Origin of the sequence: Anaerobacillus sp. (assembly GCF_046314235.1) — a bacterium.
Lineage (GTDB): Bacteria > Bacillota > Bacilli > Bacillales > Anaerobacillaceae > Anaerobacillus.
In genome coordinates this window covers 1-57,671 of sequence record NZ_JBKBWN010000020.1, presented here as the reverse complement: position 1 = coordinate 57,671, position 57,671 = coordinate 1, and the positions used below count along the sequence as shown (strand labels likewise).

The following is a 57,671-nucleotide window of genomic DNA, read 5'->3' as shown; positions in this document are numbered from 1 at the left end:
TTGCAATACTAAAAGTTAATGGCATTGTAAGAATTGTCAAGAATGACGGTACTGCGATCTCGAATTTCTTCCAATCAATTCGACTTAACGAAGATGACATCAGAATACCAACAACAATTAGCGCTGGAGCTGTAACTGCTGGAGCATTCATGAAAATAACTAATAACGGTGAAAAGAATAAAGCGATGACAAACATGAACGCTGTTACCACTGAGGTAAATCCGGTTCTACCACCTGCCGCTACACCCGCAGATGACTCAATGTATGCCGTCGTAGTAGAAGTACCTAAAATCGCCCCGATAGAAGTTGCTGAAGAGTCAGCAAACAACGCCTTATCTGCACGCGGCAGTTTATTATCCTTAACAAATCCAGCTTGGTTTGCTACTGCGTATAAAGTACCTGCAGTATCAAAGAAGTCTACGAATAAGAACGTCAAAATGACAACTAGTAAGCTTACAGTAAACACTTCTGAAAATTCAATTCTAAACAAATGCCCAAACGTTGGATCTAAACTTGGAATAGCACCAAAAACTTTTTCTGGCATTGGAGCAATCCCTGTCGCCATTCCAATAACAGCTGTAATTAACATTCCGTAGAAGATACCGCCTTTATAGCCACGTGCCATAAAGATGACAGTAATAACCACTCCGAAAACCGCAAGTAATGGAGCCCCTGAAGTAATATCTCCTAAAGCCACTATTGTAGCTTGAGCAGGATCAGGAATGATAATCCCAGCATTTTTCAAACCAATAAAAGCGATAAATAAACCAATACCGGCAGCTGCAGCATATTTTAATTCTGCTGGAATTGCATTTATAATCGTTTCACGAATTTTTGTTACAGTAATAAGAATAAAGATAAGACCCGAAATAAATACACCGAACAACGCAGTTTCCCACGGAATACCCATACCTAGAACAACACCATAAGCAAAGAATGCATTAAGCCCCATACCCGGCGCTAAGGCGATTGGATATTTTGCAAGAACACCCATTATCAACGTTCCAATAGCCGCTGCCAATGCAGTTGCCGTAAATACCGCACCAGGATCCATTCCCGCAGCACTTAAAATTAGAGGGTTAACAAATAAAATATAAGCCATAGCTAAAAACGTTGTGACACCTGCGATAGTCTCCTGACGATACGAAGTTCCATTTTCCTTAAAACCAAAATAACGATCCATTTTTAGTAGTTCCTCCTCATAATCTTTTTTGGGCTATTTTTTTAGCTCCAGCCTTTTGTATTTTTCCCATTTCACAAACAAAAAACTCCAGGAGATTTACATCTACCTGGAGCTTTGACAACAAGAAAAATAACATAATTACTAAGATACCTATGGCAACCTTAATAAAAAATGAACTTCCTTCGTAGTCAAGCTATTTACGGTAGCTCGGTAGAAACGCTCAGGCCCTATTCCTGAGTATATACGAAACATATTAATTCAATCGTAAGCATAAATTTAAATCTTCTAGCTTACGTGTTGAAATTATCCCAAAGGGACATTATTGCTAACAAATTTAGTTTAGCAACAAAATCCGACAAAGTCAACAATAGAAACGAACATTAATTAAAAATTTATTTTTATTGTTCGTGTTTTATTCCCACTCGATTGTTGCGGGTGGTTTAGAAGTAATGTCATACACTACTCTATTTACATTCTTTACTTCATTAACAATTCTAACAGAGATCTTTTCTAAAATATCGTAAGGAATTCGAGCCCAATCAGATGTCATCCCATCGATTGAAGTAACAGCACGGATACCGACTGTGTAATCATACGTTCTAGCATCACCCATCACACCTACACTTCGCATATCAGGAAGGGCCGTGAAGTATTGCCAAATTTCTCGCTCTAGTCCAGCCTTTTTAATTTCATCACGAAGGATTGCATCACTTTCACGAACAATCTCTAATTTCTCTTCTGTGATTTCTCCTAAAACACGAATACCTAATCCTGGACCTGGGAAAGGTTGACGCCATACGATTTCATCAGGAATTCCTAATTCTGAACCTACTTTTCTTACCTCATCTTTAAATAACGTGTTAAGAGGCTCAATTAATGTAAACGTCATATCTTCAGGTAAACCACCAACGTTATGGTGCGACTTAATCGTTTGAGCAGTAGCCGTTCCACTTTCAACGATATCTGTATAAAGGGTGCCTTGGGCTAAGAAGTCGATTCCTTCTAATTTAGTAGCTTCTTCTTGGAACAAGTAAATAAATTCATTTCCAATGATTTTTCTTTTTTGTTCAGGGTCTGATACACCTTTTAACTTACTTAAGAAACGTTCTTGAGCATCAATTTTAATGACGTTCATGTTAAAGCCTTCAGAGAAAGTTTTCATAACACCTTCAGCTTCGTCTTTTCTCAATAAGCCGTGGTCAATAAACATACAAGTTAATTGATCGCCAATCGCTTTATGGATGAGTACCGCTACTACTGAGGAATCAACCCCGCCACTAAGAGCACAAAGAACTTTACGATCACCAACAAGTTCTTTCACTTTCGCCATTTCTATTTCAATGAAATTCTCCATTGACCAGTTGCCTTCGCACTCACAAATTTTATAAACAAAGTTTTCTAACAGGTGAATTCCATATTCCGAATGACGAACTTCTGGGTGGAATTGTACACCGTAAAGCTTCCGTGAAACATCGCTCATAGCTGCAACAGGACACGAAGGACTTGTTACATCTACTACAAAACCTTCTGGTGGGGCAACTACTAAGTCACCATGACTCATCCAAACAGATTGCTCTGATGGTAAACCATCATATAATTTCGTTGCATTTTCAACCTTAATCATTGCTTTTCCATACTCGCGATGATTAGCCGCTTCAACCTTCCCACCAAAGTGGTGAGACATTAATTGCATGCCATAGCAAATACCTAAAATAGGAATACCCAGCTCGAAAATCTCTTCATCACATTTTGGCGCACCTGGCGTATAAGCACTATTAGGTCCACCAGAAAAAATTATTCCTTTCGGATTCATTTCTTTTAATTCTGCTGCAGTTAATGTATTAGGATGTAACTCACTAAAAACACCGAGATCACGTATTCTACGTGCAATCAATTGGTTGTATTGCCCACCAAAATCTAAAACAATAATTTTTTCATTGATATTTTCCATCCTCTTTACTCCACCCTCTATGTTTTTTTCAACAACGTATACGTGCACTAAGATAAATCACTAATAAGATAACCAACCCTCACCTAGCTGCAATAGCGCTCGCTTTTAAAAGGGTTAACCTTCTTAAAATATAACAAAAAAACTAGAATTTACCTTTTTTAGAAGTTTAACCCTCTCTATTTACTAAATAGAGTAGTCTCAACTTCTAATCATTTACTAAATACAACAAAACCACCTAAATAAAGTATGGCACAGTAGCTTATATTACTATGCAAATTATGATTACTCTATATAGATAATCCATAGGATTAGTAAATGACTAAAAAGGCAGAATCCTAGTTTTAATAAGAATGATTCCCTTTGCGTAAATAGAGCTAAGGATCATTTTTTATTTAAACTATCTTTCTAATATTTTTCCCAAAAGGAAAATAAAAAGAAAAGAAAAGTTCCTGCCTTCATAGTCAGGCCATTTACGGCGACCCGGTAGAGACTCTTAGGCCTTATTCCTAAGGATATATGAAGGGAATATTACAACGTTCGACATTTTGTACGAAATTATTGTAACAGCCGACTATGAAAAGTGCAAGAGTCCTTTTTAGACCCAAGCCGATTTATGTTAGTAAAAAATTGTCCATCCTTTACATTCTACTAAACATAAACTCAGGTAGATAATGACACACTGATCAATAAAAATCGGTTAAGAACTCAACTTCTTCACTAAGACTTCCCATAGTGGCATTTTTTCTTTCCAACTATGCTCGTCTTTGGCATTACCATAATACAGTTTTTCGTAATGAAGTGTTAATACTTCCATCTCATTCGTAGAAAATGAACGATCAATCCGCTTAGCGTATTCTCTTAAAGTTTCATCGACATTCCGTCTATGTCCATTCAATTCTAAAAGCCACAACAGTCGTTCATATGCTTTGATAAAAACATTGTCATCGTTAGATTTCAACTTATATAAATACAAGAAGCATAAAGTAATAAGTTTTTGATGATTTTTATAAACGGAAAAGCCGATTAAAATCATCACAATGAGACCGAAAACTATTTTAAATGGAAATTGTAGAGATTTTAACCCACTTTTTTTCCCGCCCCCACCAGATGGATCACTACCACTTGGAGAATCCACCCCATCTTCTAGTGGTAAAAAAGGATTTTCAGGGTCTTGCTCCCTTTCCCGTCTTTCAGCTTCTTCCTGGGAATTATTATTATCAATGTCAACATTATCAGTTTCTTGTTGTCCCTCTACAAATTCAAATGTATGGTTAAAACCTTTAGTAGGTTCAAAGGGCACCCATCCACTGTCAGGAAAATAAACCTCTACCCAAGAATGAGCATTAGCATTCGATATCTGGTATTTATTATACTCACCGAGCCGTTCAACCATTTCACCTTGGGTAAACCCTTTGACCCAGCGAGCAGGTATATCTAAGGTACGGAGCATAACCACCATCGACGTGGAGTAATTATCACAATAACCTCTTTTAGTTTCAAACAAAAATTGATCAACATAATCTTGACCATCTCCAGGAATAGCAACGTCTGTCGTCTCGTACTCAAAACCACTTCTAGAAAAGTAACCTTCGATTGCCTTTACTTTATCATAACGATTGTCGTACTTGTCAGTAATTTGGCGAGCCAACCCTCCAATACGATCCGGTATATCAGGTAATTGCAGATAAACCTCTCGAATATGTTCCGGGTCAAGCTTTGACGTCCCCTTTAATTCATCAATAACAAATTGGGGAGTATGGTAAGTTAGCGTATACTCCTTCAAAAACAACGGTTTGCCATCAGTGCCTGTTGTCGTACCAACCTTTCCACTCACATAATCGATCAAATAACGAAAGTCATCCGAGGAGTAAAAACTAACTTTATCGTTATCTATTTCTACTAACTCTCCTGGATAAAAGAAGTGCCAATAGCGGTTATCGTCAACCATCGATATAGTCGTTTCCTTCTGTTCTTTTGGAACCATTTGCTCATAAAGCTGCACAGCAACATTACTATCGTAGAAGTCACTATAGCGAAATGTTTTATCTAATTGGTGATCTACAGACTGCCAACCTTTTCCTGTGTAAATCTCTTTTGACTCTCCACGCCAATATTGGCCTTTTTTCGCAGTAGCAGTGAACACAATTGAACCATCATGAAGAAAACCACCACCTAAGACTTCATCATTTTGGCTATAACCTATTGTCCGAACTGTAGCTGTCCCTTCACCATTTATCGCTCCCTTTACCATCGGAAGTGGATCAGGCCAATAAGGCGCAAATTTAGGCGCGAAAAAAGAAATAACAGCAACAAAGGCAATAATAAATGTCAGTGTATTCGCCCAAGATTTCCCTTTAAACTCATCAGTAGTTACTTGCTCTTGCTCTTCCAATCGTAGTTTATATAAGATCGTCATTAGTAGAAAGCCTACGACAACAAGCCGAATAATCGCATAAGTCGCATCATAGATCGTAAAGGTATCAATAACCGTTACATAAATGACTGAAATTAACAGAAAGAGAAAGATCTTTTTTAAATGACAAAGCCAATAATGAATTAAATAGCTAATAATTGCTAGCACTAAAAATAAGAGAAAACTTCGAAATTCAAAGGATAAAGCATTCATATTATTACTAAATAAAAAGCGAATATTCTTTCCTAAATCTTCGCCAAACCACAACAACGTTGCGAAACCTTCGCGAAGAAAAGATCCTTCAAAAAAAGTTGAATGGATACTATACATGATCGCAATGAAAATGATTGGAACTGAGACATAACTAACAAGCCGAATATACATTAAGAGTAAACAAAAAATCGTGAACCATATAAATACTTGCAAGTTCCCGGTATTCGTAATATCTGGTAGCGGGCGTAGCCATTCCCATAACACAATAAAAGCTAAACTATACAGTACTATCATTTGCAAAGAGAAGATGTTACGATTTTTTAGCAACAGCTTCACCTCCTTGCAAATCTGCTTTGAAGCTATTTTTACCGATAACATAATATGGGACATTTAGCTTTGCAACTAGCGCTAATTTATTTTGTTCGTTTAGAGTCAGTTTTCTAGAACCTGTCACTAAACAAAATGCTGTTTGTACCCTTTTTTTCTTTAGCCTTCGCACGTTTTCGATCATAGCATCTGTAATTCGTGTCGTGATAAGCACAAGAATTGTGTCTGTCGTAATTTTATTAATTTCATTAACAAAAACAAAGTCAAATCCATTCCCTAAATGAAAATGTAATTTAGCTAAATGTTCTAACATACTACTTTGGTGGATTTCACCGTAATGAATTGGATAACGACTCACATCTTTACCAATGGAAAGTAAGCCAAGGTGAAAATGCTGTTTATAACTATGAACAGTAAACGATGTCGCCAGTTCAACTGCTTTTTCAAACACTAAAGCATCTTCTTTACCTTTAATCGAACAATCAAGGGCGATTAAGAAACGTTGCCCTAAATATTCCTCAAACTCTTTTGTCATTAGTTTATTAATTCGAGCTGTTACCTTCCAATCAATACTCGTTAAACGATCGCCAGGTACATACTCTCTTGAACCTGCAACTGAGGTCACATCTTCAATTATTCTTTGTGAGGTTATATATGCTTCAGCTTCATTTTCATTGTAGACATTCCAATTATTAAGTTCCTCGAAGCTAGGATATACAACAACTTCTGTTTTTACGATAACTTCCTTCTCTTTTGTAAACAGGCCAAATAAGTCACTTGTTCGAATTTTCACTGTTGAAAATTGATATTCTCCACGTTTCGGCTGTCTAATCGTATATGAATAAACTAGCCTTTTATCAAATGAAGGATATAGGATTTGTTTGGAGTTGATATGTTTATTTTTAAGCCTCCATACATCAGGAATGACATCCTCAACAATAAAGAACAAAAACGGAAAAGGATAATTACGAGAAAGTGTAATAGTTACTCTCAAATCTTCTCCAGAAACTAACCTTTCGGCATTAACCTTCCTAGTAACCTCAACACTACCAATAGGCATTAGCGCATAGATAGACGTAATAGAAAGTACAAGTAACGTTGAATAAAACAAAAACCAGCTAACAAATCCCCCTTGGAACATCGCATATACAAAGGTTGATATCATAATAACAAGAAGGATGATCACCTTTAACATCGGCCGATTTTTTTTCATTAGCGAACAGCTTCTTTCCTAACTGGAATTTTCACTCGTTGAATGATCTCATTTACGACTACTTTAGTTGAGACATTGGCAAACTTCGAATCAGAATTCAAGATGATACGGTGTCCTAATGCAAACGGCGCTAAAAATTTAATGTCATCAGGAATGACGTATTCTCTACCTTGAATAAATGCCAAAGATTGAGCTGCTTTCATTAGCGCAATTGAGCCCCTTGGACTTGCTCCTAAATAAACCGAACTATGATTTCTTGTTTCATTCACGATTGAAATGATATACGATTTAATAGATTCATCGACATATATCTCAGTAACTTCTTTTTGCATAATTAATAAATCATCCAATGAAAGTACAGCCTCTATTTTTTCGATCGGATGCTGTTTTTCAACACGATTCAACACTTCCATCTCCTCTTGGTGAGAAGGATAACCAATTTTAAACTTAAATAAAAACCGATCCAATTGCGCTTCCGGAAGGGGATATGTGCCACCGTATTCAATTGGATTTTGTGTCGCCATAACAAAGAACGGCTTCTCTAATTGCCGCGTTTCACCATCTGTAGTTACACTTGCTTCTTCGAGAGCTTCAAGAAGAGCCGCTTGCGTTTTAGGCGACGTACGGTTAATTTCATCGGCTAAGACGACATTTGCCATAATTGGCCCTGGTCGAAATTTAAATTCCATTGTTTTTTGATCATATACGGATACACCAGTCACATCTGATGGCAATAAATCAGGTGTAAACTGAATTCGTTTAAAGTTCGCTCCAATCGACTTTGCAATAGCTCTTACCATCATTGTCTTCCCGACACCTGGTACATCCTCTAACAGAACATGTCCCCCACTAAGCATGGCGATCAAACTCAAAGTAACCTCTTTCCGCTTGCCAACTACAACCTGTTCGACGTTCTCTACGACTTTATTTATTAATGGATGTTTCACCATAAACGATTGATTTTCTTGCAAAGAAAGACCTCCTCTAATCTATCAATATATTTTTTCACTGTTCTAATTAATCATAACATTTCTATTACATTTTTTCTTTATTTTTACAGTAGTAATTTTTTGAGAGTGTTTTAATTGGTAATATATTTGACGTTATTTTTGAAAAAAAGGTTTCAAGTTAGGCTTAAAACCCATTTTCGCTTAGACAAATTACCCTTTTAAAATACACGAATACTGTATAAAGAAAATTTTGTTAGGAGGCAAAAAAAATGGAACAAACTTATTCGAAAAAAGGTGTGAGACCGAAACATCTCGCCTGGCATGAGACTTTAGAAATTCATGAATTAGTCGCTTTTCAAGCGATTGGACTTATGAAGCTAAAAAAAACATACCCAGAAATTAAGTGCCAACAGCTAAAAAAACTATACAAAGAAGCGGTTGACGGTTTAAGCATGAACATTCGTGAACTTATTAGATTTTATAATTTAGCACCAAAGGCAGACCGCTCTTTCCGAAATGATGAAACTGCATTTTACGCGGGTGACTTATTAGCATTTTGCAAAACGTCGGTCCGAAATTACAGTATTGCAATTACCGAAACAGCAACACCAGCTGTCAGAAACACTTTAAAACAGCACTTAAATAAGGCGATTGATTTGCATGCAAAGGTTTTTGAATATATGCATGAAAGAAGTTACTATCCTGCATATGATCTTGATCAAATGCTAAAAAATGACCTTAACTTAGCTGAAAAGGCACTAGCACAACCACTTAAGTAGTGAATCAATATCGGCCAACCTTTTTTACCTAGCTGGATTTCCTTTCCCTTCGCTGTAAAATTTTTACGAATTATAGAGGCACGTTCAAGGTAATCGAGCAACATCTTCTAGTCTTTATATACAAAAAAGAAGGTGACTCCTAAGTGTCTGCTCACCTCAAGCTTTTACGTTATATAGAAAGAAGATCGATATCCACATTCTATATATTACCCTTGAGCTTACGGACACTTAGTTTTGAGTCGCCCTCTTTTTAATATCGTACCTGTTATGGTTGGAGCTGTTTAAGCTCCTCTAAATCTAAATCGATTTCATAATCGACACCATCTATATTAAAACCATTTATTTGCAAAAATTCTTCCCTAAAAAGATCAAATGCCGTTATATCCTTAAAATTACCCTGAGTAATTTGTGCTATAATTGTTTTAACTTCACTTTGAATATCTTCACTCATTTCCAAATTATCTGGCCTTAACCGACCTACTTCATCGATTTCACGCTTACTTCCATAAAGCATATCTCTAAAGAAGCGTACTTTGTGCATAATTGGCGTTTCGTGTAACCCTTTCTCTACCATCACCTTATATAAGGCACTTGCATAAAGAGGAAATGTAGGAATAACCGCACTTGCTTTCGTCGTAACAGCCTTACTAGAAGAAACGATACATTCTCCATTTACTACATCTTGTAGAAACGTATTCAACTTCTCCGCTGTGTCCTCAGCATGCCGCTTTGCACACCCTAATGTCCCTTTCCCATATATAGGTTGCGTTACTTCTGGACCGATGTATGAGTATAGAGTCGTTTTAAAACCTTCTGCCATGACATCTTCTTGGTGAAGGGCCCTCACCCAAAGTTCCCAATCTTCTCCACCCATGACTTTTACAGTTTGATTAATTTCATCTTCAGTTGCTGGTTCAATCTGTTGTTCAAATAGTTCACCAGTTTCTATATTAATATTTAACCCCCTGAAAGGTTCATCAATAGGCTTTATTACAGAACTATAAACATCTCCTGTCGCAGGGTCTTTCCTTTTCGGTGCGGCTAAGCTATAAATCAACAAATCTATTTTTCCACCAAACTCTTCCTTAATGTAGCGAATGACTTCATCCCTAGTTTCATCTGTAAACGCATCCGCGATGAAATTTTTCGCAATAAGTCCTTGTTTTTCAGCTTCCTGTTTGAAAAAAATATTATTCCACCAACCTGCTGTGGCAAGCTTTTCCTCACTAAAAATTCCTCGTTCAAAAGACACTCCAATCGTATCAGCATGACAACCAAAAGCCAATGCGATACGAGATGCCAATCCATAACTCGAAGAGGCTCCTAAAATTAATACTTTCTTCGGTCCTTCAAATTCTCCTTGTGTTTTCACATAGTTTATTTGCTCAAGAACCGCTTGTTTACAACCAATTGGGTGTGCAGATCTTGAAACGTTTCCAGTTATCTTTTTTGCTATAATCATGACTTCATCTCCAGTAATAATCTTATTTCGGTGGTATAACTCTTGCTATTCCTTCAATAATTCCGCAGTTATTGTACCCCCTATATCGTAACTTTCATTCAAATTATACACTTCTTTGCTCATCTTTTCACAATAATATTTTTATAAGGCATTACTGACTATATAAGTATTTTTGTTCATAGACACTTTATACATTAAGTATGATCGGAACAGGGTCAAATTTCTTCCCCATAACCACTATAATTATTTTCCTTGTGTGTCAACGGCGGCGTTGTGTTATAAATGAAACATGAGGCTACCCATGGGGCAGCCTCATTTCTTTTTACCTTATTGACTTTCTAAATCTTCCCATTCGATTTCAACTCCCCATTTTGTCGCAAGCTTATCTAAAGCTTCTTCATGTTCTGTGTGGAGTCTATCTAATTCTTCATAAAGCTTAACAACTTCGTCTTCTTTTCCTGCCAGCCAAGCGTTTTCTGCTTCTAAATGTTTTCTAAGTGCTTGATCATAAATGCTGTGTATATCTCTTAACTCTTCTTTCTCAATCGCATGACCATATGCCTCAGACTTAGCAATAATATTCTCTAAAGACGGAATGAAAACATCACGTGTAAAGACTAACCATTCTTCCTGATCTTCAATCTGATATCCTTGTTGATCTAATAGATTGTACTCATACTTGATTTCATATGTTTCCTCTAAGTATGTGAGCATATAATCAGTATTACCTGATAAATTTTGGTACGCATAATACCCTAAGAATAATAGTGGGATAATACCTAGTAATATCGATATGACCTTTTTGTTGTTCATATTCTTTCCTCTTTTCGTGTCATGAATGGTGTTAACGTGATAATTATAAATCTGTTTGAAATTTCTGTCAAAACCATTTTTTACATTACTTTATAATTAATGGAGAGATGAAGAGGAATAACTAAATAAATAATAAACACTCTTCCCCTACACCCTTTCACAACCAAATGTGTACCCAATAATAACCTTTTAACACCATCTTTCCTCCATTACCGTTGATTATTAGATTCCTAATAAAAGTAGTTAATATATATAAATACTTTTATTTCTATACGCATAAGTAATTAGACTAATAAGTATGAATATTATTAATATTCAGTTCATTATTGGCTCCTTTCTTGCATTTGAAATGATAAGTCCACAAAAATCTTAAGGGGTGATTTTTTAATGTTAAAGCGTATTTTTGTCTGTCTTTTGATCATTGCTCTTACTATCTCAGGTGTTACAGTCTCCCAGCTATCGGAAAAAGTTCAGGCTAATAGTGGAAATGGTAAGGTCTTTCTCATTGGTGGCGCACTGTCAGATAACAATGCTGAGGTCTTTAACGCAATGAAAGCTGCTGCTGGTGGAGGTAGACCAAAAGTTGCTGTTTTCACTACGGGGGCCTTTAACCATCAAGCGTCATATGATGCCTATCATGTAGACATAACAGGCTCTCTCTCCTATAAAAATCTCTTCTCAAGCTACGGATTCGACCCTGTTTGGGTACCAATCTCAATTGATAATTATTCAACTGAAGCATACAAGCAGTCGAATATTGATATCGTAAATAGTGCACAGCTTATTTTCTTTAATGGTGGAAACCAAACTAGACATGCAACTGCATTATTAAGAAGTAACGGCTCTGATACACCCCTTATGACAGCTGTAAGAAATAAATTTAATAACGGTGGAGTGATTGCAGGTACAAGTGCCGGTGCTCATGTCCAATCAAATCCTATGTATGGGGGCGGCACAAGCTATGATTATTTGAGATTAAATAATATGCTTTCATACTCGGAAAGAGGATTTGGCTTTTTAACAAATGCCGTAACAGATACCCACTTCGATGCTCGCGGAAGACTCGGGCGCGTCTTGGTAGCTGTTAGGGACTTAAATAAAACGTACGGTTATGGGGTTGATGAGAATACGGCCCTCTATGTGAATGGAAATGTTGCAACGGTATATGGTGAAAGAGGGGTATTTATTACGGATGCATCACAAGCTACCTTTTATAATAGTAGAAATTTTGACGCAGCCGGATTTAGACTGCATTATTTAACCTCTGGAGATAGCTTTAATTTAAGTACAAAACAAGTAACGTCGACGAAAAGATTAATTACATCACCATATTACAGTGGTTACTATGATTCCAACGATGTATTTGCGGCATACGAAACTACTAAATCCGTGACAAGATTAGTTGATCAAACAGCTTCATTTAATCTTGGGTCAACTCGCGAAAGAAATCCAAGGTTCACCATAAGGTTTGAAAAAAACTCATCTACAAAAGGCTATTATTCAAACCAAAAATATACCGCGGAGAATGTTATTGTTGGCGTAACCTGGAGGTAAGCAACTAATAAACATGAGCGCTATATGATTTAAGGAATTCACAATAAAAAAACAAGTAGCACAGACCCCGACCTTGGTTTGTGCTACTTGTTTTTATTTACCACTGAAGCAGTTTTGTTCCTAATAACGGATTATAGAGCGATCGGCTTTTGACAAGCAATGCCTATCCAATCACTATCATCGTAAAATTCTGAACCCATTAAGTCACTCCAGATATCTTTTATCTCAAAGCCTACCGAAGTAACAATTGCAATAATATCTTCTTTTGAATAATCATTAAACCAGTTTCGATATATAGAAATACGACCATTTTCTTCAGCTACAACATATTGGTCTAAATAAACATTAATTTCTGGGTAATCAAACCCCATCTCTAATACAAAATGTTTATCTTTTCTCCAGAAACAATTTTCTGAAACATACCAATTATTCTTTATGCCTTCTTTATTTCGGTGTTGCCTCGTTGTTACATCAAAAATAAAATATCCTCCTGGAACAAGCGCTTCATAAATCTTTTTTATAAGTATATCCCTTTCATAAGGAGATAGTACACAAATGTCTCCATAGATTAAAGTGATACAATCTTGCCCCTTATCAAAATCAATATTTAAATAATTTCCGTATACATAATTGATTTCTTGGCTTGCTTGTTTTGCCTGATCTTTTGCATAATTAATAGATCTATTAGAGTAATCAATCCCTGTTACCCGAAATCCATTTTCAGCCAAAAGACTTGTATATAAACCAGGCCCACAACCTAAGTCCAAAAACCTACTATCTGTTTTTAACCTAGTAAACGAAGTAATATGTTTAACAGTCTTTTCTATAGTTTCCTTCTTTCTACTGGCTGCATCGATGTTTGGGTTTATGTGAGCAGTCAACATTTGCTCTGAGATGTACGGATCGTTCCAAAACATTTCCTCTCCAGGAGTAAAAGGATTTGGTTTTTTTGTAATTACTTCTAAAAGGTCAAAGTTGATTTTGTTTTGCTTTATCAGATTTTGTAACATATTTATTTTCCCTCTCTTTTTTAGCATTTTTAAAAATAATTCCCCTAAATTGTAAAATAAACATGCTATCACCCTCTTTATAATTATTTTAGTAACCAGCTTCTATTTCTTCCGATTTAATTAATTTGTTAAGTATTTCACATGTATGAACATGAAATATTTACCAGTTACTAATCTTACTTTATCATGTGCAATTTAGATCGTCAATTGTACTTTAATCAATAGCACCGAACTTAATCGTTCTAGATAATATTAGTTTATTAATATTAACATCATCTATAAGTCGAAAACTAAAGAAAACTAAGGAAAAACAAACATATATGACTAAAAATAGTTAATTACGCCGGTTTTAGTAATCTACATTATTAGAATATTATGAAATTGTTACAATATAAAACTATAAGGAGGTTTAAAGTTTTGAGAAAATTTAAGTTAATTGGAGTTGTGTTAAGTTTTTTGTTGGCGTTTACGATGATCTTTTCATCCGTTGGAGCTAGCTCTAATGGCAAAGGTGTTGAGAAACACGACTATTTGATAGGTTTTCATGAAAAAGTAAATAAACGTGTTGTTGAGAATACTGGTGGTGAAGTTCTACATGAGTATCAATACATGCCTGTACTGCATGTGAAGCTTCCAGAAAAAGCCGCTGAAGCACTTAAGAAAAATCCTAACATTGCCTATGTTGAAAAGGATGAAGAAGTCACGGCAACACAAACGGTACCTTGGGGCATAAACCATATCAACGCACCTACTGTACATTCTTGGGGTAACACTGGAAATGGAGTTCGAGTAGCCATTCTTGATACAGGGATTGCCACTCACGAAGATTTAAGAATATCCGGTGGAGTGAGTTTTATTAGCAGTGAATCAAGTTATCAAGATTTTAATGGTCATGGGACACATGTCGCAGGAACAGTTGCAGCACAAAATAACAGTTATGGTGTACTTGGTGTCGCTCCATCAGTAAACCTTTACGCTGTTAAAGTATTAGATCGAAACGGGAGCGGCTCGCTTAGTGCTATTGCTCAAGGAATAGAATGGTCAATTACAAACAAAATGGATATCGTAAACATGAGTTTAGGAGGATCAACAGGATCTACAGCTTTACGTCAGGCAGCTGATAACGCCTATAATAGAGGAATCTTATTAATTGCCGCTGCTGGTAATACAGGTACACAAGGGATTTCCTTCCCTGCAAGATACAGTTCTGTTATGGCCGTAGGAGCCGTCGATTCTAATAATAGAAGAGCATCTTTCTCAACCTACGGGAGTGAGCTAGAAATTATGGCTCCAGGTGTGAATGTATTAAGTACTTATACATCAAACCGTTACGTTTCTCAAAACGGTACTTCAATGGCTAGTCCACATGTAGCTGGAGTTGCAGCTTTAGTTAAGAGCCAGTATCCATGGGCATCAAATGCTCAAATTAGACAAAGACTTAAAGATACAGCAACACCACTTGGAAATTCATTTTATTTTGGTAGTGGGGTAGTAAATGCCTCCCGTGCGGCTTACTAAGAATACTTAACCAGGAGGCTGGGATAAAAGTGTCAGACACTTTTATCCCAGCCTCCAAGTATTTATAAGGTAAATTTATTCCGGTATAAAGGATTAGATTTATAACTTTTACTATTTTTCAATTACAATTAGTTGGGTTCGCATTTGATTTATACAGACTAGTAAACATGGATTCTATAAAACAATTAAGTAAGTTTTATTATCCTTTGGTTATTACTACCCCTAAAGGGTAACGATAAATTTCGTTGTGATTGAATAAAGGGACCATCTACTAATACATCAATTTCTCTTAATAAGGCAAGTTCATGTTCATCGTTACGAAACAAAAGTTCCTCTAATGTATAGCCGGTGTAAGCCCAAATATTTTTCCCCAGACTTTTTAACTTTTTTGCTAGTATGATAATTTCTTTGGCTTGATAAAAGGGATCGCCACCTGAAAAGGTTACTTCATTGATCGGGTTTGAAATGACTTCAGATACAAGTTGTTCTACAGAATATTCTTGGCCATTTTCGAAATTCCAGCTTTCGGGATTATGGCAGCCTTGGCAGTGGTGCGGACAACCAGCAAAGAAAATTACGGTTCGGAGTCCTTCGCCATCAACAATCGAATCGTGAATTATTGATAATACTTTCATTAGCGATGTTTGACTCGATTTTTTTCTTCATTACGCTTGGCTCTGTTCCAACGCTTCAAATCGCCGACTAAATAACCGGTGATACGGCGAATTCGCTCAATCTTTTCAGTGTCATCCTCATTACAACTTGGACATCTGTCACCAATAATTCCATTATAACCGCAAGTCGTACAACGATCGATCGGGTGATTAATCGATCCATAGCCTATCCCATTATCTTTCATCTCTTCAACAATTTTTTGAATGGCTTTTAGATTTTCTCTCGCATTGCCGTCTAACTCAATGTAAGTAATATGACCTGCATTACAATAATGATGGAATGGTGCTTCAAGCTTTATTTTTTTAAAGATTGATATCGAAAAGTCCACTGGAATATGAAACGAGTTCGTATAATATTGTTTATTCGTAACTCCTTCAATCATCCCAAATTGCTGTTGGTCTGCTTTGACAAACTTCCCTGATAGACCTTCAGCAGGAGTTGCGATCACACCAAAGTTTAAGCGAGTTTGCTCTGTTTCTTCATCAGTTCGATCTCTCATATGTGCAATAATTCGTTTTCCTAGTTCCCAAGCTTCCGTACTTTCCCCATGGTGCTTCCCAATTAAAGCAGTTAGTGCTTCAGCAAGTCCAATAAAGCCGACACTTAGCGACCCTTGCTTTAAAACTTCTTTTAACGTATCATGTCGCTCTAACTGTTCGCTCCCTTTCCAAACACCTTGCGAATATAAAAAACCAAACTCACCAACTGTTTTACTTGCTTGGTACTCAAACCTTTCTAATAATTGCTTGATTGTCGTTATAATCGCCTCGTCCAAGCTTATAAAAAACGCATTAACATCACCTTTAGCTAATAATGCTAACTTTACAAGATTGATCGTACTAAATGAGAGATTACCCCTACCAACAGAATTCTCTGGTCCATTAATATTACTCATCACCCGGGTGCGGCAGCCCATATAGGCGACTTCACTTTCTGGTGTTCCGTTATCGTACTGTTTATTAAATGGGGCATCAATAAAACTAAAGTTTGGAAACAGCCTTTCACTTGTTGTTTCAATTGCTAATTGAAACAAGTCATAATTCGGATCTGTTTCATGAAAATTGATACCCTCTTTCACCTTGAAGATTTGAATTGGAAAAATCGGTGTTTCACCATTTCCTAATCCACGCTTAGTTGCTTTTAATAGTTGCTCTGTTACTAAGCGACCTTCTTTTGAGGTATCGGTCCCGAAGTTGATCGAAACAAATGGAACTTGTCCCCCACCTCGTGAATGCATGCTATTGGCGTTATGGATAAAAGCTTCACAAGCCTGAAATGTTTCTTCTTTTGTCTCAGTCCAAGCTAACCGTTCAATCTCTTCTACTGTCACAAACTTCCCCAAAAGCGTTGAAAATTTCCGACAAAATGCTTCATAAGTAAGTTTCACATACGGCGCTAAATCATAATCAATTTTTTGGTAGGATTGGCCGCCGTGCTGTGTGTTTTGATTTGATTGAAAGATTATTGAGGCTAACGCCATTGCTGTTTTAATTGATTTAGGTGAACGGATTGTCCCATGTCCTGTGTTAAATTCTTTTTTCAAGAGTTTGTCTAATGGAATTTGGCAGCAAGTCGTTGTCCCAGTAGAGTAATAGTCTCGATCATGAATATATAAGATGTTGTCATCTAATGCTTTTTTTACTTCTTCTGAAAGTAAGAATTGATTTGCAAACCATTTCCCGCTTTCAGATGCTAATTTATTCATTTTTCCTAATGGCGAACTCCCATCGACATTGGCATTTTCTCGCAATAAATCTTCATTTCCCCCAATAATTTCCTTAAAAGCATCGATTAACTCCTGCATAATTTCTTTCCCCTTTAACACATTTTTTTCGCGATCATTCATTATATCTAATAGTATATTTTGTCTTCGAGTCAACCTCTTTTTTGAAAAATAGGAGCGTTTTTACTCAATCCCCATTCTTATAGGTCATCAAAGCAATTATCAACTGATACTTTTGTATATTGACGTGATTTTTGTTCAAAAAAGTCACTTTTACTGCTATTTACCTCTTCATAAGCCTTGATCCATTTCATCGGGTTAGTACGATATCCATCAAAAGGTCTTTCAACCCCGAGTTCGTTAACACGTTTATTAGCAATAAATTTAATATAAGCCTCAAGATCGTTCATTTCAATGCCATCAATTTTTTCGCCAATAATAGTTTTAGCCCACTTAATTTCTAGCTCTGCCGCTTGTCGAAATGTTCGTTTTACAAATTCGTTATTCGCTTCACTGTTTAGCTCTGGGAACTCTTTTCGTAATTCCTTAAAAATATTAGCAAATAAATAGACATGCAGCTGCTCATCACGGTTAATGTAATTGATCATTGTAGAGGTTGATACCATTTTTTGATTACGCGCTAAATTATAGAAAAAACTAAACCCTGAATAGAAATTTAAGCCTTCTAATATGACATCGTAGACTATAGATTCTAAAAAAGTTTGTGGGGTAGGATTATTTGTAAAACGTTCATACCCTTCTGCAATAAAGTCATTTCTTTCACGTAAAACCGGATCATGCTTCCAATATTCGAAGATTTCATCTTGGACTTGTTTATGTGCCACACTTGATAGCACATAAGAATAGCTTTGATTATGAACAACCTCTTGGAAAGAAAGCACAGTCATTAACGCAGATAAGCTTGAATCGGTTAAGTACTTAGCGACTTGCATCGAATAATCGGTTTGAATACTATCCAAAAATGCAAGTAAGCCAATGATTTTATTAAATGCTTCTCTTTCTGTCTCAGACAAAGTCTGATATTGCTTAATATCCGTCGACATATTAATTTCAAACGGCGTCCAAAAGTTAGCTAACATATTTTTATATAGAGGGTAAGCCCATGGAAAACGAATGTCATCCCAATTTAAAACGTTCGAGCTCCTCCCATTAATAATTCCAGTTGAAGCATTCGGTGCGGTTACATCATAAAGCTTACGCGGTTGTAATGTCTTCATTTATTTAATTCCTCCTTAACTTGAACAACTTTCACACTCTTCAATTTCACTTGAAGTTGAGCGAACATAATAGGTCGTTTTTAGCCCTGATTTCCATGCGGCTAGATGTAAATCTAATAATTCCTTGGCACGGATTGTATTTTTCACATAAAGATTAAAGGAAATCGATTGGTCAATATGCCTTTGTCTTACAGCATTTTGTTTAATACTCCAATGCTGATCAATTGTGTGTGCAGGCTTATAAAACCAGGTTGTGCTTGCTGAAAGATCCGGAGCAGTCACTGGTATTTTGTAGTTTTTCTTTTCCTCTGAATATTCTTTTTTGAAGATAGGATCGATTGACGCTGTTGAACCTGCAATAATTGATGTCGAAGAGTTTGGCGCCACCGCAAGAAGGTAACTATTTCGAATTCCTAATTTCTTCACCTCCGATTTTAGTTCTAGCCAGTCAGGTGAGTTGTAATCTCTTCTATCAAAATACAATCCAGTCTCCCACTCTGAACCTTTAAACATTGGATATGCGCCTTTTTCCTTGGCAAGTTCCAGACTAGCCTTTATTGATAAATAATTAATTTTTTTATAAATTTCATCTGCATACATAACGGCTTCATTTGATTCCCACTTGATTTGTTTCAATGCTAATAAATGATGCCATCCAAAAGTGCCTAATCCGATTGCCCGGTATTTTTGGTTCGTTAATTGCGCTTGCAATACATCGATTCGGTTTAGGTCGATCACATTATCAAGCATCCTAACTTGAATTGGAATTAATCGTTCAAGAACTTCATCGCTAACTGCTTTAGCTAACGATATTGAACTTAAATTACAAACGACGTAATCTCCAGCATGCTTCGTAACAATAATTTCGCCATCCTTTATTACTTCTTCCTTAACCGTTGTTGCACTCATGTTTTGCATAATTTCTGTACAAAGGTTCGAGCAGTAGATCATTCCAGCATGTTTATTTGGATTTAGACGATTGACCGTATCTCGATAAAACATATAGGGTGTACCTGTTTCTAGTTGGGAAATCATAATTCTTTTAAAAATTTCGATTGCCGGGTATACCTCACATGATAATGTATCATTAGCGACACATTGCTCATATCTATCACGAAAACTGCCACTGCCTTGTTGCTCATCATAATAATCCTCTAATGAAAAGCCCATCACTTTGCGAACTTCATGAGGATCAAACAGGTACCAATCGCCTCTTTCTTCAACTTTTTCCATAAAAAGATCAGGAATGCAGACACCGGTAAATAAATCGTGCGTTCGTAGCCTTTCATCACCGTTATTTAATTTTGCATCTAAAAACGCGAAAATATCTTTATGCCAAACATCTAAGTAAACTGCAATCGCACCCTGGCGTTGACCGAGTTGATCAACACTAACTGCAGTATTGTTTAATTGCTTCATCCACGGTAAAACACCAGAAGAGTTACCTTTAAACCCTTTAATTGAAGAACCTTTCGCACGAATTTTCCCTAGATATAGCCCGAGACCACCGCCATTTTTACTGACCGTTGCAGCATCTGTGTTACTATCAAAAATTCCTCTCAAACTATCATCAACCGTATCAATAAAACAACTTGATAGTTGCCCATAGCTTTTCCCTGCATTTGCAAGTGTTGGCGTCGCTACTGTCATATAAAGGTTTGATAATGCCCAGTAAGCTTCTTTCACGAGTGCTAATCGCTTTTGCTGTGGTTCTTTTCTCATTAATGTCATTGCAATAATAAGAAAACGTTCTTGCGGAAGTTCAAAAATTGCACCCTCATGTGTTTTTGCTAAATAGCGATCAGCCAATGTCTTAATTCCGATATATGTAAAAAGTTTATCCATTTCGGGGTCAAGGACTTTTTCTAATTCAATGATTTCATTCTCCTCATAATGGTTTAGCAATTCCTCACTATAAATTCCTTTATCAGTAAGCCAAACAATCACCTGATAAAGCGAATGGTAGGCTTGTCCACCACGAGTTTTTTCGACTTGTTTGTAAAGGAGCTTTAAATAAATTTGCGCTGCAATATACGTCCAATCAGGAGCTTCACTACAAACGTTATTTAACGATTCTAAAATAAGTGTATGTAACACTTTTTCTTCATCATCTGTTACTAGCCTTTCTAGATATAGATCCGATTTTTTAATAAATTCATTGTGATCCAAATGAGTATATTGATTTAAAATATTAGTCATTTCTTGTTTCCATTGTTGCATCATTTCTTCTGTTGTTACTGCCATCATTGTAGTTCCACCTTTCTATTATTAAGCTGCAAGACTAAAGCCACGGGCTTTTATCATGCTATCAACCGGAAGCTGGATTCTTTTATTATCAAAAATAAAAACCCCTTCCTTGTTTGGAAGAGGTTAGAAAACGGCACAATGATTTAAGAGCAGCGGAAAATAGATACCGATTACTCCGTACCGTCTCTACAATCTTACTCCCCGAAGACTAGAAACTCGGAACATAGGCAGGTCTCCTGACTTATGCTTCATCCTACTTTGAGCCTTCCCATATAAGCACCACAAATTTTGCATGTGACACCCTTATACAGTGGTCATCTCATTTCGTCCACAATTACAGTTGCGGGGACAGTTTCGGATTTTCACCGAATTCCCTATTAAGTCTAAAAATAGACACCTATCATTCCTAAAGTTCCCCAAAAGTAAATGTACTCTTGGAAAACTCATTATTAAATTAAGTAAATAAACTATATATAGTTACATTATCAATATAACAAACTATATATTGTAGTAAAATCTTAACGTACTATCTTATTTTTTGCAATAATATTTTTTTAATTGATTTCAATGATTATCTTCACCTACTTTGTTACCAATTCCTGCACTTTCTCCATCCACAAATCTTGATCATTCATAATCGCTTCCCTTGTCACTTCAATTGGGTAATCAATTGTTAATGGAAGATGGTGTTGCTCTACTGGAATTTTTGGATATGGCTTCTCAGTTGGGACGCTAAATATGTTATTACTATTTTTTAGAGTGAATGTTTCTGGATTATAACCAAGTGAAGGAGTATTCCCAGGCGGCTCTCCAATCAGCTTTGCATCAGCATTGGTTTGCAAGATAAGCGCTAATACCGTCGAGGCACTCGCAGATAGATTTGTTGTAAGTACGTATATATCACCATTAAATAAATAGTCTTTTTGTTTTCGATGGCTGAAATTATTGTAGACTATTTCCGAAGGGTCAAAATCAATATAAGATAGTAGCTCTAAGGCAACAACGCCATACCCTCCAGGGTTGTCGCGAACATCAATAACAATCGTGTTAATGTTCTGTTCAGTTACTTCTTTAAAAAATTGCTTGATTATCTCTGGAAATGATTTTGTATATATAAAACTTTCTATCTTGAAAATGGCAAATTTAGTAGATGGATCAATGTACCAGCTATAAGGGTTTGTTATATTCGTCTCAAAAAGTTCTGATAATAAGTCACTAGAGCTTAGCGATAATGGGAGATTCACTATATGTTGTTCATCATCTCTAACAAAAGATATCTCCACATTATTATCATCGACTAAATTGAGCTTACGTAAATAAATTCCTGACCTTAGGTTCGGAAGCTGACCTTTAACCCACTCATCATGTTCTGCAGGGATTATCTTTTTTGCCGCTTCAAAAATCGATTGTACTTCTTTGTTGCCGATCTTTACTATTGTATCTCCTTTTTGGAATTCTCCATAACTATCTAGCACTAGTAATTCATGGTTCGAGGTATATTTAAAATTTGGTAAATAAATAAAATCATTGAATAGAGAAGCATTTCCTATTCCAGTGTGTTGATCTTTTGTGGCTACAAGCAACTCATTTAGGATATGGAAATACTCTTCTCTAGTCGTCATTTCTGTAACTTTATTCCGTCCTTCGACAAATAACATTTCGAAAAAATCGAGATTTCCTTTTACGTGAGGATGGTGTCTCTTTAAAAGAAGAATAAACTCCTCATAATCTTCAATCATTTCTTCCAAGGTAAGGTTTGGCGCAGCTTCATCATAAGCTAATTGAGTCTGCTTTGACTTTCCAACAAACCAAATAGGAGTCTGATCGTAGCGAACATTAACATTAAACCTTACTGCTGATTTCTTTTCGATCACACCTTCCAAGATTATCGTCCCATTTGGATAGTGATAGCTAATTTCCGTATCATCAGGAAGAACTGTATAGATATGTCCTAAATTCGTTATGAAGGTATACTCCCCTTGCTGATTAACTGAGTCAAATTCAGTTACAATGTTACCGAAGTCTGTAATCAATTTGACTGAGTTAGAATGAATGATGTCAGCTCGGAAATTACCAAACTGGGATTTCCCATCAATCTCTTGAATTGTATGTGGTAAGCGAATTGTTACGTCAACAGGATGGTCAGCCTCTGTATAAATGACTTCAAACATAAGGTCAGCATTATCTTGGAATAGCTGATATGTTGGTTCTACTGTTTCGTTGTTACGAACTGTAGCTTCGATTGTTAGCACGTCCGCTTCCACATGCTCGATGTATGTATTTCCATGTTCATTTTGAACGATTAACTTTGGGACTTCTGAAAGACTAAATGATTGTAGTTCACCCGTATAACTAGTTGGGACATCCGAAATTGCGACCACCTTTTGTCTCGTAAATGCTTCACTACCCAAACTAAATAATAAAATCAAACCAATGAAAACTAACAGACTACTAATGCCAATCCAATGCTTCAGCTTCATTAACTTCAACCTCTCTCATATTAAAAAATATAAAGACAAGTTAATATACGAATATAACTTACATAAGGTTTCAGTTTGGTTCATGCGCATGACTTGCCATTCAGTTCATCAATTCACAAATGTCTTCTCTCTAATACTCAAAAAAAAGAAGCTTCCCAAAAGTTCAAAGAACTAATCGAAAACCTCTAAACGGTGGTAGTTATAAGTTGTAAAGTAACTCACAATATCTCTTATTTGTTTTGTTATTCAACAGTAACGCTTTTTGCCAAGTTTCTAGGCTTATCAACGTCGCATCCACGATCAATTGCAGTATAGTATGCGATTAATTGAAACGGAACGACAGAAACAAGAGGTGTAAATAATTCATGTACTGATGGAATAACTAAACGATCTCGTTCTTGATTTAACCCTTCCATACTAATCAGACACACGTTAGCACCTCTAGCTAACACTTCTTGAGCATTTCCACGAATACTTAAATTTACTTTTGATTGAGTTGCCAAAGCAATTATTGGAGTTTTTTCTTCGACCAATGCAATTGTTCCGTGTTTTAGTTCTCCACCAGCAAAGCCTTCAGCCTGTAAATAAGAAATTTCTTTTAGCTTTAATGAACCTTCTAAACACACGTAATAATCTATGCCACGACCAATAAAAAAGCAGTTAGGTGAACCTTTCAAATACTCTTGAACAATTTGCTTCATTTCATCCTTTTGGTTACATAATAGCTCCATTGCATTGGCAGCAATACTAAGTTCCTTTATTACATCAACAGAAGTTTGTAACCCTTTAGCAACAGCAACATCATGGGCCAAAATAGATAGAACTGCAATCTGAGCAGTATATGCTTTAGTCGAAGCTACAGCGATTTCCGGGCCGGCATGTAATAATAACGTGTAATCTGCTTCTCTAGAAAGTGTTGATCCTGCTACGTTAGTAAGCGTAACTGCCTTATAACCTAATTTATTTGTTTGAACTAAAACAGAACGACTGTCTGCTGTTTCTCCACTTTGAGATATAAAGATAAACAATGGCTTTTCAGATAATAATGGCATGTTATATGAGAATTCGCTAGCTACAAAGACTTCAACCGGTATTTTCGCAATTTGTTCTATTAGCTGTTTTCCAACCAAACCAGCATTATAACTAGTTCCACAAGCAATAATATAAACTCTGTCTGAATCGATTAGCGATAGACGGATATCTTCATTTATTGAAATGTTTCCCTCATGATCTTGATACTCTTGAATTAATTTCCTGATGACTAATGGTTGTTCATCAATTTCTTTTAACATGTAAAAGTCATACATACCCTTTTCAATGTCACTTGCGTCTAATTCACAAACAAATGGCTCCCGCACCATTGTTTTACCTTCTAGATCTTTAATTTCAATAGATTCCTTAGTTACAATTACAATTTCTTCATCCATAAGCTCAACAAATCGGTTCGTGATATGAAGCATCGCCATCGCATCACTTGCTACAACATTGCATTCATCATGAACACCGATTAGTAGTGGACTTTTATTTTTAGCTACATAGATTGTATTTGGATTCTCTTTATCTAACATTGCAATTGCATACGAACCCTTTAACAGTTTCAAAGTATGTCGAAATGCTTTTTCTACCGTTTCATATTCATTGATAAAATGTTCAATAAGCTGAACGACAATCTCTGTATCAGTTTCACTTTTTAACTCTATGTGAGGGATAAACTCTTTTTGTACTTGTTCATAATTTTCGATTACTCCATTATGGACGATAGAAAATCTTCCATTATTACTCATATGAGGATGAGCATTCACTTTACTTGGTTCACCATGTGTCGCCCAGCGTGTGTGACCAATACCTATATAGCCTGATACATCTTGATTTACAATCGGGCGTAGTTCTGCAATTCTTCCTTTTTCCTTATATTCATGAATACCACTTTCGTTTTGAATTGCGATACCCGCCGAATCATAACCGCGGTACTCGAGTTTTTCTAATCCTTTTAAAAGTATTTCTTTACAATCTACATAACCAATATACCCTACAATTCCACACATACGTTTTTCCTCCTCTGTATTGCAAACAATTGTAGTCCTTGCATCAACTTTTGTACAACCAGTCACCTGGTTACTTTAAGTATCAGCTTCACGGTTGAGGATCTATTAACAACCGAGAGGCATCCGCCGAATCTTCGATAACCTCTTCCTCGTCAACTATCAAACTAAATATCGATAGTTCAGGCGCTTTTGAAAATAAGTTTCCTATCCTCCTATCCTTCTTGAATGAATTAATCTTAACTAGTAAAAACCAATCATTCAAAAGCATCAAGTCATTAGTAACATGATGTTTGAATTTACACTTTATTATATTCATAAATTCACCCATTTGTGAAGGGATGAGCAAACTTTTAGAGAAAAAAGTGTAAAAAAGACTGTGCTCTTTTACACTCGAATTATTCAACGCTGGATGGCATTATTCACAAGTTCTACTACCTCTTTAGTTGTAGCACATTGTAACGCTTGTTGCGCAATCTTTTCAGTTTCTGCTTTTGACAAGTTCCGAATTTGGTTTCGTGCTGGTAAGATGGAAGTCGCACTCATACTGAATTCATCTAAGCCAAGACCTAGTAAGATAGGAATCGCAATTGGATCTCCTGCCATCTCTCCACACATACCTGCCCATTTCCCCTCAAAGTGAGCCGCTTTTATAACGTTGTCAACTAAACGTAAAATCGATGGACTGTATGGCTGATATAGGTACGCTACTCGCTCGTTCATTCGATCCGCAGCGATCGTATATTGAATTAGATCATTTGTACCAATACTGAAAAAGTCCACTTCTTTAGCAAACTGATCAGCTAAAATTGCTGTTGATGGAATTTCAACCATAATTCCTAGCTCGATGTCGTCTGATACATTCACTCCATTTTGAGTTAGACTTTCCTTTTCTTCTAAAAGTATCTGTTTTGCTTCACGGAATTCATCAAGTGTTGCAATCATCGGGAACATAATCTTTAAATTCCCGTAAATACTCGAACGAAGAAGAGCACGAAGCTGTGTACGGAAAATATTTTGCTCATTTAGGCAGAGTCGGATCGCACGGAAACCTAAAAATGGATTCATTTCCTTTGGTAGATCTAGGTATGGGAGCTCTTTATCGCCACCGATATCCAAAGTTCGTACGACAACAGGCTTATCGCCCATTTTTTCTAACACCGCTTTATAAGATTCAAATTGTTCATCCTCTGTAGGAAGCTCATTTCGACCCATATATAAAAATTCAGTGCGGTAAAGACCTACACCTTCACCACCATTACGTAGCACGCCCTCTACATCCTGTGGTGTCCCTATGTTTGCCACTAGTTCAACATGATGGTTATCACTTGATACTGTCGGTTCATTTACAAGCTTTGCCCATTCTATTTTCTGTTTCTCGTATTCAGCTTTTTTCTGTTTATAGGCTGAAATTTCTTCATTCGTTGGGTCGACAACAATTTTCCCATCAAGCCCATCTACAATAACTGTTGTTCCTTTTTCAATTTTTCGGGTGACTTCCTTCGTCCCAACAACAGCTGGAATTTCCAAGGAACGGGCCATTATTGCAGAGTGCGAAGTTCGACCACCAATATCTGTTGTAAAACCTAAAACATATTTCTTATTTAATTGCGCCGTATCTGAAGGTGTTAAATCTTCTGCAATGATAATCACTTCTTCTGAAATCATACTTGGATTAGCAAAATGAACCCCCAATAAATGAGCAAGTACACGATTCGTCACGTCACGTATGTCAGCAGCACGTTCTTTCATATATTCATTTTCCATTTGCTCAAACATTGAAATGAACATTTCCGCCACTTCGTTTAAAGCATATTCAGCATTTACGTTATGTTTCTTAATTTTATCTATAACTGGTGTAATCATTTCTGGATCATTAAGAACTAGCAGGTGAGCCGAAAAGATGGCAGCCTTATCGTCCCCAAGCTCTCTGTTTGCGTGTTCTTTAATCTTTTCTAACTCGCCTTGAGAAACTTCGAGTGCTGATTTAAATCGATTGACTTCTATTTCAATGTCAAATATCTCTTTCTTTTCTATGTTAAGCTTTGGTGTCTCAAGTGGATATGCTTTTGCAATGGAAATACCACTTGACGCTGCAATTCCTTTAATTGTAAAAGACATTATTTACCAAGCCCTTCCTTTTTCATCACTTCTTCAATTTTTGAAATAGCCTCGAGCTCATCTTCACCTTCAGTTTTCACTGTAATTTGAGACCCTTCTTTGATACCTAAAGACATTACTCCCATGATAGATTTAAGGTTTACACTTTTTTCTTTATATTGTAATTGAATTTCACTTTTGTACTGACTAGCTGCATGGACCAAAACCGTAGCTGGTCTAGCATGTAATCCCGCTTCTGCTGTAATTGTAAATGTTTTTTCAGTCATCTTACATCACTCCTCTATAAATTTTTAAGGATTAATTTTAGTAATGGGTGTTCTTCTTCAAGTCCACATACTTCTTGAATTGTCTTCTCATACCCAAGCTCATTTATTTTTTCATGTAACTTAACAGCTTCCTCATCTTTTTCAAAGTCATATTTCAGTGCAGCTGCAATCGTTTTTGCTAAATAAAGAGGTTCTCCTCCCACATATTCATAGTATTGCTTAGCCGGACTAATCAGTCTGTCATTTGAACCAAGCTTACGAATTGGGCCTCTCGCAACACGAGGAATCTCATCATTAATGTAAGGGTTTTTAAACCTTCCGATAATTTTTTCAATATAGTCCATATGTTCATTCTGATTAAATTGATATTTTTTTACTAATACTTCCCCGGATTCTCTCAGTGCTTGTCTTAAAGCTTGAAGTACTTTATCATTTTCCATTGCTTCTTTGATCGTTTCCAAACCTTCTTGATATCCTAAGTAGGCAGCTGTCGCATGTCCTGTATTTACTGTAAATAGCTTACGTTCAATGAATGGTTTTAAATCCTTTACGTACGTGACACCTTCTATTGAAGGAACTTCACCTATCATTTGGTTACGGTCGACAACCCACTCATAGAATGGTTCAACAGATACCATTAATTTATCTTCGTTTTCTTGTAAAGGGACAATTCTGTCTACCGCTGCATTAGGAAAAGCAAATAAATTTTCAAATAGATTTTGTTCTTCCATTGAAAGGTTTTCATATACTTTTTCCTTTAAAAAGGAGCTTCCACCAATCATATTTTCACAAGCTATGATATTTAAAGGACCATTTCCGTTCTCCACTCTTTTTTGTAAGCCTTTTGTTAATAGACCAGAAATTTTTTCGAGAATATGTGGCCCAACTGCTGTAGTGACTAAATCTGCCTTTGCGACTTCTGCAATGACTTGCTCAGGGTTGGTAATGCTATTGAGTGCTCTAACATTATGAACCGTGATCTCCTCACTAGTTTCTTCTGCTAATACAACGCGGTATTCTTTTTTTTCATTAAGTAAATCTACAATCTCAGCGTTTACATCTACAAAGCAAACCTCGTAACCATACTTAGACAACAGACTTCCGATAAAGCCTCTCCCTATATTTCCTGCACCAAAATGAACAGCTAACATTTAGTTCACCTCTTCGAATATTGCTAAAATTTCTTCCACTGACTGAGCATTAATAATACTTAGGACATTTTCTTCTTCTGAACAAACGATAGCAATTTTAGAAAGAACATCTAAGTGTTCATCATTTTTTCCTGCTAAGCCAATTAATAACTTAACGATATTGCCATTCCCAAAATCAACTCCATTTGGAACTTGAACAATTACAATTCCAGTTTCCTTTACAGACTTTTTAGCATCTTCTGTCCCATGAGGAATAGCTACAAAGTTACCCATATAAGTCGAGGATAGTTCCTCACGTTCAAACATTTTTTCAATGTAATCTGAATTCACATATCCATTAGTTACTAAAATTTTCCCCACAAGCTCAATTGCACTCTTTTTGTCTGATACTTTCGAATTTAATAAAACGTTTTCTTTAGCTAATATCGTTAATGACATGTTAAACACTCCAATTCCCATTTAATTTTTCATAATAAAAATGTTCTAATTTCGTAGCTAATTGAGCAGATATCAAATTCTGATCCTTAGATTGAAATACTTCTACACTTTTTTCGTCTTCAATAATTAATGTACTTATATAACTAAGCACCTCTAATACATGCTTAGGTACTTCCTGGGGTGCTAATAATAATATAATATTATCAACATCAATAAAGCTTTGATCCATACCCTTCAATAGAAGGGAGCTTTCAAGACTAATTATCTTAAAAGATGGCTTTAATATATGGTCACTTCGTGTATGAAACAATGCAATAGTTGTATTAGGAATACCTAGTCCACCTAACTTTTCTCTTGCAAATAAAGCTTCAATAACAGAACTTACATGATTGATTATTCCTTGCTTATATAATTTATCACACGCATTACCAATAACTTCTTGAATAGATTGTTCTTCTTTTGATTTCACTATTTCAAACCCTTTTAGGACTGTGATAATAATGTCTGCGTATGCTCTATTGTCGATCATTTTATCTAACGTTTTTTCTAGATCATTAAGAGTTATAGTTGACGGCAAATCCCTTCTTCTTAAAGAAAGAACAGCCTTTCCCCTTCCCTTAATTCTAGACTTTATCTTTTCAATTTCCTCTTCAGTTAAAATCGGGCTAACTAAAATATAGTCTTTCGGTAATTCATCTGAGTGAAGCGTTGAAATCACTAAATCAAATTCATTTAAATTGTGTTGCTTTAGGTCAAATAAGGAAACATTTTTTAAAGAGGTAAGGTTTGGAATTTCTTGTTGGATTCTGGTTGCTAACATTTTTGAAGTACCAATACCACTAGAGCATAAAATTAATGCATTAATTTTATCCTTGCCTTTACTTTCAATTAAGGCAGATCCAAAGTGCAAAACCAAATATCCAACCTCTTCTTCCGGAATTACTAAATCCGAAAAAACCTTTGTTGTACCCTCTTTTACTACAGAAAAAAGTTCTTGATAATCAACTTTTATTTTTTCTAACAAAGGGTTACTAATACCCATATTTTGTTTAATTCGGTAGATCGCTGGTCTTAAATGTGCAACCAACCCTTGAAAAAGGGATTGATTAGATGACAAATCTTTATCAAACTGTTTCTCAATATACTCAATCAGATTTTTTGCTTTAATAGCAACATTCAAACTCGTTTCTTCTAATAAATATTCCTTGTCATGCCTAAGTTTTGCACCTCGTAAATGCATAGTTATATAGCCAATTTCCGCATCAGGAATATTTATTTCAAACAGTTTTTGTAACTTCATTATTATTTTCTCTGCCGCTTTATACTCTAATGTTTCTTTTAAGCTTTCTAAATAATTTTGATCAATTTGAATATTTTCTCCTTGAATAATTCGTTCTAGCGCTAATGCAAGGTGTACTACTAACCCCATATAAGCACTATCAGCGATTGCATATGACAATTCTTTATTGATTTCTTCAATCACCTTCTCAACAATTAGAAGCTTTTTTTTCTCAACCAATCCAAGTAATCTTTCTGAGGCTGAGTTAACTTGTTGAGTTGTTTTTTTCTGAATATTTTCTCTTACTAGAGATAATAACTCGAACTCGTTCACATTTTGTGAAATAATTTTACTCATCGCTCGGCGTTTTGCTGTTTCACTTCCAAAAACTTCGACTCCATAGCCTCTTTTTCTGATTAAGGATAACCCAAAGCTACTTAGACGTTCTTCTAACTTATTTAAATCTGCACTTACCGTAGCAATGGTTACGTTTAAATCATTTGCTAAAGCAATTAGCTTAATCGGTTCAGTAGCTTCTAACAGCGCACAAAATATCATCGTTTGACGTTCTTCTGGAGTATATTCATTATGAGATAAATTAAAGAGAAGCAACCGCACGTCATCTAAATCAGAAGGATTTCCTGCAACCTGAATACCTTTCCCTGACTTTTTTATTAATTTTAAATTATAGCCTTTTAGAATATCTTCGACTCCCTTTAAATCTCTATGAATTGTACGAACACTCACGTCAATTGAATCGGCAAGTTCTTTTACAGTTATACCATTTAATTTTGAAAGCAAAGTTTCAAGTATTTGTCTTTCCCTAGCCGATACATACATGATCGCCACCCCATTCATTAACCTCTATTCTGTGACAAAATTAAACAATATACTTTGCATCTTAATATTAAAACGTTTATAACACTTATAACAACAAAAGAAAAACTCATTTTCGTCGTTTTAGTTGTTGACATTTTTTAATAACTTATGTCATGTCTATCTAATAAAAAAGTAGGAAAAACTACTTTGTAGCCCTTCCTACCATATAATTTATTTTAATAATTCGACTAACTCATCATACTTTGGGCTATTCAAAAAGTTTTCAACAGATATATGTTTTGCATCTGGTAACTTCACCTTTGCACGATCGGTTAAATCTTGATGAGTTACAACAATGTCAGCATCAGCAGGAAGATTATTAATCGAAGTATTAGTTACAATTATATCTAACCCAGCCTTCTTAAATTTATTCTTAAGCACTGACGCACCCATTGCGCTAGAACCCATTCCTGCATCACAAGCAAAAATCACCTTTTTAATTTCACCTTTTACGATAACACTTGAAGAAACAACTGAACTCTTTTTACCCTTCATTCCTTGCATCTTTTCAGCTGCAGTTTCTAAGTCAGTATCATCTTCTTTTTGCTTACTCGTTTTTAAAATTAATGAAGCAACTATAAATGAAACTGCAGTTGCAACGAAAACTCCAGCAAGTACTGCAAAGTAATCTCCCCTAGGAGTCATTGCCATTAAAGCAAAGATACTTCCTGGTGAAGGGCTAGCTACCAATCCAGCACTTAATATGTTAAATGTAAATACACCACTTGCCCCACCTGCAATAGCAGCGAGAATTAATGCTGGTTTCATTAAAATATACGGGAAGTAAATTTCATGAATTCCACCAAAGAAATGAATAATAATTGCTCCTGGCGATGATTGCTTTGCCATCCCTTTACCAAAAACCCAATACGCTAACAATATTCCAAGCCCTGGACCAGGGTTCGTTTCAAGTAAGAATAAAATTGATTTACCGGCTTGTGCAGCTTGTTCAATTCCAATTGGACTTAAAATTCCATGATTTATTGCATTGTTTAAGAATAATACTTTTGCTGGCTCAATAACAATACTAGCTATAGGTAATAATCCAGCACCGATAATTGCTTCTACTCCACCTGCTAAAAATTTGTTTAAGCCTAAAACTACTGGTCCTACTCCAACAAATGCTAATAACGTTAAAGCCCCTGCAATAATCCCTGCTGAGAAATTATTCACTAGCATTTCAAAACCTTGTTTAACTTTACCGTCTATCTTTTGGTCGAATTTCTTAATTAAATAACCACCAAGTGGACCCATGATCATAGCACCTAAAAACATTGGGATATCTGCTCCTACAATTACCCCCATTGTTGCTGTAGCACCTACTACTCCACCACGAACATCATAGATCATCTTACCTCCAGTATATCCAATTAAAAGAGGTAATAAGAATATAATCATTGGCCCAACTAATTCTGCCAATTTTTCATTTGGAAACCACCCTGTAGGTATAAATAACGCTGTTATAAAACCCCACGCTATAAATGCACCGATATTAGGCATGATCATTCCGCTTAAATAACTTCCAAATCGTTGAATTTTCACTCTTACTGAATTATTCATTTTGTTTCTCCCTTCAAAATGTTTTTTCTTGTACTTCTTACAATTTCTATATTAAAGCGTTTTCAAGTTTGGATCCATTTAAACAAAATTCTATTTTGTCACTTTTATTGTTGTCAATTTTAATAAGACCTTGCAAAACATTTTATTAAGGAAGTTTTTTTCATACAGAAGGTGAGACAACTACAAACGTATAATGCCATGTATCCAAAAAAGATAAAAAGGCTTCTCAAAAGTTAACACCAATGAGAAGCCTTAAATTTAAACACTTTGTAAGCACTTATTTAACTGAGTAGTCTTCTTTAACCCATTCTTCATCCACAGAATAGTATCCATCGTTTGCTTTTTGTTCTCTCTCACTTATTATCTGGTGGTAACAAAACCTAGTATTCATTACATTTTACTCTTCACTCTACTTTTTTAAATTTGTTAACATGGTTATTCAGTTCATTGACTACTTCTTGGTTTTGATTAACTTCCCCTGCAATACTTGTGATCGACTCTAATAAATTATTTGTGTTTTCACTGGAGTCAATCACAACATTCACACTTACCTCCACTGTTTCTGAAATTTCCTGGATCGCCTGAGCCATGTTCATAGAAATCTTTCGTAGTTCATGCGAACTTTCACTGAAGCGGGTTAACATTTTGTTTATCGTATCCACATCGTCCTTATAAGTATTAGCAACTTCGACAAACCCCTCGTAATCAGTCGACACTTTTCCCATCATATAAGTCGTCACCTTTTTCGCATTATTAACAAGATCATCCACTGAAGTTGTTACCAACGAACTAATGCTTTGAATATCTTTAGCAGTTTCCTTTGTATTCTCTGCCAATAAGCGTATCTCATCTGCTACAACAGCAAAACCTTTTCCGGCATTTCCTGCTCTTGCAGCTTCAATCGATGCATTTAACGCAAGCAGATTAGTTTGTGCAGATATATCCAATATATTTGAGGTTAATATATTAATTCTTTCAACAGAACGGCTATTTTCAATAGATACAGCCATTGTCTTTTTTATCTCTTGGAGAACTCCCATCAATTCTTGCTTACTATCAATTGTTTGCCCCTTAAGTTTATCAGCTCGCATTGCTATACTTCCAACATGAACAGAATTAGAATGGGCATCATCCGCTATCGTATTAGCTGCAACAAGAACATTTTGAGCTCCGTACTCTATGTTCTGTATCGTACTACTTATTTCTTCCATACTTGCCGATAATTCATTCAACGATTCTGAAATACTAGAACTCGAGTTTTTACTTCCTCTAATATTACGTTCGATGTTTTCTGTAGAGGATTGAATAAATCTAGATCCTGCTTTAATGGAAATCATCACATTTTGCAAAGTCTCTAAAAACCTATTAATACCGTTGATCATCTGACCTACTTCATCCTCTGAATTACTTTTAATTCTAGCTGTTAAATCCCCTTCTTGGTCTTCGAGGTTTTTAATAATTCTACTTAGACTGTTGTTTGTCTTTTTCAGTGGACTAATGATTGTCTTCATTGATACCCAAAAAGCAGTAGCAACCGATATGACAAATATCACTGCCATTCCCCAGATAATAATTGTCGATCTATCAACTCTCGAATTGATAAGTGTTACTTCATGATCGATTATGTTATCAAACACCATTTGAAAAGCTTTTTCAGAGGTTACCATCGAGTTAAACATAGCTTGCAAATTTCCATAGCTTTCGATTGCAACTGCCCGATCTCCTTGTTTTATATAACCTACCAGTAATTTCGCCTGTTCTAGATAAGCCTCTGTGTCCTTCCAATAAGGTCGATATGCATCGTTAAGATCACTTTTCATCGCTTTTTTAGAAAACTCATCTGTAATGATAGCGATTTCATTCACACTAGCAATTGACCTTTCCACGCTTTCTAAAATGTTGCGCGATAACTCTCCTCCGTCAGCCCGATCTTCCAAAATGTATCTTTGACTAGATAATTCAATTTGGCCGATTTCTTTTGCAAGTTTTACTTGTTCATATTCCAAATTTAAAAAAGAGTTTGAAATTAAATTCGCTGATAATTTCACCTGTAAATTCGTAATTCCACTTAAGGTGGTGTTCAATGTGTAGAGAAATGTTAAAAAAATTAAAATAAATAATAACCGTTTTGCAATTGATTTTCTCATTTTCTCAGCTCCTATGGTCATGGACTCCACCACCCCTAATGAAGAGTCCACCACTTGTTTAAAATTTTACAGTAAGCCTTTTATATGAAATAGTGAGAACACCTTAAACGGCGTTCTCACTATTTCGTAATCATTCATTTAATTAAAACCTACTAACTTTTGCGACACTTTATATGCTCCTACCGAAATACTACGTCCAAATCGTCCTGGTAGATTGGTAAGATGCCCCATTAATCCATAACGGATCTTACGATATAGTTCCTCATCTCTTGCCTTGAGATATTTCATTAATTCCTTTTTCTTTTCTAGATTTTCCTTAGTACCAGAACGAATTAACAAAATCGCAGAAATAACAGTAACAATTTCTAACTGATGGAGCATATACCTTTGAAGCTTAGGACTTTGGATAGATTCAAGTTGAACTTGCTCGATCATCAGCTTATTTACTTTAATTTGCTGATCGATACGTCTTATCATCACACTTTCATTCACAGATTGATCTTCCCTGCCTATGAAATATCGGTAAAAATCCACATTTAAATAACAGATTTTCTTAACATGAGAAAGTGGTTGATAGACATATAAATTATCCACATAAAAAGTATGCTTTGGAAGCTCCAACCTGCAATCCCTTAATAGCTCTGTTCGATAGATAAGTGAATGCATCATCAGATACTGCCCTTTACGAAAATTTCTTATGTCGTCCCAGTGAAAAATCACATCCTCTGGGAGAACTTCATCATATTTCATAACCTTCTTATACTTTGCTCCTTCTTTTTCATAAACAAAGTTGCTAATGAGCATGTCAACTGATTTATACTCTTCAGTAAAATCTCGCAACTTCTGTAAGATCTGAAGGTACGCCCGTATATCTACCCAGTCGTCACTATCAACTACCTTGAAATAAAGACCCGTTGCGTTTCTAATTCCTGCGTTGACCGCTTCTCCATGTCCACCATTTACCTGATGTATCGCTCTAACCATAGTTGGGTATTTCTTCGCATAATCATCAGCAATTTCTGCTGTTTTATCAACAGACCCATCGTTGACTATGATTAGCTCAACATCTTCTCTCCCAGGTAAAAGGGATTCAATGCAATTCCTCATATAGTCTTGAGAGTTATAGCAAGGAATAACTACTGATAATAATTTCATTTTTTACACAACCTTTGTTGGTTTTTCAGGCTCTTGCTTAAAAATTATTTTAAAAATCGGAAAGAAAACCCAGAACGAAATAGCACTATTAATAATCATCGTTACAACATCTGCTGTCGTTTCGCCAACAGATCCCCAGCCTAATGTGTTCATAAAAAAGTGATAAACAGGAGTTTGATAAAACCCTAGAGCTGCTGCAGCAACTATAGTTATTACTATATAAGCAACAAAATACCAGAATGCAGCCTTCCAGATGCTACTGTTTGATTTAAATGTAATACTTCTTTGTGCAAAGAAGTTAAGGATCTGTGCAATTCCAATCGTAATTTGAACAGCTAAAAAGTAAGCAAGTCCACCACCACCGCCAGCGGCAATTGCTCCTGCAGCATAGTCGAATATATAATATGGACTACCATCGGTGTTTGTTCCAACCTGCCAAACCTGGAAACTAGTACTAACTAATGCGGTTTGTGCAAATATCATCCGAAACACTGGCATTAATATAAGCTGAAGCGCCGTTATCCCGTTACTAAGCATAAAGAACACAAAAAACTGAGCGCTATTTGGATGTTTTTCTTTAAGTCTACTCCATAAACCAATTACTCCTGAAAAGAGATTCGTTTGCTTTACATCATCCTTACTCATCATACATCCCCTTTGCCACTAGTTGTAGTGTTAACATTTGCCTTACTTTTAGCGGCCTTCAGCATTTTCTTTCTTTCTCTTATTACATGACGCAAGCCTTTGAAGAACTGTCCATTAACAATCATTAGAATTCCATCTAACATTGGCATGTTCATAATGCCACCAGTCATTCTCGCCATTCCTCTAAACGGCATGTGGTAGACAGACATCATAATAAGATTTGCTGTGCTTCTTTTTCCACTCTTCCATAGGAAAGAATGAGTCAACTTAATGGCACTGAATGCAAATCGAGCAAACCAGCCTTTCGCATACTGACACTGTGCGATCGTATCGTTATACCCCAGTGGTTTTGATCGATTCCATTTAGCAGCTGGGACCTTGTGGCCAAGCAAAATTTCGAACTCTTCAATACTAACATCGTTAGCTTTACCAGAATAATACGATGGTAGCTTCTTCTTTTCATAAGGAAGTGGTGCCCCTGTTCCTTCTACAAATAAAATCTCAGTTAAACGAATGTCAGTACTTGAAGCTCCAATCATAATCTCATACTGTGCCTCTTCAATTTCCCATTCATCAGTTACAACATTAAAATAACGGAACGTTTTGTCATCAAACGGAATCATTACTGATTTGGTTTCACCTGCATGTAGGGACACCTTTGTAAAACCTTTCAATTCCTTTTTAGGTCTAAAAATTCGGCTCGAGCCGCAGCCAACATACAACTGCGCCGCCTCACTACCGGCAACTTCACCAGTGTTTGTAATATTAAATGTAACTCCATCTTTGTCCACTTTAATATCAGAATATTCAAATGTAGTATAGCTTAGACCATAGCCAAACGGGTATAGAACGTTTACATCGGCAGTATCAAAGTAGCGATAACCAATAAAAAGTCCTTCTCTGTACTCTACGCTAACTTCTTTCCCTGGAAAATTCTTATAAGAAGGAGTATCTTCGTAACGGATTGGATACGTTTCTGCCAGTTTTCCAGAAGGATTTACCTCACCTGAAATCACCCTAAGAATCGCTTTTGCCCCAGCCTGACCGCTTAGGTAGGCATGCAATAGACCTTTAACTTTTCCAATCCATGGCATTTCTACAGCAGCACCACAAGAAAGAACTACTATAATGTTCGAGTTCACTTCATATAGAGCATTTAATAGCTCAATTTGATTTTCCGGTATCTTCATGCCTTGACGGTCCAATCCTTCTGCTTCCGTCACCTCATCAAGCCCAATATATAATAGAACAACATCGGCTGTCTTTGCTAATTGACAAGCGCTATTTATTTTTTTCTTGTTCTTTTTTCCATATCGTTCAAAACCAGGTTCGAAACCGATACTCTCAATACCTGCTTCCTCAAGAGATTCCAGTGTATTTTCTAATATCGTTGGGTTTACGATAGACGATCCTGCCCCTTGGTATCGTGCTTCCGTGGCAAAATCGCCAATAACAGCAACCTTTTTGCCTTTCTGTAGCGGGAGGATATCACCTTCATTTTTAAGAAGTACGATTGATTCTTCTGCAACCTTCTGTGCTAGACTATGGTGTTCCTTCACATCAAAGTCTTTCTTAGGTAATTTGTATACTTCCTCTGTTGTAAAAATAAGCTCTAGAAGACGATCAACGGCTTCATCTAAAAGTTCTTCTTTAATCGTGCCATTATTAATAGCTGCAATAATCTCTTTGTTTGTTTCACTAGCCGTGGTCGGCATTTCAAGCTCATTCCCTGCGATTAATCCTGCAACACGGTCATTGCTTCCACCCCAGTCTGTTACGACGACACCCTGATAGTTCCACTCATCACGAAGAATTTCTCTCATTAAGTGAATATTCTCGTTAGTGTATTCCCCATTAAGCATGTTGTAGGCGGACATCACTGTCTTCGTTTTACCTTCTTTTACCGCCATTTCAAATGCAGTCAGATAGATTTCACGGAGGGTTCTTTCATCTACGATTGTATCAATGGACATCCTACGCTCTTCTTGATTATTTACCGCAAAGTGCTTGACGCAGGCTGAAATTCCATGCGATTGTATCCCTCTGATATAGGCTGCAGCAAGCTTCCCAGCAAGATATGGATCCTCACTGAAATACTCGAAGTTCCTACCACACAATGGGTTTCGTTTCATATTGATACCAGGCCCAAGCAGAACATTAACCTTCTGTGCTACAGCCTCTTCACCAAGATACTCACCAATTTTTTCTCCTAGCTGTTCATTCCAGCTGTTTGCGACCGTTGCTGCTGTCGGGAAACATGTTGCTGGAATACTTGGATTAAGGCCGAGATGGTCCGCAGCATCTTTTTGCTTACGAATTCCGTGTGGTCCATCGGCAAGAAATATGCTATTAATCCCAAGTCGTTCAATGTCCTGCGTTTGCCAGAAATCTTTTCCTGACATTAGTGAGGCTTTTTCCTCTAAAGTCATTTTACTTATTAAATCCTTGTATTTCATTGTACATACCTCTTTTTAAAAGTTGGCGGCACTCTTTGAAAGTACCGCCAATCTATATTTGTGTTATAGCTTCGCCAAAGGCCTAGAAGCACAATGATTACTTGTTTGTTTACGAAACTATTTTCCTGTTGTTGTACACATATCTAATTTAGACTATTCTATTATTTCGATACCTGACTTCGGCTTACGAAATGTGTAGTAGAAACCTCCAATAATAGCAATAAGGAGAAGGATATCGACAACGATTGTTATTTTCACCCATGTCGGCATATCACTACTTAAAGGATCGTTAATTGCACTACTGTTTGCCACAGTGTATAAAATGTTATGAGAAGCATCCCTCATAGCCCATTGCAAGTCGTTACTATTTGTATCTACATTTCCAGGTACTCCAAACGGCGCTGCACCGGTTAATAAGAGGTCATTCCCATTACGAACAGCTAGTTCAAACACCATATAAGGATAGAAGTCACCTAAGAAGAAGTCCGTATTTACATGTCCTCGAAAGCCCCACTCATTACGTAGTACTTCCTTTAGAAGACCTGAGCTTGCACCTGCCCAAACTGGACCAATACTATTGAAAGCTGACATTACCCCGCTTGCGCCGCCCTCTTTAACAGCAATTTCAAAAGGCTTTAGATAAATATCTCGAATAGTTTGCTCATTTGCCCAAGTCATGACCCCAAGTATACGGTTTTCCTCTTGGTCGTTTAGGGCAAAGTGTTTCATATAAACAAATCCACCTTGACTCTCAAATCCTTTGATTTTGTTAGCTGCCATCTTACCAGATACTAGTGGATCCTCAGAATAATACTCAAAGTTTCTTCCACTGAATGCAGTACGGTGGATATTAACCCCTGGAGCATACCAGCCAGTTACACCGTAAGCTTGGCCTTCTGCACCTACTGCTTCCCCCATTTGTAAGGCGAGGTCAACATTCCATGTTTGTGCAAGTACAACCCCCGCCGGGAATGCAGTACCCGAAGTATCTGACCTTGAAGTATAAGCTGTAATACCTGAAGGACCATCGTAGTCATGCGTCATAGGTTTCCCTACAGATTCAACTTCAATTGTTCGATACCCACCAAGTGTTACCAGATCTAACATATCTTTTACAGATAATTGGTCAAGTAAATCGTTCCATCTTTCATCATGGAAGTCGACACCAGTGAAATCCTCTAATTCTAAGCCATTATCAGCCCCAGTTACTGGTGGTTCTGTATGCGTATCCTCCGGAATATCGTAGCGATGGCTGTTAACCATATTCACAAAAGATTCATCTACTAGCTTTCCGCGTACAATTTTTTCGCCACCGTCATTCGTAACTGTAAACTCTTCATGGTTAACTAATTGCTCTAGATTTGCAAAACCATTTGCTCTTGAAAGATAATTAGTTATACTTCCCTCACCTGTTACAAGTTCATCAAACTGGTTTACAGGAACTTGATCATCAGTAGACCGCCCTGAAGCAAAAACTACTTCATTAAGTTGTTTTGAAGCCACCTCAGTGATAACTTCATGAGAATTTTTCATTAGGATAATTTTGTATTCACCTTGCTCAAGTACGTATGCACCATTGCTGCTATAAACTCCGCCATGATCGTAAACAGCCATGTCTTCTACTTTGAAAGTAATTGTAACTGTTTCAGATTCACCTGGCTGAATAATAGCAGTTTTCTCAAATGCAACTAAATCAACTACTGATCTTTCAATGTTTCCAGTGTATGGAGCATTGAAATAAATCTGTACTACTTCTTTACCAGCGATTGAACCAGTATTTGTTACACTTACGTCGAAGGAGATAGTTTCATCATCCCAGCTTAGGCTACCAGGTACTACTTCTTGTTCAAACGTTGTGTAGCTTAATCCATATCCGAATGGGAATTGTACCTCATCATAATAATTAATGATGTCTTCTGCTACTGCTGTCTCATAATAACGATACCCAACATAAATACCTTCTGTGTAATCCACATACTTTAGAAGAACATTCTTTTGATCAACTGCATGCGAATAAGAACCGTCTGCGTTTTGAAGAACATAATTAAAGTCACCAAAATTTGTCATTGCAGGTGGATCAAGAAGATTTCTCGTATAGATATCTACTGTTCTACCAGAAGGATTTACTTCACCAGATAGGATAGTACCTAAAGAATTAAATCCATTTTGTCCCGCACCACCAACAGAAACAATACTCTTAATTTGGTTATAATCTTCTACCCAACTAAGCTCAAATGTGTTACTGCTGTTAACAACTAGAATAACGTTATCAAAATGTTCTGTAACAATATTCACCATATCTTGCTCACGGTTAGAAAGTTGAAGATAATGTTTATTTGGATCTAAATCGTCTTCATTTCCATAACGAAACCCAGTCGCACTGAATGGACTTCCGTTTGGATCAAAAGTATCAGGGCCATCCATTAGTCTTGGAAGATCTGCACCCTCACCACCAGAACGAGCAATAAAGATTACAGCAACATCAGAAAATTCTCTTGCCTGCTGCATTCTTTCTTCTGTGTAGAATTCAGATGCAAGTGGCTCAGGAATTGTCCAGTCTTGACCGTCCATATCTATGATTGGTCTTTGTAGTCCAGTCGCAACATAATCATTATATAGTTGTTCGTTAATTTCAAAGCCTGCATTCTTAAGACCCGTTCTTGGATTAATTGCAGTGTCTGCATTTACTTTTCCAGAACCCGTTCCACCATAAATCGGGTTTGTAAAGCTCCAACCGAACACGTTTAGTTTCGTAGATCCCGCTAACGGAAGCATGCCTTCATTATTTTGAAGAAGAACGATACCTTCATCAGCGATTTGTGATGCAATAACTTCTGAATGCTTACGCGCCTCTACTGCTTCGGCACTTTCAACGTCAATTTCATTAAAATACATCGTAATAACATCAGAAAAATATGCTAGTGCCACGTTTCCAGCAACCCCAGTTAGGAGCATTAAGGTTAAAAATATACTCATAAAAATGCGGAACTTTTTCTTACTCTTACCTGACATTTTTTTTCCCCCTCATAATAATTCTAGTAATAGATAATTTCTTTAGTTCCATCTTGCTAATATCTTGCTCACTCCTCGATTTCATACACTGAACACGAGAAAGAAACTTTAAATATACAGTATACCTTTTCATTTAAATTGTCTTAACGCATCAAATTGTAAAGGTATTCATTTAATTTTAAAATCTCTCTAAAGTGTTTATAAAAAAATTTTAACATACAATTTCCTTCATAAATTTCTCCTTCATAAACGGTAGCAAATTCAGCATAAACTGTATCGACAAAAAAAAATTGGATTTAAGTAAGTACGGCATATAGCAAAAACAACTGAATTTAACTTCATTTTTTTACTAAAAGAGTAAATCCCAAGAGGGTTTTCTCTTGGGATTTTTCCGGAATTTGTTATTTACCCTTATTTTCCGGGCTAACCAAAGCTGGAACACTATACTTTTCTGTACGTGCGTCTTTTATTACACCAGCCCAATTTAGTCCGAATGCAAAGTCATAGATATTTCCAACACTATCAACATAGCTTTCCATATCACGTGGCACATCTTCCAATTGCGCTTCAACAGTTAGCATATTTGCAGGCATTTGAACTGGTAATAAAGCTGAAGGTTCACTCTTACCTGCTGCAACTTCAATCAATGCTCTTTCTTCAATACCATAGCCTGATCCTACAGTCCATCCAAACGCGATAAGGATAGTATCTGCATAAGGCTCAATTTCTGAGAAGATCATAGGTCCGTCAGCTTTAATTGCCACAATGACAGGAGCGCCTTCTGGCATATTTTCAGCTGCATATTTAACTGTATTAACATCTTCGTAGTTCTTTACGATAGCTGATTTACCGAAATAAGAACGGTTTTCTTTTTCTTCAATTTCTTCTACACCATAACCGCTTGCTTTTTGAGTTATAGTAATATCACCAGAGAGTGATTCTTTTCGAACGTGCTCAGAATCTGCCGTATAATCTCCATATTGCAAGGAAATTGGAATATATTCCTCGTTAACTTTATCATATCCAAATCCAGCAAAGTAATTTCCTTCATTAATAGGGTTTGTAATGATTGCTAATGCAAAATCAACGGCTGCTAATTCTTCAGCTGTTGCACGAACAATATCCTCCACTGCAGCCATCGGATTTCCTTCTCTATCATCTGAACCTGTTAACGTTTCTGTTGGTGTATCTGTTACAACATTAAAGTACTCACTTAAAAGCTCCATCTCAACAGGTAACTTCCATTCTGCTCTTGTTTCCATTCCAAAATAATTTATTTCATGTGGAACATAATTCATTGGAACATACACTGTTGGTTTTTCTTCAGAATTATTAGAAGTAACAGCGTTATCCTCGTTCTTTAACATAACAATCGATTTTAATTGCGCATCATATGCTTTTGCTTGGAACTCATCACTTAACACTGTCGTTGCAGCTTCTTCTAAATTCACATAAGGATTTTCGAACAAACCAACGTTAAAGAAGGTTCTTAGAATACGCTCTGCTGACTTTTCATAACGAGGTCTTATAACATCTTCCCCAAGCTCAGCCACACCGATCTCATAAGCCTCAACGACAACCGCTCTATCATTTAAGCCACCAAATTGATCAGTACCTGCAACGATTGCTTTTAAGATGCGTTCCGCCTTAGTTAGGTCAGCCACACCATAAGGTTTTCCTTGCATAAAGCCACCTTCTAAATCGTCAACAACACCCCAGTCTGTAGTTACAACGCCATCAAATCCATACTGATTACGTAATAATTCCTCAAGTTTATACTTACTAAATGCAGTTCCTACTAAATCACCAAACGTTTTTTCATCGTCAAATGCGATTGAATAGGATGCCATTACTGCTGAGGCTGCTTCTGTTTGACCCGCCAAGTTAAAACCACCATCTACGAAAGGAATTAGATGTGTTTCAAATTGCCCACCAGGGTAAACCTGGCCATTACCTCTGAATGAATGCCCTTCACGGCCACCTTCTGCAGCACCATCACCAGGCCAATGCTTAATCATCGCACTCATACTATATGGACCCCATCCAAGGTCATTTCCATTTTCATCAAAAGTTGATTGTACTCCATTTACAAATGCACTTGTAAGATCCCTTGCTAAGGCTGGGTCTTCACCAAATGTACCATCTACTCGGTTCCAGCGAGGTTCCGTAGCTAGGTCAATTTGCGGACCAAGTAACGTTCCGATACCTAGTAATCGATACTCAATAGAAGTCAAATTCCCCATCTCTTGAACAAGTTCAGGGTCAAAAGTTGCTGCTAAGGCAAGATTTGACGGAATACCTGAAACCCCTCCATCCCTTGGGTCACTACTAGTGACTACCGGAATACCAAAACTAATACCTTCTGTATAAGCTTGCATTGCATTATTCCATTTAACAGTATCAGCGGTAGACGCAGCAGGCGCTGCATTCAACATTGCACGACCACCAACGTCTAAAAATGCGATTTGATCCTCTGCTAATTCTTCAGATACACTAAACACGTGAGAGCTATATAGCATTAACCCTGCTATATCTTCAACTGACAAAAGTGAAGCTAAATTTGCCGCTCTAACATCCGTACCTAATCTCCAATCTTCATAAGGGTCGAGTACACCATTTTTGTTTAAATCTTTAAAAGCATACCCATCAACTTGAATAAGTTGAACACCAGACTCTTTAGAGTATCCTAGTGTTTTCCCACCCTCATTGGTAACGATTACATATCCATCCGTTGTTTCTGTATCTTTCCATTTCACATCACCAGAACCTAATTCTTCAGCTTCTATAGGACCTCGCGAAACTGTTTCACTTTTATTATCATCCGTACAAGCAATTAGAGCTAACATCATAATAAAAACTACGATTAAAAGCGATAAATGTTTAATTCTATTTTTCATCTACAACTTTCCCCTTTCATTTGCAAGTCTTATTTTGGTTTTAAAACTGGCTCTTCACGAATTGTAAAGGCATTCATTTTGTCGCAACTATCATCTCCTCTTACTAACTATAAAAAAAACATTAACATAAATTTTCCACCATACACCTTACATTCATGAACGGTAAGGATTTCAGCATAAACTGTAAAAAACAAAAAAGGCTTGGATTTGCAATTAACGCAAATCCAAGCCCTTTACACCATTAACATCGTTTATTAAATCATTTATCTCTCACTATGTTCTGTATTGGAATTAGTATCTTTAATTCAAACCAGTTTTCCTTTTGATCGACATTGACTACACCACCATACTTCTGTACCGTATATCGGATACTCTTTAATCCATAACCATGATAGTACGTATCTTCCTTTGTCGTTGTAGGTAAGTCACCTTCGAGCTTAAGATCCCCCTCAAAATAATTTTCAAATCGAATCATCAAAAAACCTTTTTGAGCAAAGAGAGAAACATGTATCAGTTTTTTTTCATCTTCAATGATTTGTTGTTCATATTCAATTGCATTGTCTAGGGCATTACCAAAAATGGTGCAGATGTCAATCACATCCATATCCTTAAGCAATGTACCGTCCGCAACACAGGTTAGGGTAATTCCATTCTTAATGCAGTACAAGCTTTTACTTGCAAGCAGCGTATCCAATACATGATTTCCCGTCTTATGCTGTGCTTCGAAAGATTTGATTTCATTTTCCATCTCTGTTAAATAAGCATTTCTTTTTTCAGGATCCTCTTCTGCTCTAAGAGCAATAATCTGATTTTTTAAATCATGGTACTTATAATTGATTATTTCGATACTTTCTTTTGATTGCTGATATTGAGTATATTGATTTTGCAGTATATTATGGACGGCTTTTAGTTCATGTTTTACCCTTAATTCGTTTAATTGAATATGGTAGGCATATAATATCGCAAACCCACCTAAATCTACTAAGGTTCTAATATTTAAAATTTCTTGTGCATATTGCCCACTGAAAGGGGTCCTAGCCGTCACAAAGCTTAAATTGCTGATGCCGAATACCGCTACCCCTATAACAACAGTCGACCATAACTCCCGTTGCCTAATATTCAATTTCCCATCATCAGGTATATGGCGTTTTTCCACTAACCAGATTAATAAAAAGCCCCCTCCATACATGACAATAAGTAAGAGCATTTCCCATACCACATGACTGTTCTCACTACTCCATAAGTAGAAATGCACTTGCCACTGTAATGAGGCAACTAATTCAGCGGCAACAAACGCCTTTACACTAAAATACCCCGCCTCTGTGGCAGTGATATCGCAACTAATATTAATGAATAAAAACATCATCCCAATAGCTACAAGCATATTTGGAATCCAAAAAACAATTGGTAAATCCCTTGTCACAAACAAAAAAACAGATTGAAAAATAAGAACTCCACCGGAAAAAGTAAAGAGCTTCCATCCTTTTAAATGCTTTTTTAATATGGAGATGTAAACAATACAAGCCATCCACTCAGCCAATGCTGTGTATAGCCGAGGTATATCAGGAAAGATATCGGTCATTTTACCATCTCTCCCCAATAATCGGCTAAAGCTTCCATAAATTCTTTTCTTTTCGTACGACTTACAGGAATTTCTCCCCCTCTTACAACAGCACAGCTATCTTTCATTCCATCGACATGCTCCAAATTGATCAAATAGCCCTTATGTCCACGAAAGAAAGGAAAACTAGATAATTCTTTTTCTAAATCCTTCATGGTTCCTGTTGTTACAAACTCTCCATCTTTTGTATTAAAGATAAGCTTATGGCTCTGACTCTCCACAAAGTAGATATCCGAAATCTTAAGACGTATTCCCCCCTTTTTTACTCTAATGGTAATATAGCGAGCTTCTCTTTTTTTCATTCTGTCAATAGCTCGATTCAAGCGTTGTGAAAACGAAAAGTAAGAGATTGGTTTTAATACGTAATCTAATGCATCCACTGCATATCCCTTAATTGCAAATTGTGCCATATTCGTAATGAAGATAATAACCACTTCAGAATCAACTTTTCTAATTTCTTCTGCTGCTGTCATTCCATCCATTAAGGGCATTTGAACATCCATTAAAATGATGTCATATTGTGCTTTATACTTCCCGATAAATTGATCACCGTCAGAATATGTCTTTATGTCAAAATTTCGACCCCAATCTTGCTCAAATTTCCGAAGAAATTCTATCAACTGTTCTTGATAACTAACTTCATCTTCGACTATGGCAATTCGTATCATCATTATCCTCCTTTAGGGATTTATTGTAATTGTACCTTAATGATTTCTACTATATAACGAAGTCATATACCAATCGCGAATACTAACCACTATTTTTTAAAAAAACGAGCTAGCTATAGTCTACTTTTTTTGATTTTGGAATAACCAATCGATCATTTCTTGGTTTTGGTAAGCTGGAATCCATGCAAAGTGACCTACTGGCTTGACTTCTCCTTCACGGTATTCCGTATAGTTAATTGATTTGCCCCCAAGAGATTTAATCGTAGCAACTGCATCTCTACTATAATTGACGTCTACAAGATAATCATCGGCTGCATGAAATACCCAAATCGGCATGTCTTTAATTCCTTCAAAAAAAGAAGCTTCTTCTAATGGAGTATAAGATTCGCTAATTGTATATTTAGTAACAATCGGAATTCCGCAAATTGGAACAGCAGCTGCAAATAAATCAGGATTGTTAATTATAAAATGCCATGTTCCTACTCCCCCATTAGAAATACCTGTTACATAAATACGGTCTGTATCAATAGGATAGTTTTCAATTGTTTTTGCTAGTAATTCTATTACTAATGAATAGTTTGGTTCCTCAGTCCAATAAAAAGTTAACACTTCTGTTGGTGGAGCTTGGGGTGCTAAAACATATGCAGGATGTTTTGCCTGTTGTTCCGGTCTAGCCCAAACTAGTGCACTTTCATTACCTAGAAGTTGAAGAGCATTGTCGCTTCCTCGTTCACCCGAACCATGCAAAAATAATATTAAAGGATACGTTTCGTCGGATTTAACTGTCGGTTCAAAAAGGCGATATGACAATTCGTTACCCGCATCGTCTTGGTAGGTAAACTCACCAAATTCATCAACGATAGGTGTTACCTCTGTACTATGCTGTATTTTTTCTATGGATGCCAGAAAAACTGTGCCATCTATTGTTTTTATATCTTCTTTTTGGATTAATGAGTATTTTAACTGATCTCTTTTATGTAAAAACGTGATTTCTTCAAATGTTAACGTACCTGCATTAGGATCACTAGGATCCAATTCAATGATAACAAATCGACCAGGATTACTACTATCACTAGCTTCTTTTATATCATTCGTATAGACGTTAGTGATGGTTCTTGTTTCTATGTCTTCTCCTACAATAACCTCCACTTCAAAGCTTGAAGAAGATACGTTTGATGTATCTACCTCTGTACTGAAATCAGCAGCAATGGCATAAACTACTTCACCCAGTGGAAGTACTTTGGTAATCAATGTTACATTTTCTGAGGTAAGTACTCGAGCGATTGTTGACTCACTCTCCTCTTCAATCGCAACTCCTCCAAATGAACAAGCGGTAATTAACCAAATAAGAAATAAAAAACATGTTGCTAGTTTTAAGGGGTTTCCTTTTATCGCCACTCCCATTCTTCCTTACGCTTACATAGAAATTCTGGAACAGCAGTTAACATTCATTCAATAGAGATGTTAAATACTTTCACCTGGACTATAGCAATCAATATCCTCATTCGCAATCTTTCAGGGTTAATTTAAAGCACTCTTGTAAAAACTGTGCCGAAATCATTCTCTATATAACAAGACTATAAAATTTTGGTTTCCGAGAATACTAATCAGTATAGCATACTCGCTTTTAGTAGAAAAATGGATTTTTTTCTCACTTTCGTCTTGTTGCCAAATCCTTTTCTTTGTGAAAAAATAGGACGAGATAATAAACACGACCAATTGATGTAATAAAAGAGTAAAAAAGGGGACTTTTTCAATGTACGATTATTTAATAGTTGGTGCAGGATTGTTTGGTTCTGTATTTGCATACGAAGCTAATAAAAGGGGGAAAAAGTGTTTAGTTATTGATAAACGAGACCACATTGGCGGTAATGTCTACACAGAAAAACTTGAAAATATCAACGTCCATAAATACGGTGCCCATATATTTCACACAAACGATAAACAAATATGGGAGTATGTAAATCAGTTTGCGGACTTTAACCGCTATACGAATTCTCCTATCGCTATTTATAAAAAAGAAATTTATAACTTACCTTTTAATATGAATACATTCCATAAACTTTGGGGTGTTGTTAGCCCCGATCAGGCAAAGCAAAAGATAAAAGAGCAAAAGGAAGCAGCAGGAATTACAGAACCTAGAAATTTGGAAGAACAGGCCATCTCCCTCGTTGGAACTGACATATATGAAAAGCTTATTAAAGGCTATACGGAAAAACAGTGGGGAAGGTCTGCAAACGAATTACCGCCCTTTATTATTAAACGATTGCCAGTTCGGTTCACTTATGACAACAACTACTTTAATGACCGGTATCAAGGGATTCCCATCGGTGGTTACAATGTAATCATCGAAAAAATGCTTGCAGGCGTTGACGTAAGATTAAATGTTGACTACTTCGAGCATAGAGAAGAGTTTGAAGCCTTAGCAGAAAAAGTTGTTTTCACTGGAATGATTGATCAATTTTACGACTATAAATTTGGTGTTTTAGAATACAGAAGCTTGCATTTTGAAACGAGGATTGTAGACGATACAGATAATTATCAAGGCAATGCCGTCGTCAATTATACGGATAAGGAGATACCATACACACGGATTATTGAACATAAGCACTTTGAATTCGGTACTCAAGATAAAACGGTTATCTCAAAAGAATATCCTATGGAATGGAAGTCTGGTCAGGAGCCCTATTATCCAATTAATGATGACAAAAACAATAAAATGTACAAGAAGTATAATGAGTTAGCTGTACAGGAAACGAACGTTATCTTCGGAGGTAGGCTCGCTAGTTATAAATACTATGATATGCACCAAGTCATTGGCGAAGCGTTAGTCACTGTCCATAATGAATTCGCTACTAACCGATAAAAACACTACTGCCCCCACTGCAATGTTTAGCGATGGGGGCAAATATTTTTTTCGAACGGATTTTTCACAATGTTTACTTTAAAACAAATGATGCAAAATCTAATTTACCAGACCCTTGATAGGTAAAATAGAGCGCCTGCTTTCCATTTTTCATGTTCACTCCTACATTAAAATAGGTAAAACTTTTACTTGGTTGAAGTTGAATTTTTGCCACAGGCTCTGAATGAAGAGAATTAGATACTAGCATGATTCCCGTAGCACTACCACGAACACAGACAGAGATTTCCTTCAAACCATCTATCATGAAATATTTAAACCCCGCAACTGATCCGTCTCTCATATTAGCAATATATTGAGAAGGACTGTCTTCCCTGTCCTTTCCGCTTTGAGTGAAGTAGGGATGACACTTAAAAAATAGGTTCCCGAAATAGACGCCATACCTGCCTGCTCCTTTTGCTGACATAAGATGACAGGCAATACGTGCCTCATATTCACCTTTTCCAATTAAAGGTCCGTTATTCAACCCACAACTGGTCATTTCTACTTGTTCTATGGAACCGTCTTGATTTAATACAATAGGTTCTGCAAGTCCTTGTCTGGAAAAATGATGTCTATTCGTTTGTCTATGATGAAATACATACCACTTATTTTTTACCTCTACTATACTACCATGATTATTGCCAATGTAATTATAAGCATTCTGATCACCGCTGTAGCCATTTATGTAAAGATCTCCGTTACTTACAATTGTCCCACCATAGACGAAACCACCCGTTGGACTCTTACTTGTCGCATAACAAAGTTCATGTCCGTTTATGGATGAATAGATGAAGTAATATGTATCCTTTATTTTTCTAATAGAACTAGCCTCAAAAAATTCATGGCCTTCAAATCCCGTTCCTTCTGCGTTACCAGCTTTATGAAAGAGAAGCTGCGGTTCACCAATCACCGTCTTCATATCAGCATCCAATGTCATAACATATCCACCATTGAAGGTTCGTTTCTTGAAGCCTGTTAAAAAAGAAGGAACTCCCCTCTTTGGAGCGAAACCAGAATATAGATAGACACTTCCATCATCATCGACCAAAACACCTGGATCAAATAAATACGGATCTCCACTTTTATTCCAGAAGAGACTGCCATCCTTATGACTGACATACCCGTAGAACTCATATTTACCTGCAGGTGTATCACAAACGGCGACTGCCATTACACTACGAAATCCAAGTGTATAGTATAAGTAGTATCTTCCATCTCGACCTTTAGCCACATCAGGAGCAAACATCTGTGTCAAACCTACTTTATTCATTGGATCCTGAGTTTTCTTATAAATAACCCCTTCGTACCTCCAATCACCTAGGTTATCAATAGAGGCTGACCAACAAACATAATCATTCATACAGAAAAGCTTTCCATTAAATCTATCATGGGATCCAAATACATATAAGCGATTACCAAAGACATAAGGTTCCCCATCGGGAATATATTCGTAACTTGGCAAATAAGGATTAAAGCATTGCTTTTTCAATTAATAGTTCATTCCTTCTTAGTTTTAATATGTGGGTGGTGAGCTAGTTTAAAAGTTTATAGTGTTTGTTGACTCTCTTCTATTTTAACTTATTAAGCTATAACAGTGTATCAACTAATTGATTTATTTTAGCAGATAGATTTGATTGATCATTTCAAGAGGAAGTTTACGAGAACGTAAAGTTCACTTCACAGCCCATCTAACCAACGGAAAACTAACAGACTACTATATTCCAAATTTCAGTTTCATTAGCTTCAATCTTCTGGTGTTATTCTTGAGTTATAGTGTGGTTAGAAGATTTTGTAAGTATCGTTATCGTAAAAATTTTTTAGTTTACTGTAACTTTAACGATTTCCTTTGCGTTGTTTAGTTTGTAAAATGATTTACAGAAGGAGGACAGAGCATTGGATGAGCAAGCAGTAAAAGACCAAGTCAATGAATGGTATTATTCATTTAGTAAGGATATTCATCAATATATATTTTTCTTATCAAGAGATAATGAGCAGGCAAAGGACTTAATGCAAGAGACGTTTCTCCGGGCATTCCGGCATTATCACTCCTTCTCTGGGGAGAACGTAAAGGGATGGTTATTTCGAATTGCGAGGAATGTCACCATTGATTATATGAGAAGGAAAAAGCCGATTAGTTATTTTATGGACACAATATCGTTAATAAAATCTACTACAGCATCTCCTGAACAAGTGGCTTCTTTTAATGAGACGGAACGAGAACTCCACACCGCTCTAAATAAACTCAAGAGTCAATATCGAGATGTGATCATTCTACGAAAAATGGAAGACTTTAGTATTCAGGAAACAAGTGAAATTCTCGGTTGGAGTGAAAGTAAAGTGAAAATAACGTTACTACGTGGAATTAAGGCACTGAAATTAGAACTAGAGAAGGCGGTGGGAAGTCATGAAGCCATTTGATGAGAGAACAAATTATGACGAAGATTTACAATCTATGAAAAAGAAGATCCAGCTTTCTGATAAGGAGCACCTTACAATTTTTCACCAGTTAAATAAGAAAATGGAACAAGAGAGTGCTAAAAGGACCACTTTTAGCAAGAAAAAATATTATTTCTCGTTTACTCTGGCATTCATTATCCTTGGAATTTTAATTCTTCCCACTTCTATTCCACTCATAAATCAGTGGAGTGCACCTAATGGATCTTCGTTAGAACAAGGAGTAAAGCCTTCAGACGAGAATAAAACTACCAATTCTGTTGATGAAGGTCACCACCAATTGGATCAGATAAGAAACAAGTTACAGGATCTCGGGAATACCCTTGAGGAGCGAGAGCATATTGGCTACACACATTCTATCGATCAGCTTTTTCAGTATTTGCTAGCAATTCATTTTGGTGACAAGAGTTTATTAGATGAGGGTTATAGCTATCAGCACAAATTTACATCTATTGAGGAATTGGTCTCCTCCTATCAGAATTATGTGGACTTTAGCCGTTTGGAATTAAATACTATGGCACACGAAGGATCTGAGATAGAGATTATCCTCAATTACATTAACAAAGAAACTGGAAATGTCGACTTTTTACAATTTCATTTAGATTATCGTTTACATCAATTAACGGATCTAACTTCCTTTGAGCAATTATCTTCAAAAACAGCTTTCTTAGAAGAAATTCATATTGTTGGGGAGATGATCCAATTACACATGACGTATGTGGAAAAAGTTGACGATGACTCCGCACCAAATGGTTTTCGGATCGAGGTATCAGAAGAAGGAATAATTACTTTGCCACTTTCAACAGAAGTGCCCTTCCACATGTTAGAGGACGACGTTTCTCTATTAAAGAAAGTAAATTGGACGGAAGTGACGGAGTTTCTACCTGCCTACATCCAACTACATGAAAATGAAAATGGTGAGGTTGTTTATATTAAAGAGTTCTATTTACCATAGCCTAGAAAGATGCTGGGCCATAACAAACGATCAGACAACAATGAAAGTTCACTTTCACCAACATGGGTGTATATTTGTTCTACACAAAACATCCAATCGAAGAAAGTGAACTTTCCTGTAGATGCTATTTACTGGGTAGACAACAATGAAAGTTCACTTTCACCAACATGGGTGTATATTTGTTCTTCACAAAACATCCAATCGAAGAAAGTGAACTTTCCTGTAGATGCTATTTACTGGGTAGACAACACCAGGCATCGAATATAGACATACGATAAATCTGTACGTCTATATTTAGGATCCTTGTTGTGTCAGATACTTTTGTCCCAGTCTATTTTAGTTCCGTAACTGACCTATGGACAGCCCTGTTCTATATATTTAGTCTAAATAAATCGTTATTTGCTTTTCATCTTATTACTAGTGGGCCAGCCTATCGCCACTTCATTGTTCCATGCATAATTTTACGAATAAGTTTATGTATAACAATAGATAAATGCACAATTAGCAGATGAATCCGCTAATTGTGCATTCTTTCTTGTCCACTGAAGGAACCGTCACCTGTTTTAAAATATTGTATTAATACGAATAAAGTAGATTATGATTATTATCATAAAAGTTAAGCGTATAATCATATGTTCGAGAAATTAAATCGGATTTTAATACCTGGTATTTTTGGTTCTCGTCAAATGCAATATTTTCTTCTTGATCGCCTTTTACTATCGTAATATATGAACAATCTTTTAATAAAGTTTCATCCCTAACAATTAAACCAACATAACCTGATTCTCCACTACCTAGAGACACTTCAGATTTTGAAAAACCTTTAGAGTGACCATATTCAAATTTACCTTCTGAATCTTTTCCTCTCAAAACAATTATTCCAGATTCACTACTATTATCATAAAATATATAGTAATAATCTCCTTCCTTACTAAATAGATCGACTGTTAAATTATTTTCATAAATAAATTTCTTTACGTCACCCTCATTTAAGTCAATCTTAGTCGATGAGCTATTGCATCCAGCAAGTAATACAAAAAAAATTATTAAACCTCTTTTAAACAAATACAAACATATCTATCCTTTCGATTTAAGATTTAAAAATTGAATGTAACACCAGTATCTCGAATTTTAATTAAGTTAGCCACTTCCCTGAATTTACCATAGGTATATTTTCATGTAAATAAAATAAAATTTAATATATATCAGAATTAGTGTTTTGGTCTAATCTGTTTTAAAATTTTCATTTTATATACCAAATATCTAGTTGTCACCCATCATCACTAGATACATTCAAAGCCAACTTATAATTCCATGGTACATTTCGTTTATCAAATGGCTAATCGGTGATTGAAAGGTTAATTTTCGCCATATAGACTATCACCAATTCATCGAAGGCTAACTCTAGAATTACACTCAATAATATTGAAATATACATCACCACGTAAACAAAAAGATGCAAAAGAGACTCCCCAAAAGTTTTATTAACCTTTGAGAAGCCTCTAAAAAATAAGCACTATAACTTAAAATATGTTAGCATTTTGTAGTAATGCACTCAGAAACCCTTATATATATCAAGGATTTGAGGGGCAGATTACATCATGCCGCCCCTAAGGTGAGAGTGTGTAATATCTTTAACGATATGTGCAAAAAATGCGGTATATCAAGGATATGTAAAATTCTTACTGTAACATCTTTAACGGAATTTAACCGCTTTTCACTGGATTGCGTTAGCAAAATGTTAGCATCTATTCACACAATCCTACTGTGTTGCTTGTAGATGACAAAGGTATTAAATGATGTAATCTTGTTAACCTAACTAAAACTACATCTTGAGTTCTACATTTACTTTTATAAAAAGCTCTAGAGTTCTTCATCCTGAGTTAAACACTGGTTTTCTCCAGTTTATTACTCTAATTGCTAGCTCAGTAAGCACAATAATAAATGTGTAAATTCTCTTGGGTTGGACACGAAGGAAATCAATAAGTAATGAAAGGTTTTCAGGAGATGGGAAGGGTTCCATTCTTCTGATAATCAGCCCATGGATTAACTAAATTCTACACGGCGATATATTTTTTTTACAATAAGTAATGTTCATGTGTTAAGTTATTTATTATCATAACGTACTAAGTCGTAGTTCATAAAAATACTGCACAGCTGGATGCTTTAACTTCATCTCCTCAGTCATGTTTAAAATTCGTTTTTTTCCAACCCGTCTATCCACCAAAGCTAGTATATTTAATAGGATCTCATTGCTCTTTATGCTTTCCTCTATAGGAGTGGATAAGAACTTATTAGCTACAACGGTAAAGTTTGATTTACTTAATGATGACTGTGCTGACAAAATCTCCTTTGCATATTCTGATAATTTTCTACTCCTTGCAATAACCAGTAGACGATCCTCTGGTACTATCCCCTTGGTTCCTTTTCTCACCACTTCAATTTCCTCATTATTGATAGGGAGTTGAATACCTGAATCATTCTTAATTTCTAGATCTGTCTGATACCATCTGATTAAGGTAGTTATATCACTCATATTGAGTACATTCTTTTTATCAACCGCAATATAACAAATTCCTGCTTTATCAGGTAAATAACGGTAGCTGGTTGCACGATATTCAACCCTTCCATATAACGCAGGACAGAGAAAACTCTCCAGATTTTGCTTCAATTTGCTCCAGACCATGTAATTCTCCTTAATTCATATTATAAATATTTATTGAGGCAGTCGTTCTAATATCCATAATACAATAACCAACACATAGAACATACTAAATAAAACCTACAGTCAACTAAGATAAGAAAATACTACCGTGGTTCGAGCACTCCACATGGCTAGAGTGTATGTGGTCACCAACCACAAGAATTCACTATCTCTTCCATGTTTTTCATAGAAGCCACCAAGGAATTTATCGATTTCTGCAAACACTTCTTGCTGAGGAATTAGGCTTATAGTCTTTCACAATCATGCTCGTGAGAAATATCATTTTCTATTGAATAGTATGGTTGTACTACGCAGCAATCAATGTTAAGTTTATCACTTTTCAAGAATACTACGGATTGCTTAAGGTGGAGTTCTTCAAATATCTTACTTGTGATTCGGTCACTGTGGTGTATTTAAGTGAGGGTTTTTTATGACTTTCCTTTTTATGTTTTTGTCAATATTAATTTGAGCCATTGTGATCACTTCAAAAGTGAGCCACTTCATATAATTCACCTCCCATTAATGGAGGAGAATGGAAGTTTTGGGAGAGCCAACACTCCCAAAACC

38 protein-coding genes and 3 riboswitches (1 of these 41 running past the window's edge) are annotated in these 57,671 nt (G+C 36.2%); of the genes, 6 read left to right on the top strand and 32 right to left on the bottom strand.

Features of this window, described 5'->3' with window-relative positions; genetic code table 11:
* From ACK4M9_RS19800 to ACK4M9_RS19780, 5 genes are all read right to left on the bottom strand, one after another.
* Window positions 1–1,183: the 5' portion of an NCS2 family permease gene (locus tag ACK4M9_RS19800; RefSeq protein ID WP_409854376.1), read on the bottom strand. The gene continues 131 nt to the left of window position 1, outside the view; only the first 1,183 of its 1,314 coding nucleotides appear in the window; its start codon is at window positions 1,181–1,183; the stop codon falls past the left edge of the window.
* A 165-nt stretch (window positions 1,184–1,348) separates the two neighbouring features.
* Window positions 1,349–1,450: riboswitch (purine riboswitch) on the bottom strand.
* Window positions 1,451–1,595: 145 nt separating this feature from the next.
* Window positions 1,596–3,134, bottom strand: coding sequence for a glutamine-hydrolyzing GMP synthase (gene guaA / locus ACK4M9_RS19795; RefSeq protein ID WP_409854374.1), 1,539 nt, complete (start codon window positions 3,132–3,134; stop codon window positions 1,596–1,598).
* Between the two features lie 438 nt (window positions 3,135–3,572).
* Window positions 3,573–3,674: riboswitch (purine riboswitch) on the bottom strand.
* Between the two features lie 157 nt (window positions 3,675–3,831).
* On the bottom strand, window positions 3,832–6,087 hold the full coding sequence (locus ACK4M9_RS19790; RefSeq protein WP_409854373.1) for a transglutaminase TgpA family protein: 2,256 nt from the start codon (window positions 6,085–6,087) through the stop codon (window positions 3,832–3,834).
* On the bottom strand, window positions 6,071–7,300 hold the full coding sequence (locus tag ACK4M9_RS19785; RefSeq protein ID WP_409854372.1) for a DUF58 domain-containing protein: 1,230 nt from the start codon (window positions 7,298–7,300) through the stop codon (window positions 6,071–6,073). The genes ACK4M9_RS19790 and ACK4M9_RS19785 overlap by 17 nt, the downstream gene beginning before the upstream one ends.
* Entirely contained in the window at window positions 7,300–8,250 is a 951-nt protein-coding gene (locus tag ACK4M9_RS19780) for an AAA family ATPase (RefSeq protein WP_409854382.1), read from the bottom strand. Before ACK4M9_RS19780 ends, ACK4M9_RS19785 begins: the two co-directional genes overlap by 1 nt.
* 269 nt (window positions 8,251–8,519) lie before the next feature.
* On the opposite strand from ACK4M9_RS19780, the gene ACK4M9_RS19775 reads away from it, so the two are divergent.
* Window positions 8,520–9,029 (top strand): spore coat protein, encoded by a 510-nt coding sequence (locus tag ACK4M9_RS19775; protein ID WP_409854371.1) that lies wholly within the window; start codon window positions 8,520–8,522, stop codon window positions 9,027–9,029.
* Window positions 9,030–9,294: 265 nt separating this feature from the next.
* Here the strand turns inward: ACK4M9_RS19775 and fabV are convergent, their stop codons facing one another.
* The gene (fabV, locus tag ACK4M9_RS19770; RefSeq protein WP_409854369.1) at window positions 9,295–10,491 is read right to left on the bottom strand and encodes an enoyl-ACP reductase FabV; all 1,197 of its coding nucleotides are present in this window, start codon (window positions 10,489–10,491) and stop codon (window positions 9,295–9,297) included.
* A gap of 327 nt (window positions 10,492–10,818) precedes the next feature.
* Window positions 10,819–11,304, bottom strand: coding sequence for a hypothetical protein (locus tag ACK4M9_RS19765; RefSeq protein ID WP_409854367.1), 486 nt, complete (start codon window positions 11,302–11,304; stop codon window positions 10,819–10,821).
* 387 nt (window positions 11,305–11,691) lie between these two features.
* Here ACK4M9_RS19765 and ACK4M9_RS19760 point away from each other — a divergent pair, with 387 nt between their 5' ends.
* Entirely contained in the window at window positions 11,692–12,858 is a 1,167-nt protein-coding gene (locus ACK4M9_RS19760; protein ID WP_409854366.1) for a cyanophycinase, read from the top strand.
* A 131-nt stretch (window positions 12,859–12,989) separates the two neighbouring features.
* Here ACK4M9_RS19760 and ACK4M9_RS19755 read toward each other — a convergent pair whose 3' ends face one another.
* The gene (locus ACK4M9_RS19755; RefSeq protein ID WP_409854364.1) at window positions 12,990–13,868 is read right to left on the bottom strand and encodes a class I SAM-dependent methyltransferase; all 879 of its coding nucleotides are present in this window, start codon (window positions 13,866–13,868) and stop codon (window positions 12,990–12,992) included.
* Window positions 13,869–14,339: 471 nt separating this feature from the next.
* Here ACK4M9_RS19755 and ACK4M9_RS19750 point away from each other — a divergent pair, with 471 nt between their 5' ends.
* Window positions 14,340–15,386: a S8 family peptidase gene (locus ACK4M9_RS19750; protein ID WP_409854381.1), complete on the top strand. Its 1,047-nt coding sequence runs from the start codon at window positions 14,340–14,342 to the stop codon at window positions 15,384–15,386.
* Window positions 15,387–15,571: 185 nt separating this feature from the next.
* Here ACK4M9_RS19750 and nrdG read toward each other — a convergent pair whose 3' ends face one another.
* The 21 genes from nrdG to ACK4M9_RS19645 form a co-directional block, all read right to left on the bottom strand.
* Window positions 15,572–16,021 (bottom strand): anaerobic ribonucleoside-triphosphate reductase activating protein, encoded by a 450-nt coding sequence (gene nrdG, locus ACK4M9_RS19745; RefSeq protein ID WP_409854363.1) that lies wholly within the window; start codon window positions 16,019–16,021, stop codon window positions 15,572–15,574.
* Window positions 16,021–17,886: an anaerobic ribonucleoside triphosphate reductase gene (locus tag ACK4M9_RS19740; RefSeq protein ID WP_409854379.1), complete on the bottom strand. Its 1,866-nt coding sequence runs from the start codon at window positions 17,884–17,886 to the stop codon at window positions 16,021–16,023. Before ACK4M9_RS19740 ends, nrdG begins: the two co-directional genes overlap by 1 nt.
* A gap of 98 nt (window positions 17,887–17,984) precedes the next feature.
* Complete coding sequence (locus ACK4M9_RS19735; RefSeq protein WP_409854362.1) at window positions 17,985–19,022, bottom strand: ribonucleotide-diphosphate reductase subunit beta; 1,038 nt, start codon at window positions 19,020–19,022, stop codon at window positions 17,985–17,987.
* A gap of 15 nt (window positions 19,023–19,037) precedes the next feature.
* Complete coding sequence (locus tag ACK4M9_RS19730) at window positions 19,038–21,266, bottom strand: ribonucleoside-diphosphate reductase subunit alpha (protein ID WP_409854378.1); 2,229 nt, start codon at window positions 21,264–21,266, stop codon at window positions 19,038–19,040.
* A 212-nt stretch (window positions 21,267–21,478) separates the two neighbouring features.
* Window positions 21,479–21,685: riboswitch (cobalamin riboswitch) on the bottom strand.
* Between the two features lie 165 nt (window positions 21,686–21,850).
* Window positions 21,851–23,749 (bottom strand): S41 family peptidase, encoded by a 1,899-nt coding sequence (locus tag ACK4M9_RS19725; protein WP_409854361.1) that lies wholly within the window; start codon window positions 23,747–23,749, stop codon window positions 21,851–21,853.
* Window positions 23,750–23,991: 242 nt separating this feature from the next.
* Complete coding sequence (glmS, locus tag ACK4M9_RS19720) at window positions 23,992–25,794, bottom strand: glutamine--fructose-6-phosphate transaminase (isomerizing) (RefSeq protein WP_409854359.1); 1,803 nt, start codon at window positions 25,792–25,794, stop codon at window positions 23,992–23,994.
* 399 nt (window positions 25,795–26,193) lie between these two features.
* Entirely contained in the window at window positions 26,194–27,912 is a 1,719-nt protein-coding gene (ptsP, locus tag ACK4M9_RS19715; protein WP_409854357.1) for a phosphoenolpyruvate--protein phosphotransferase, read from the bottom strand.
* Window positions 27,912–28,178: a phosphocarrier protein HPr gene (locus ACK4M9_RS19710; RefSeq protein WP_409854355.1), complete on the bottom strand. Its 267-nt coding sequence runs from the start codon at window positions 28,176–28,178 to the stop codon at window positions 27,912–27,914. The genes ptsP and ACK4M9_RS19710 overlap by 1 nt, the downstream gene beginning before the upstream one ends.
* A 14-nt stretch (window positions 28,179–28,192) precedes the next feature.
* On the bottom strand, window positions 28,193–29,329 hold the full coding sequence (locus ACK4M9_RS19705) for a mannitol-1-phosphate 5-dehydrogenase (RefSeq protein WP_409854353.1): 1,137 nt from the start codon (window positions 29,327–29,329) through the stop codon (window positions 28,193–28,195).
* Complete coding sequence (locus ACK4M9_RS19700; protein WP_409854352.1) at window positions 29,330–29,767, bottom strand: PTS mannitol transporter subunit IIA; 438 nt, start codon at window positions 29,765–29,767, stop codon at window positions 29,330–29,332.
* Between the two features lies 1 nt (window position 29,768).
* Complete coding sequence (locus tag ACK4M9_RS19695) at window positions 29,769–31,886, bottom strand: BglG family transcription antiterminator (protein ID WP_409854350.1); 2,118 nt, start codon at window positions 31,884–31,886, stop codon at window positions 29,769–29,771.
* 210 nt (window positions 31,887–32,096) lie between these two features.
* On the bottom strand, window positions 32,097–33,485 hold the full coding sequence (locus ACK4M9_RS19690) for a PTS mannitol transporter subunit IIBC (protein ID WP_409854348.1): 1,389 nt from the start codon (window positions 33,483–33,485) through the stop codon (window positions 32,097–32,099).
* 404 nt (window positions 33,486–33,889) lie between these two features.
* On the bottom strand, window positions 33,890–35,632 hold the full coding sequence (locus tag ACK4M9_RS19685) for a methyl-accepting chemotaxis protein (RefSeq protein WP_409854346.1): 1,743 nt from the start codon (window positions 35,630–35,632) through the stop codon (window positions 33,890–33,892).
* A gap of 138 nt (window positions 35,633–35,770) precedes the next feature.
* The gene (locus tag ACK4M9_RS19680; protein ID WP_409854344.1) at window positions 35,771–36,787 is read right to left on the bottom strand and encodes a glycosyltransferase family 2 protein; all 1,017 of its coding nucleotides are present in this window, start codon (window positions 36,785–36,787) and stop codon (window positions 35,771–35,773) included.
* Between the two features lie 3 nt (window positions 36,788–36,790).
* On the bottom strand, window positions 36,791–37,435 hold the full coding sequence (locus ACK4M9_RS19675; RefSeq protein WP_409854343.1) for a hypothetical protein: 645 nt from the start codon (window positions 37,433–37,435) through the stop codon (window positions 36,791–36,793).
* A complete protein-coding gene (locus tag ACK4M9_RS19670; protein WP_409854341.1) occupies window positions 37,432–39,888 on the bottom strand; it encodes a beta-glucosidase family protein in 2,457 nt (818 codons plus the stop codon). The genes ACK4M9_RS19675 and ACK4M9_RS19670 overlap by 4 nt, the downstream gene beginning before the upstream one ends.
* A gap of 153 nt (window positions 39,889–40,041) precedes the next feature.
* Window positions 40,042–42,900, bottom strand: a complete 2,859-nt coding sequence (locus ACK4M9_RS19665) for a glycoside hydrolase family 3 protein (RefSeq protein WP_409854339.1) — start codon at window positions 42,898–42,900, stop codon at window positions 40,042–40,044.
* 401 nt (window positions 42,901–43,301) lie between these two features.
* A complete protein-coding gene (locus ACK4M9_RS19660; protein WP_409854337.1) occupies window positions 43,302–45,797 on the bottom strand; it encodes a glycoside hydrolase family 3 protein in 2,496 nt (831 codons plus the stop codon).
* Window positions 45,798–46,056: 259 nt separating this feature from the next.
* Window positions 46,057–47,379 (bottom strand): ATP-binding protein, encoded by a 1,323-nt coding sequence (locus tag ACK4M9_RS19655; RefSeq protein ID WP_409854336.1) that lies wholly within the window; start codon window positions 47,377–47,379, stop codon window positions 46,057–46,059.
* On the bottom strand, window positions 47,376–48,089 hold the full coding sequence (locus ACK4M9_RS19650; protein ID WP_409854335.1) for a LytR/AlgR family response regulator transcription factor: 714 nt from the start codon (window positions 48,087–48,089) through the stop codon (window positions 47,376–47,378). The genes ACK4M9_RS19655 and ACK4M9_RS19650 overlap by 4 nt, the downstream gene beginning before the upstream one ends.
* Window positions 48,090–48,206: 117 nt before the next feature.
* Window positions 48,207–49,484, bottom strand: coding sequence for a prolyl oligopeptidase family serine peptidase (locus tag ACK4M9_RS19645; protein ID WP_409854333.1), 1,278 nt, complete (start codon window positions 49,482–49,484; stop codon window positions 48,207–48,209).
* Between the two features lie 358 nt (window positions 49,485–49,842).
* Here ACK4M9_RS19645 and glf point away from each other — a divergent pair, with 358 nt between their 5' ends.
* Window positions 49,843–50,952 carry a UDP-galactopyranose mutase gene (gene glf, locus ACK4M9_RS19640; RefSeq protein WP_409854332.1) on the top strand — a complete coding sequence of 370 codons (1,110 nt, stop codon included), beginning with the start codon at window positions 49,843–49,845 and terminating at the stop codon, window positions 50,950–50,952.
* A 73-nt stretch (window positions 50,953–51,025) separates the two neighbouring features.
* On the opposite strand, the gene ACK4M9_RS19635 is transcribed toward glf, so the two are convergent.
* On the bottom strand, window positions 51,026–52,480 hold the full coding sequence (locus tag ACK4M9_RS19635; RefSeq protein ID WP_409854331.1) for a family 43 glycosylhydrolase: 1,455 nt from the start codon (window positions 52,478–52,480) through the stop codon (window positions 51,026–51,028).
* Between the two features lie 404 nt (window positions 52,481–52,884).
* On the opposite strand from ACK4M9_RS19635, the gene ACK4M9_RS19630 reads away from it, so the two are divergent.
* Window positions 52,885–53,409, top strand: a complete 525-nt coding sequence (locus ACK4M9_RS19630) for an RNA polymerase sigma factor (protein ID WP_409854329.1) — start codon at window positions 52,885–52,887, stop codon at window positions 53,407–53,409.
* Entirely contained in the window at window positions 53,396–54,400 is a 1,005-nt protein-coding gene (locus ACK4M9_RS19625) for a hypothetical protein (RefSeq protein WP_409854328.1), read from the top strand. The genes ACK4M9_RS19630 and ACK4M9_RS19625 overlap by 14 nt, the downstream gene beginning before the upstream one ends.
* A gap of 576 nt (window positions 54,401–54,976) precedes the next feature.
* On the opposite strand, the gene ACK4M9_RS19620 is transcribed toward ACK4M9_RS19625, so the two are convergent.
* Both ACK4M9_RS19620 and ACK4M9_RS19615 read right to left on the bottom strand, forming a co-directional pair.
* Window positions 54,977–55,471: a hypothetical protein gene (locus ACK4M9_RS19620; RefSeq protein WP_409854327.1), complete on the bottom strand. Its 495-nt coding sequence runs from the start codon at window positions 55,469–55,471 to the stop codon at window positions 54,977–54,979.
* Between the two features lie 1,045 nt (window positions 55,472–56,516).
* Window positions 56,517–57,086: an SF0329 family protein gene (locus ACK4M9_RS19615; RefSeq protein ID WP_409854326.1), complete on the bottom strand. Its 570-nt coding sequence runs from the start codon at window positions 57,084–57,086 to the stop codon at window positions 56,517–56,519.
* Between the last annotated feature and the right edge of the window lie 585 nt (window positions 57,087–57,671).

What these genes read in the sequence shown, in the direction of transcription:
- ACK4M9_RS19660 (WP_409854337.1), bottom strand. Translation starts at nt 45,797, where the DNA reads ATGAAAAATAGAATTAAACATTTATCGCTTTTAATCGTAGTTTTTATT.
- ACK4M9_RS19685 (WP_409854346.1), bottom strand. Translation starts at nt 35,632, where the DNA reads ATGAGAAAATCAATTGCAAAACGGTTATTATTTATTTTAATTTTTTTA.
- ACK4M9_RS19750 (WP_409854381.1), top strand. Translation starts at nt 14,340, where the DNA reads ATGATCTTTTCATCCGTTGGAGCTAGCTCTAATGGCAAAGGTGTTGAG.
- ACK4M9_RS19675 (WP_409854343.1), bottom strand. Translation starts at nt 37,435, where the DNA reads ATGATGAGTAAGGATGATGTAAAGCAAACGAATCTCTTTTCAGGAGTA.
- ACK4M9_RS19690 (WP_409854348.1), bottom strand. Translation starts at nt 33,485, where the DNA reads ATGAATAATTCAGTAAGAGTGAAAATTCAACGATTTGGAAGTTATTTA.
- ACK4M9_RS19655 (WP_409854336.1), bottom strand. Translation starts at nt 47,379, where the DNA reads ATGACCGATATCTTTCCTGATATACCTCGGCTATACACAGCATTGGCT.
- guaA (WP_409854374.1), bottom strand. Translation starts at nt 3,134, where the DNA reads ATGGAAAATATCAATGAAAAAATTATTGTTTTAGATTTTGGTGGGCAA.
- glf (WP_409854332.1), top strand. Translation starts at nt 49,843, where the DNA reads ATGTACGATTATTTAATAGTTGGTGCAGGATTGTTTGGTTCTGTATTT.
- ptsP (WP_409854357.1), bottom strand. Translation starts at nt 27,912, where the DNA reads ATGTCTTTTACAATTAAAGGAATTGCAGCGTCAAGTGGTATTTCCATT.
- ACK4M9_RS19730 (WP_409854378.1), bottom strand. Translation starts at nt 21,266, where the DNA reads ATGGCAGTAACAACAGAAGAAATGATGCAACAATGGAAACAAGAAATG.
- ACK4M9_RS19760 (WP_409854366.1), top strand. Translation starts at nt 11,692, where the DNA reads ATGTTAAAGCGTATTTTTGTCTGTCTTTTGATCATTGCTCTTACTATC.
- ACK4M9_RS19625 (WP_409854328.1), top strand. Translation starts at nt 53,396, where the DNA reads ATGAAGCCATTTGATGAGAGAACAAATTATGACGAAGATTTACAATCT.
- ACK4M9_RS19775 (WP_409854371.1), top strand. Translation starts at nt 8,520, where the DNA reads ATGGAACAAACTTATTCGAAAAAAGGTGTGAGACCGAAACATCTCGCC.
- ACK4M9_RS19665 (WP_409854339.1), bottom strand. Translation starts at nt 42,900, where the DNA reads ATGTCAGGTAAGAGTAAGAAAAAGTTCCGCATTTTTATGAGTATATTT.
- ACK4M9_RS19765 (WP_409854367.1), bottom strand. Translation starts at nt 11,304, where the DNA reads ATGAACAACAAAAAGGTCATATCGATATTACTAGGTATTATCCCACTA.
- ACK4M9_RS19670 (WP_409854341.1), bottom strand. Translation starts at nt 39,888, where the DNA reads ATGAAATACAAGGATTTAATAAGTAAAATGACTTTAGAGGAAAAAGCC.
- ACK4M9_RS19710 (WP_409854355.1), bottom strand. Translation starts at nt 28,178, where the DNA reads ATGACTGAAAAAACATTTACAATTACAGCAGAAGCGGGATTACATGCT.
- ACK4M9_RS19725 (WP_409854361.1), bottom strand. Translation starts at nt 23,749, where the DNA reads ATGAAGCTGAAGCATTGGATTGGCATTAGTAGTCTGTTAGTTTTCATT.
- ACK4M9_RS19650 (WP_409854335.1), bottom strand. Translation starts at nt 48,089, where the DNA reads ATGATGATACGAATTGCCATAGTCGAAGATGAAGTTAGTTATCAAGAA.
- ACK4M9_RS19680 (WP_409854344.1), bottom strand. Translation starts at nt 36,787, where the DNA reads ATGAAATTATTATCAGTAGTTATTCCTTGCTATAACTCTCAAGACTAT.
- ACK4M9_RS19755 (WP_409854364.1), bottom strand. Translation starts at nt 13,868, where the DNA reads ATGTTACAAAATCTGATAAAGCAAAACAAAATCAACTTTGACCTTTTA.
- fabV (WP_409854369.1), bottom strand. Translation starts at nt 10,491, where the DNA reads ATGATTATAGCAAAAAAGATAACTGGAAACGTTTCAAGATCTGCACAC.
- ACK4M9_RS19615 (WP_409854326.1), bottom strand. Translation starts at nt 57,086, where the DNA reads ATGGTCTGGAGCAAATTGAAGCAAAATCTGGAGAGTTTTCTCTGTCCT.
- ACK4M9_RS19735 (WP_409854362.1), bottom strand. Translation starts at nt 19,022, where the DNA reads ATGAAGACATTACAACCGCGTAAGCTTTATGATGTAACCGCACCGAAT.
- ACK4M9_RS19700 (WP_409854352.1), bottom strand. Translation starts at nt 29,767, where the DNA reads ATGTCATTAACGATATTAGCTAAAGAAAACGTTTTATTAAATTCGAAA.
- ACK4M9_RS19695 (WP_409854350.1), bottom strand. Translation starts at nt 31,886, where the DNA reads ATGTATGTATCGGCTAGGGAAAGACAAATACTTGAAACTTTGCTTTCA.
- ACK4M9_RS19785 (WP_409854372.1), bottom strand. Translation starts at nt 7,300, where the DNA reads ATGAAAAAAAATCGGCCGATGTTAAAGGTGATCATCCTTCTTGTTATT.
- glmS (WP_409854359.1), bottom strand. Translation starts at nt 25,794, where the DNA reads ATGTGTGGAATTGTAGGGTATATTGGTTATGTAGATTGTAAAGAAATA.
- ACK4M9_RS19780 (WP_409854382.1), bottom strand. Translation starts at nt 8,250, where the DNA reads ATGGTGAAACATCCATTAATAAATAAAGTCGTAGAGAACGTCGAACAG.
- ACK4M9_RS19705 (WP_409854353.1), bottom strand. Translation starts at nt 29,329, where the DNA reads ATGTTAGCTGTTCATTTTGGTGCAGGAAATATAGGGAGAGGCTTTATC.
- nrdG (WP_409854363.1), bottom strand. Translation starts at nt 16,021, where the DNA reads ATGAAAGTATTATCAATAATTCACGATTCGATTGTTGATGGCGAAGGA.